54 protein-coding genes and 2 pseudogenes (1 of these 56 running past the window's edge) are annotated in these 57,671 nt (G+C 44.8%); 42 read left to right on the top strand and 14 right to left on the bottom strand.

Annotated features, from left to right (window positions below; genetic code table 11):
* Positions 1 to 994 carry the 3' portion of an MATE family efflux transporter gene (locus ACTNA4_RS06810; RefSeq protein WP_441029259.1) on the top strand. It extends 365 nt beyond the left edge of the window, so 994 of the gene's 1,359 nt are visible here — the last part of the coding sequence; the start codon falls outside the window, past its left edge; its stop codon occupies positions 992 to 994.
* 105 nt (positions 995 to 1,099) lie between these two features.
* Entirely contained in the window at positions 1,100 to 1,624 is a 525-nt protein-coding gene (locus ACTNA4_RS06805) for a spore maturation protein (RefSeq protein WP_427805932.1), read from the top strand.
* Between the two features lie 99 nt (positions 1,625 to 1,723).
* Here ACTNA4_RS06805 and ACTNA4_RS06800 read toward each other — a convergent pair whose 3' ends face one another.
* On the bottom strand, positions 1,724 to 3,460 hold the full coding sequence (locus ACTNA4_RS06800; RefSeq protein ID WP_441029257.1) for a DUF885 domain-containing protein: 1,737 nt from the start codon (positions 3,458 to 3,460) through the stop codon (positions 1,724 to 1,726).
* Positions 3,461 to 3,631: 171 nt separating this feature from the next.
* On the opposite strand from ACTNA4_RS06800, the gene ACTNA4_RS06795 reads away from it, so the two are divergent.
* Entirely contained in the window at positions 3,632 to 4,684 is a 1,053-nt protein-coding gene (locus ACTNA4_RS06795) for a PTS transporter subunit IIC (RefSeq protein WP_441029330.1), read from the top strand.
* Between the two features lie 77 nt (positions 4,685 to 4,761).
* Here the strand turns inward: ACTNA4_RS06795 and ACTNA4_RS06790 are convergent, their stop codons facing one another.
* Positions 4,762 to 5,625, bottom strand: a complete 864-nt coding sequence (locus tag ACTNA4_RS06790) for a LysR family transcriptional regulator (RefSeq protein WP_427805930.1) — start codon at positions 5,623 to 5,625, stop codon at positions 4,762 to 4,764.
* Positions 5,626 to 5,796: 171 nt separating this feature from the next.
* Between ACTNA4_RS06790 and ilvD the strand changes: the two genes are divergently transcribed.
* The 12 genes from ilvD to ACTNA4_RS06730 all read left to right on the top strand — a co-directional run bounded on the left by ilvD (position 5,797) and on the right by ACTNA4_RS06730 (position 21,349).
* Complete coding sequence (gene ilvD / locus ACTNA4_RS06785) at positions 5,797 to 7,464, top strand: dihydroxy-acid dehydratase (RefSeq protein WP_427805929.1); 1,668 nt, start codon at positions 5,797 to 5,799, stop codon at positions 7,462 to 7,464.
* 23 nt (positions 7,465 to 7,487) lie between these two features.
* On the top strand, positions 7,488 to 8,474 hold the full coding sequence (locus ACTNA4_RS06780) for an ornithine cyclodeaminase family protein (protein ID WP_441029255.1): 987 nt from the start codon (positions 7,488 to 7,490) through the stop codon (positions 8,472 to 8,474).
* A 72-nt stretch (positions 8,475 to 8,546) separates the two neighbouring features.
* On the top strand, positions 8,547 to 9,182 hold the full coding sequence (locus ACTNA4_RS06775) for a hypothetical protein (RefSeq protein ID WP_441029253.1): 636 nt from the start codon (positions 8,547 to 8,549) through the stop codon (positions 9,180 to 9,182).
* Between the two features lie 164 nt (positions 9,183 to 9,346).
* The gene (locus ACTNA4_RS06770; protein ID WP_441029251.1) at positions 9,347 to 11,029 is read left to right on the top strand and encodes a response regulator transcription factor; all 1,683 of its coding nucleotides are present in this window, start codon (positions 9,347 to 9,349) and stop codon (positions 11,027 to 11,029) included.
* A gap of 279 nt (positions 11,030 to 11,308) precedes the next feature.
* On the top strand, positions 11,309 to 11,878 hold the full coding sequence (locus ACTNA4_RS06765) for a hypothetical protein (protein ID WP_441029249.1): 570 nt from the start codon (positions 11,309 to 11,311) through the stop codon (positions 11,876 to 11,878).
* Between the two features lies 1 nt (position 11,879).
* The gene (locus ACTNA4_RS06760; RefSeq protein WP_441029247.1) at positions 11,880 to 13,331 is read left to right on the top strand and encodes a polysaccharide biosynthesis tyrosine autokinase; all 1,452 of its coding nucleotides are present in this window, start codon (positions 11,880 to 11,882) and stop codon (positions 13,329 to 13,331) included.
* A gap of 5 nt (positions 13,332 to 13,336) precedes the next feature.
* The gene (locus tag ACTNA4_RS06755) at positions 13,337 to 14,845 is read left to right on the top strand and encodes a polysaccharide biosynthesis tyrosine autokinase (protein ID WP_441029245.1); all 1,509 of its coding nucleotides are present in this window, start codon (positions 13,337 to 13,339) and stop codon (positions 14,843 to 14,845) included.
* A gap of 10 nt (positions 14,846 to 14,855) precedes the next feature.
* Entirely contained in the window at positions 14,856 to 15,794 is a 939-nt protein-coding gene (locus ACTNA4_RS06750) for an LCP family protein (RefSeq protein ID WP_441029243.1), read from the top strand.
* Between the two features lie 287 nt (positions 15,795 to 16,081).
* A complete protein-coding gene (locus tag ACTNA4_RS06745) occupies positions 16,082 to 17,470 on the top strand; it encodes an MATE family efflux transporter (RefSeq protein ID WP_441029328.1) in 1,389 nt (462 codons plus the stop codon).
* Positions 17,471 to 17,477: 7 nt separating this feature from the next.
* A complete protein-coding gene (locus tag ACTNA4_RS06740; protein ID WP_441029241.1) occupies positions 17,478 to 18,359 on the top strand; it encodes an AraC family transcriptional regulator in 882 nt (293 codons plus the stop codon).
* A gap of 90 nt (positions 18,360 to 18,449) precedes the next feature.
* Positions 18,450 to 20,678, top strand: coding sequence for an alpha-galactosidase (locus ACTNA4_RS06735; RefSeq protein ID WP_441029239.1), 2,229 nt, complete (start codon positions 18,450 to 18,452; stop codon positions 20,676 to 20,678).
* 5 nt (positions 20,679 to 20,683) lie between these two features.
* On the top strand, positions 20,684 to 21,349 hold the full coding sequence (locus tag ACTNA4_RS06730; protein ID WP_427805877.1) for a YczE/YyaS/YitT family protein: 666 nt from the start codon (positions 20,684 to 20,686) through the stop codon (positions 21,347 to 21,349).
* Positions 21,350 to 21,421: 72 nt separating this feature from the next.
* On the opposite strand, the gene ACTNA4_RS06725 is transcribed toward ACTNA4_RS06730, so the two are convergent.
* The 4 genes from ACTNA4_RS06725 to ACTNA4_RS06710 all read right to left on the bottom strand — a co-directional run bounded on the left by ACTNA4_RS06725 (position 21,422) and on the right by ACTNA4_RS06710 (position 24,633).
* Positions 21,422 to 21,679: a spore coat protein gene (locus ACTNA4_RS06725; protein WP_441029237.1), complete on the bottom strand. Its 258-nt coding sequence runs from the start codon at positions 21,677 to 21,679 to the stop codon at positions 21,422 to 21,424.
* A gap of 13 nt (positions 21,680 to 21,692) precedes the next feature.
* Positions 21,693 to 21,875, bottom strand: a complete 183-nt coding sequence (locus tag ACTNA4_RS06720; protein ID WP_291817183.1) for a hypothetical protein — start codon at positions 21,873 to 21,875, stop codon at positions 21,693 to 21,695.
* Positions 21,876 to 21,940: 65 nt separating this feature from the next.
* The gene (locus ACTNA4_RS06715) at positions 21,941 to 24,271 is read right to left on the bottom strand and encodes a M56 family metallopeptidase (RefSeq protein WP_441029235.1); all 2,331 of its coding nucleotides are present in this window, start codon (positions 24,269 to 24,271) and stop codon (positions 21,941 to 21,943) included.
* A gap of 2 nt (positions 24,272 to 24,273) precedes the next feature.
* Positions 24,274 to 24,633: a BlaI/MecI/CopY family transcriptional regulator gene (locus ACTNA4_RS06710; RefSeq protein WP_441029233.1), complete on the bottom strand. Its 360-nt coding sequence runs from the start codon at positions 24,631 to 24,633 to the stop codon at positions 24,274 to 24,276.
* A gap of 177 nt (positions 24,634 to 24,810) precedes the next feature.
* On the opposite strand from ACTNA4_RS06710, the gene ACTNA4_RS06705 reads away from it, so the two are divergent.
* From ACTNA4_RS06705 to metG, 5 genes are all read left to right on the top strand, one after another.
* On the top strand, positions 24,811 to 25,293 hold the full coding sequence (locus tag ACTNA4_RS06705; protein ID WP_441029231.1) for a GNAT family N-acetyltransferase: 483 nt from the start codon (positions 24,811 to 24,813) through the stop codon (positions 25,291 to 25,293).
* 151 nt (positions 25,294 to 25,444) lie between these two features.
* On the top strand, positions 25,445 to 25,897 hold the full coding sequence (locus ACTNA4_RS06700) for a hypothetical protein (RefSeq protein ID WP_441029229.1): 453 nt from the start codon (positions 25,445 to 25,447) through the stop codon (positions 25,895 to 25,897).
* The gene (locus ACTNA4_RS06695) at positions 25,876 to 26,094 is read left to right on the top strand and encodes a type II toxin-antitoxin system HicA family toxin (protein WP_427808796.1); all 219 of its coding nucleotides are present in this window, start codon (positions 25,876 to 25,878) and stop codon (positions 26,092 to 26,094) included. The genes ACTNA4_RS06700 and ACTNA4_RS06695 overlap by 22 nt, the downstream gene beginning before the upstream one ends.
* A gap of 93 nt (positions 26,095 to 26,187) precedes the next feature.
* Positions 26,188 to 26,436, top strand: coding sequence for a hypothetical protein (locus ACTNA4_RS06690; RefSeq protein WP_441017193.1), 249 nt, complete (start codon positions 26,188 to 26,190; stop codon positions 26,434 to 26,436).
* Positions 26,437 to 26,494: 58 nt separating this feature from the next.
* Positions 26,495 to 28,399: a methionine--tRNA ligase gene (gene metG, locus ACTNA4_RS06685; RefSeq protein WP_441029227.1), complete on the top strand. Its 1,905-nt coding sequence runs from the start codon at positions 26,495 to 26,497 to the stop codon at positions 28,397 to 28,399.
* Between the two features lie 392 nt (positions 28,400 to 28,791).
* Here the strand turns inward: metG and ACTNA4_RS06680 are convergent, their stop codons facing one another.
* From ACTNA4_RS06680 to ACTNA4_RS06670, 3 genes are all read right to left on the bottom strand, one after another.
* Positions 28,792 to 30,465 (bottom strand): ABC transporter permease, encoded by a 1,674-nt coding sequence (locus tag ACTNA4_RS06680; RefSeq protein ID WP_441029225.1) that lies wholly within the window; start codon positions 30,463 to 30,465, stop codon positions 28,792 to 28,794.
* Between the two features lie 5 nt (positions 30,466 to 30,470).
* On the bottom strand, positions 30,471 to 31,466 hold the full coding sequence (locus ACTNA4_RS06675; protein ID WP_441025998.1) for an ABC transporter ATP-binding protein: 996 nt from the start codon (positions 31,464 to 31,466) through the stop codon (positions 30,471 to 30,473).
* 92 nt (positions 31,467 to 31,558) lie between these two features.
* Positions 31,559 to 32,644 (bottom strand): extracellular solute-binding protein, encoded by a 1,086-nt coding sequence (locus ACTNA4_RS06670; RefSeq protein WP_427808790.1) that lies wholly within the window; start codon positions 32,642 to 32,644, stop codon positions 31,559 to 31,561.
* A 271-nt stretch (positions 32,645 to 32,915) separates the two neighbouring features.
* Between ACTNA4_RS06670 and ACTNA4_RS06665 the strand changes: the two genes are divergently transcribed.
* The 5 genes from ACTNA4_RS06665 (at position 32,916) to ACTNA4_RS06645 (ending at position 36,531) form a co-directional block, all read left to right on the top strand.
* The gene (locus tag ACTNA4_RS06665) at positions 32,916 to 33,200 is read left to right on the top strand and encodes a hypothetical protein (RefSeq protein WP_441017181.1); all 285 of its coding nucleotides are present in this window, start codon (positions 32,916 to 32,918) and stop codon (positions 33,198 to 33,200) included.
* Positions 33,201 to 33,211: 11 nt separating this feature from the next.
* Positions 33,212 to 33,589, top strand: coding sequence for a hypothetical protein (locus tag ACTNA4_RS06660; RefSeq protein WP_441029223.1), 378 nt, complete (start codon positions 33,212 to 33,214; stop codon positions 33,587 to 33,589).
* Positions 33,590 to 33,658: 69 nt separating this feature from the next.
* On the top strand, positions 33,659 to 34,009 hold the full coding sequence (locus tag ACTNA4_RS06655; RefSeq protein WP_441029326.1) for a 4Fe-4S dicluster domain-containing protein: 351 nt from the start codon (positions 33,659 to 33,661) through the stop codon (positions 34,007 to 34,009).
* A gap of 15 nt (positions 34,010 to 34,024) precedes the next feature.
* Positions 34,025 to 36,118 carry a molybdopterin-containing oxidoreductase family protein gene (locus ACTNA4_RS06650; protein ID WP_441029221.1) on the top strand — a complete coding sequence of 698 codons (2,094 nt, stop codon included), beginning with the start codon at positions 34,025 to 34,027 and terminating at the stop codon, positions 36,116 to 36,118.
* A 20-nt stretch (positions 36,119 to 36,138) separates the two neighbouring features.
* A complete protein-coding gene (locus ACTNA4_RS06645; protein WP_427820138.1) occupies positions 36,139 to 36,531 on the top strand; it encodes a pyridoxamine 5'-phosphate oxidase family protein in 393 nt (130 codons plus the stop codon).
* A gap of 63 nt (positions 36,532 to 36,594) precedes the next feature.
* Here the strand turns inward: ACTNA4_RS06645 and ACTNA4_RS06640 are convergent, their stop codons facing one another.
* Both ACTNA4_RS06640 and ACTNA4_RS06635 read right to left on the bottom strand, forming a co-directional pair.
* The gene (locus tag ACTNA4_RS06640; protein WP_441029219.1) at positions 36,595 to 37,686 is read right to left on the bottom strand and encodes a 2-hydroxyacyl-CoA dehydratase; all 1,092 of its coding nucleotides are present in this window, start codon (positions 37,684 to 37,686) and stop codon (positions 36,595 to 36,597) included.
* A complete protein-coding gene (locus ACTNA4_RS06635) occupies positions 37,679 to 38,866 on the bottom strand; it encodes a double-cubane-cluster-containing anaerobic reductase (RefSeq protein ID WP_441017168.1) in 1,188 nt (395 codons plus the stop codon). The genes ACTNA4_RS06640 and ACTNA4_RS06635 overlap by 8 nt, the downstream gene beginning before the upstream one ends.
* A 391-nt stretch (positions 38,867 to 39,257) precedes the next feature.
* Here ACTNA4_RS06635 and saoC point away from each other — a divergent pair, with 391 nt between their 5' ends.
* Positions 39,258 to 39,806 carry a Cys-Cys-COOH (seleno)protein SaoC gene (gene saoC / locus ACTNA4_RS06630; protein ID WP_441027208.1) on the top strand — a complete coding sequence of 183 codons (549 nt, stop codon included), beginning with the start codon at positions 39,258 to 39,260 and terminating at the stop codon, positions 39,804 to 39,806.
* A gap of 86 nt (positions 39,807 to 39,892) precedes the next feature.
* Here the strand turns inward: saoC and ACTNA4_RS06625 are convergent, their stop codons facing one another.
* Positions 39,893 to 40,405, bottom strand: coding sequence for a response regulator transcription factor (locus tag ACTNA4_RS06625; protein WP_427808118.1), 513 nt, complete (start codon positions 40,403 to 40,405; stop codon positions 39,893 to 39,895).
* 351 nt (positions 40,406 to 40,756) lie between these two features.
* Here ACTNA4_RS06625 and ACTNA4_RS06620 point away from each other — a divergent pair, with 351 nt between their 5' ends.
* The gene (locus tag ACTNA4_RS06620) at positions 40,757 to 41,671 is read left to right on the top strand and encodes a selenium metabolism-associated LysR family transcriptional regulator (protein WP_427808116.1); all 915 of its coding nucleotides are present in this window, start codon (positions 40,757 to 40,759) and stop codon (positions 41,669 to 41,671) included.
* A gap of 103 nt (positions 41,672 to 41,774) precedes the next feature.
* On the opposite strand, the pseudogene ACTNA4_RS06615 reads toward ACTNA4_RS06620, so the two are convergent.
* Positions 41,775 to 41,945 (bottom strand): annotated as a pseudogene (locus ACTNA4_RS06615) (ABC transporter permease subunit SaoP); the annotation flags it as partial.
* A 266-nt stretch (positions 41,946 to 42,211) separates the two neighbouring features.
* Between ACTNA4_RS06615 and saoT the strand changes: the two are divergent.
* From saoT to saoD, 5 genes and pseudogenes are all read left to right on the top strand, one after another.
* Positions 42,212 to 42,466 (top strand): thioredoxin-like (seleno)protein SaoT, encoded by a 255-nt coding sequence (gene saoT / locus ACTNA4_RS06610; protein ID WP_441029217.1) that lies wholly within the window; start codon positions 42,212 to 42,214, stop codon positions 42,464 to 42,466.
* Positions 42,463 to 43,599: an efflux transporter SaoE gene (gene saoE, locus ACTNA4_RS06605; RefSeq protein ID WP_441029215.1), complete on the top strand. Its 1,137-nt coding sequence runs from the start codon at positions 42,463 to 42,465 to the stop codon at positions 43,597 to 43,599. Before saoT ends, saoE begins: the two co-directional genes overlap by 4 nt.
* A 3-nt stretch (positions 43,600 to 43,602) precedes the next feature.
* The gene (gene saoB, locus ACTNA4_RS06600; protein ID WP_441029213.1) at positions 43,603 to 44,394 is read left to right on the top strand and encodes an ABC transporter substrate-binding (seleno)protein SaoB; all 792 of its coding nucleotides are present in this window, start codon (positions 43,603 to 43,605) and stop codon (positions 44,392 to 44,394) included.
* A 128-nt stretch (positions 44,395 to 44,522) separates the two neighbouring features.
* Positions 44,523 to 44,943, top strand: a pseudogene (locus ACTNA4_RS06595) (hypothetical protein); the annotation flags it as partial.
* A gap of 27 nt (positions 44,944 to 44,970) precedes the next feature.
* Positions 44,971 to 45,303 carry a DsrE-related protein SaoD gene (gene saoD / locus ACTNA4_RS06590; protein ID WP_427808108.1) on the top strand — a complete coding sequence of 111 codons (333 nt, stop codon included), beginning with the start codon at positions 44,971 to 44,973 and terminating at the stop codon, positions 45,301 to 45,303.
* Positions 45,304 to 45,360: 57 nt separating this feature from the next.
* On the opposite strand, the gene ACTNA4_RS06585 is transcribed toward saoD, so the two are convergent.
* Positions 45,361 to 45,651, bottom strand: coding sequence for a hypothetical protein (locus ACTNA4_RS06585; RefSeq protein WP_441017150.1), 291 nt, complete (start codon positions 45,649 to 45,651; stop codon positions 45,361 to 45,363).
* Positions 45,652 to 45,842: 191 nt separating this feature from the next.
* Here ACTNA4_RS06585 and ACTNA4_RS06580 point away from each other — a divergent pair, with 191 nt between their 5' ends.
* The 10 genes from ACTNA4_RS06580 to ACTNA4_RS06535 all read left to right on the top strand — a co-directional run bounded on the left by ACTNA4_RS06580 (position 45,843) and on the right by ACTNA4_RS06535 (position 57,565).
* Positions 45,843 to 46,613 carry a TatD family hydrolase gene (locus ACTNA4_RS06580; RefSeq protein WP_427808128.1) on the top strand — a complete coding sequence of 257 codons (771 nt, stop codon included), beginning with the start codon at positions 45,843 to 45,845 and terminating at the stop codon, positions 46,611 to 46,613.
* Between the two features lie 49 nt (positions 46,614 to 46,662).
* A complete protein-coding gene (gene rsmA, locus ACTNA4_RS06575) occupies positions 46,663 to 47,535 on the top strand; it encodes a 16S rRNA (adenine(1518)-N(6)/adenine(1519)-N(6))-dimethyltransferase RsmA (RefSeq protein WP_427808104.1) in 873 nt (290 codons plus the stop codon).
* Positions 47,536 to 47,554: 19 nt separating this feature from the next.
* A complete protein-coding gene (locus tag ACTNA4_RS06570) occupies positions 47,555 to 48,235 on the top strand; it encodes a TIGR00266 family protein (RefSeq protein ID WP_427808102.1) in 681 nt (226 codons plus the stop codon).
* 190 nt (positions 48,236 to 48,425) lie between these two features.
* A complete protein-coding gene (locus ACTNA4_RS06565) occupies positions 48,426 to 49,808 on the top strand; it encodes a citrate/2-methylcitrate synthase (RefSeq protein WP_427808100.1) in 1,383 nt (460 codons plus the stop codon).
* 152 nt (positions 49,809 to 49,960) lie between these two features.
* Positions 49,961 to 50,473, top strand: coding sequence for a MarR family winged helix-turn-helix transcriptional regulator (locus tag ACTNA4_RS06560; RefSeq protein ID WP_427808098.1), 513 nt, complete (start codon positions 49,961 to 49,963; stop codon positions 50,471 to 50,473).
* Positions 50,436 to 52,184, top strand: a complete 1,749-nt coding sequence (locus ACTNA4_RS06555; protein ID WP_427808096.1) for an ABC transporter ATP-binding protein — start codon at positions 50,436 to 50,438, stop codon at positions 52,182 to 52,184. Before ACTNA4_RS06560 ends, ACTNA4_RS06555 begins: the two co-directional genes overlap by 38 nt.
* A 3-nt stretch (positions 52,185 to 52,187) precedes the next feature.
* Positions 52,188 to 54,095 (top strand): ABC transporter ATP-binding protein, encoded by a 1,908-nt coding sequence (locus ACTNA4_RS06550; RefSeq protein ID WP_441029211.1) that lies wholly within the window; start codon positions 52,188 to 52,190, stop codon positions 54,093 to 54,095.
* A 284-nt stretch (positions 54,096 to 54,379) separates the two neighbouring features.
* The gene (locus ACTNA4_RS06545; RefSeq protein ID WP_441029209.1) at positions 54,380 to 55,816 is read left to right on the top strand and encodes a M20/M25/M40 family metallo-hydrolase; all 1,437 of its coding nucleotides are present in this window, start codon (positions 54,380 to 54,382) and stop codon (positions 55,814 to 55,816) included.
* A gap of 34 nt (positions 55,817 to 55,850) precedes the next feature.
* Entirely contained in the window at positions 55,851 to 56,864 is a 1,014-nt protein-coding gene (locus tag ACTNA4_RS06540; RefSeq protein ID WP_441029207.1) for a transglutaminase domain-containing protein, read from the top strand.
* Positions 56,864 to 57,565: a DUF3878 family protein gene (locus ACTNA4_RS06535; protein WP_441029205.1), complete on the top strand. Its 702-nt coding sequence runs from the start codon at positions 56,864 to 56,866 to the stop codon at positions 57,563 to 57,565. Before ACTNA4_RS06540 ends, ACTNA4_RS06535 begins: the two co-directional genes overlap by 1 nt.
* Positions 57,566 to 57,671: the final 106 nt, after the last annotated feature.

The raw sequence follows: 57,671 nt of genomic DNA, 5'->3' as shown, positions 1-57,671 counted from the left end.
TATGAAGACACCGGAGGATATATTTCAGGATGCTTATGTCTATATCATGATTATCTGTGCGGGAATTTTTGCACAGATGCTGTATAATCTGCTGTCGAGCATCTTAAGAGCGCTGGGGAACAGTAAGGTTCCGTTGTATTTCCTGATACTGGCGGCACTCCTGAATATCGTGTTGGATCTTGTGTTTATTATTGTATGTAAAATGGGAACGGCAGGGGCCGCATGGGCAACCGTGACAGCGCAGGGTATCTCGGGGGTTTTATGCCTGGTTTATATTGTGAAAAAGGTATCTGTTTTACATTTGAAACGAGATGACTTCCGGTTCAAATCATATTTGATATGGAATCAACTCAGAGTGGGTTTCCCGATGGCACTTCAGTATTCCATCACAGCGATCGGAAGTATGATGGTACAAACGTCATTGAATTTGCTGGGATCCGTGCAAGTGGCAGCATTTACCGCAGCAGGGAAAGTGGAACAAATTGCAAATCAGGCATATGTGGCGATGGGAACAACGATGGCGACCTATTCGGCGCAGAACATCGGTGCCGGAAAAGTAAGAAGAATCCATCAGGGATTCCGTTCAGTCACAATGATGGGATGCGTTTATTCGGCAGTGATTGGATTGCTCATAGCGTTCTTTGGAAAATATATGACATATGTTTTCGTTTCTGATAACGTCAATACGATTATGCAGTCGGTGGATATTTATCTGAAATGTGTGGTGATGTTTTTTGTCCCGCTTATGATCGTGAATGTATACCGAAACGGAATCCAGGGAATGGGATATGGACTCATGCCGATGATGGCAGGGGTGGCGGAACTGATCGGAAGAGGAGTAGTCGCCGTGGTCGCTGCCGGAAGAAAAAGCTATGTGGGTGTGTGCCTTGCAAGTCCTGCCGCGTGGGTATTGGCAGGAAGTCTGCTTCTGGTGATGTATTTCTACATTATGAAGCATGACATGAACAAATTCGAACAACCTGTGTCGGAATAAATTTATCTTGAAAGAAGATAAAGACTCGGCGTACTTGAATTTTGGAAGAATGGGGAAAAACTCCGCTGAATAGACTTGTAATAAGGAATTCAAGCGGAGTTTTTTATGCAGTTTTTTCTCTATATGAGCGATCTTATTGTACCGTTTCTGATTCTTGGCATTGTGATCTATGGGATCAGTATGAATGTGGATGTATATGATACCTTCATCAAGGGAGCCAGGAGCGGATTCCTCACGGTGATCAAGATCATGCCGACGCTCATCGGGCTCATGGTGGCGGTCGGGATTCTCAGAGCGTCCGGATTCCTGGAATACATATCCGGACTTCTGGGACGAGTGACACAGTATGTCGGATTTCCGGGAGAACTGGTGCCGCTTACGGTTGTGAAAATGTTCTCTTCTTCGGCGGCAACCGGCCTTTTGCTGGATATTTTCCGGGAATATGGAACGGATTCAAGAGTGGGTCTGATCGCTTCCATCTCGATGTCATGTACAGAAACGATTTTCTATACCATGTCCGTGTATTTCATGACGGCGAAGGTGACGAAGACCAGATACACATTTGCCGGGGCGCTCGTGGCTACGTTTGCGGGGCTGGCGGCAAGTGTGGTGTTGGCTGGGATGATGTGAGAAACGATGTCTTGCTGAAAACAGTTTTTTGAAGGAGGAATCCTGCAACCGGTACTAGTATAGCGTGCCGGAGGATCCTCCTTTTTTAGTTGTCTTTGTTCAATTTGAAAGTGCCTTTCTGACAGATTCATACACAATATCAAACGGTGCAGGCCCCACATCCAGTACGGCCTTATGAAATTCTTTCTGCGAGAAATCGTCGCCTTGTGTTCCCGCGATTTCTTTCTTCAGATTCAGAAATTCCAGATAACCAAGATAATATTTCAAATAGTTCGCCGGATCACCGACGATGAGTTCATAGAGATTCTGGATCGCTGCGAGGTCTGTGATCCCATAGTCTTTGAAAAACACAGCGGTATCGATCAGCGTCCACCCGTCGTAATGGATTCCGATGTCGGCAAGTGTATAGAGCCCAAGAAGAACAGAAGTATTCTTCTGGTACAGGCTGGCTTCCGGTTTGGAAATCGGTGCCATGTAGTAGGACATCATTTCTGCGTAGGTTGCCCAGCCTTCTACATAGCCGCCAAAATCGAGGAGACTGCGGATCGGATCGGCGTTCTGTGAAGAAAAATATACAGTCTGATACAGGTGACCGGGATAGCCCTCATGAGCCAGTGTGGTGTAGAGGGAAAGTCCGCCGGAAGTCTGCCCCTGATTGATGTAAATCACGTTTTCGGAAATATTATCGATTGCAGGAATCATGTAAAATGCAGGACTTAAGTAATCCTCCAGAGCGGTCGGGACATATTTGACAGAGGTCTCTACGTCCGGAATCTCTGGAAACGCACCGTTGATCTTCTGCCTCAGGTCATTTAACATCGAAGAAGGCGCCATGGAATCCAGAACCGACAGAAGCTGATCGGAATAAAGAACCTCTTCCATGGCAGTCAGGTCTTCTATGATCTGTTTTTGAGTCATTTTCTTCAGATCTTCGATGGAATCGGAGATGCCGGTTTTACTGCGGACCAGGATCTCATAATAGGTTTTCCCATCGGGTAAATAGCAAAGCCCTTTCTCATTCGTTACGTTTCCTTTTAATGCATTTAAAGAATCGGCAAGTTCCAGATATGCAGGGAAAATCACATTCTGAAGCGCTGCGTCGTTCTGTGAAATAAGGCTGCTCCGTTCCTCATCGGAAAGCTCCAGAGAATCCAGCCGTTCTTCAAATGTTTCGTACAGATAATTATCTTCTCCCATTTCTACAAAGGAAATGCATTGGCTCGTAACAGAATCCACCTGATAATCCGGCATAAACATGCCGACGTCGATACGGGCATTTTCAAATGCAATCAAAGAATCAAAATAGTCATCGGTATCTTCCAGAAGTTCCAGATATGTTTCGGCATCTTCGACACTGTAAAACTGAAATTCCGAGAGCAGGACAGGAAGCTGGGCGTGAATGCCGGTGATTGGCGATAGAGGATCCTGGTAAAGGAGATATTCCGCCATTTGTGAGGAAGTATCCAGATAAGAGTCCAGAATTTCGTATGTCAGCCGATTCTCCTCAGAAAGAGAGGCGGGATGAAACTGATGAAGCGATGCCTGGCAGTTCTCAATCGAAGCCAGAGCAGCATCCGGATCGCTGGGAAAGCTCCCGTATGTAACGGGGCAGTCCGAAATACCGTAATCGGCCGGGTTGCGAAGGGTGTAGTGAAGGCTGATCGTGTTGGAAGAAACTTCACGGCAAAAAAGATCGTGGGTGAATTTACGAAATGCTTTATCTTCATTGGTTGAAAAGCTGATCTGACTGCAGCCGTTCAGCATAGTAAGAATTATGAAAAAGGGAAGAATGAGAGAAATTCGTTTCTTCTGGGAGTGAAGAAGGTGATAGGACATAGAGACTCCATAAGATTTTTTATTAATATATGAAGAAATAGGGAAAAAAAGAAATAAAAGATATTGACGAAATGCGAAAAATGTGGATAATATTCATAGAAACGACAAGTGACAAGACAGATGACAAGTGATGAGATGACATGCCGGATGGCAATGGAAAATGGAGGGTTTATGAAAGAGTTTCTAAAGAAAAAGAACATTATTTTCTCTGCAAAGAGATATGGGATCGATGCACTCAGTGCAATGGCCCAGGGGCTGTTTGCGTCTCTTCTGATCGGTACGATCATCAGTACGATTGGAGAACAGACCGGAATTGAGATCCTTGTGACGGTGGGAGCTTATGCAAAGGGAGCAACCGGTGTTGCGATGGCGGTATCCATCGGATATGCGCTGCAGTGTCCTCCGCTGGTATTATTTTCACTGGCGGCGGTAGGTATGGCGGCAAACGAGTTGGGAGGAGCAGGCGGACCGCTTGCGGTTCTGGTCGTGACGATTTTCGCTGCTGAATTTGGAAAACTGGTTTCCAAAGAAACCAAAATTGATATTATTGTAACACCGATGGTGACGATCGGAGTCGGCGTTCTGCTCAGCCTCGGATGTGCGCCTGCAATCGGCAAGGCGGCGAGCACCGTAGGAACTGCAATCATGTGGGCGACAGAACTGCAGCCATTCTTTATGGGAATTCTGGTATCTGTGATCGTAGGAATTGCACTGACACTTCCGATCAGCAGTGCGGCAATCTGTGCGGCTCTTTCTCTGACAGGGCTTGCCGGAGGGGCGGCAGTGGCCGGATGCTGTGCCCAGATGGTGGGATTTGCTGTGATGAGTTTCAAGGAAAATAAATGGGGCGGACTCTTTGCCCAGGGAATCGGAACTTCCATGCTTCAGATGGGAAATATCGTTAAGAATCCGAAGATCTGGCTCCCGCCAATTCTGGCTTCAGCAATCACAGGCCCGATTGCCACCTGTATCTTCAGCCTTCAGATGAACGGAGCAGCAGTTGCGTCCGGAATGGGAACTTGCGGCCTTGTGGGACAGATCGGTGTGTATACCGGATGGGTGAGTGATATCGCAAACGGAGCGAAAGCCGCGATCACAGCAATGGACTGGATCGGCCTGCTCCTGATCTGCTTTATCCTGCCGGGACTTCTGTCATGGCTGATCGCGATTCCGATGCGCAAGAAAGGCTGGATCGGAGAAAACGATCTGAAACTGGATCTGTAAAAGAAGATTTAGACGAATACATATAAGAAAAACGAGTAACCAAACCGGATCGAAGAGGTTACTCGTTTTTTTACTTGTTATGAATTGCTGTGGCTTTTGACAAAATCAAGAAAACGGAGCGTTGCCGGGGCTGCGGCTGCATTTTCAGAATAAGCGACACCCAGAACACGCGTATAGTGGCTGGAAAAAGAGCGGACACAGACGTCAAAAGGCGCATTGGTCAGCAAAAGACGCGGAAGTACGGTAATACCGAAACCTGCTTCCACCATTTTCAAAGTGGCAAAATCCTCGTTCAGCCGGTAGCGGATCTTAGGGGTAATGTTGTTCATGGCGAAAATATTTCCCATCTCGTAATCCAGACCATCAGAGGAAAGAATAAAGTTCTCATTATCGATATCGGCAAGAGATACTTCGGCCTGAAATGCAAGCGGGTGGCCGGCGGGGGTGACCAGCATCAGCTCATCCGTTCCCACCGGAATAAAGGAAGCTTCCGGGACAGAATAGCGGGAGACGAAGATACAGTCCAGTTCGCCGCTGTGGAGACGTTCTTTCAATCCGCTGAAACCATCGACCGTAAGTTCAAAGTTGATATTCGGATAGACGGAAGAGAATTCCTTTAGAATATCCGGGAGCCAGTGATAGGCGATGCTCTGGATCGTACCGATCCGGATATAGCCGGTATCCAGTCCGTTCAGTCTCGCCGCAAGCCGGTTGATCTGCTGCTCTTCCCGGCAGATGATCCGTAGTGATTCAATGATCTCCTCGGTGCCAAGCAGAAGATCCATGCCGGATTTGGAACGCTTGAACAAGGGAAAACCAAGCTCTTTCTCATAACTTCGGATCGCCTGGCTGATGGCAGACTGCGTATAATTCAGTTTTTCGGCCGTTTTAGAAATACTGTGTGTCTCGCAGACATCCAGAATGATTTCATATTTATTCATGCGAACTCCTTCTATTAAAAAAAGTGATACTACCTATTAAAATAATTTGCTTTTCGAATTGCTTTTTATCTTTTATTATAAACATGGATGAATGTTTTTTGTCAAGAGGGGGACGGGTACATAGTCACCCAGTCACTGCCTCAAATGCATACTAAATAGGAGGAGAAATTTATGGGAACAGAATTCTGGAATGGAGCAGAAGCGGCACATAGACGAGTGATGATGAAAGCGGCCGGATATTCAGATAGTGATATCCGCAAGAAACCGCATATTGGTGTACCGAATTCATATATGGAGGGATCACCGGGATCCGCACATCTGCGCCAGATCGCAGCTGCGGTAAAAGAAGGAATCTGGGCAGCAGGAGGTGTTCCGGTAGAATTTGGAATTCCGGCAACTTGTGGAAACATCGCAAATGGAGCGGAAGAATTGAAATATGAGCAGGTGGGACGTGACATCGTGGCTATGTCGGTAGAATTTGTCAGCCGTGTCCACAATTTTGACGGGCTGGTTATGGTTGCATCCTGTGATAATATTATTGCCGGCTGCTATCTGGCGGCAATGCGCCTGGATATCCCTGCCATGGTGGTGACAGGGGGATCTATGCAGCCGGGACAGTATTGCGGCAAAACAGTTGTAGAAGCGGATCTGGATGCAGCACGTTTCTCAGGCGCCGATGAGAGTGAACTGATGGAAATGGAAGACAATGTCTGCCCGTCATTTGGTGCATGTCCGTCCATGGGAACAGCGAATACGATGCAGATGCTGGGGGAAGTATTGAATTTGGTACTTCCGGGAACGTCAACGATCCCTGCAACCGATAATGCAAAACTTCGCAAAGCCCGTGAAGCAGGAAAATATGCGGTTCTGATGGCAAAAGCAGGAAGAAAACCTTCCGATCTGATCACGAAGGAAGTTCTGGAAAATGCAATCATGTTTGACATGGCGGTAGCCGGATCAACCAATGCGGTACTGCATCTGCTGTCTTATGCATACGAACTGGGAATCAAATTGACACTGGAAGACTTTGAACATTATGCCAAGGAAATCCCGTGCATCAATGCAGTCGTACCGAGCGGCCCGTATACGGTAGTAGATTTTCACTATGCCGGAGGCGTACCGAATGTCATGAAAATGCTGGAGAGCAAACTGCATACAGACGCACCGAGCATGTACGGATGTCCATGGAGCGAAGTGCTGTCCAAAGTAACCGCACAGGAAAATAAAGTAATCCATTCTCTGGACCGTCCGCTGTTCCATGAACCGGGACTTAAGATCCTTCGCGGAAATCTTTCCCCGAACGGAGCAATCGTACGTCCGACAGCGGTTTATGACGAAGTGAAGTACATGAAAGGCAAAGCAAAAGTATTTGAAAATGACCGTTCCGCATTTGAAGCAATTCAGGGTGGACAGATCGTGCCTGGCGATATCATTGTAATCCGCTATGAAGGATGCAAAGGCGCACCGGGAATGAAAGAACTGATGCTGAGTATTGATGCTCTGATCGGACTTGGATTACATAAGAGTGTAGGACTGATTACCGATGCCAGATTCTCCGGATTTAACTTCGGTGCTATTATCGGGCACGTTTCACCGGAAGCATATGACGGAGGTACGATCGCACTGGTGGAAAATGGAGATGAGATTGTGATCGATATTCCGAACGGTGAAGTATCGCTTCTGGTATCCGATGAGGAACTGGCAAAAAGACGTGAAAACTGGGTATGCCCGCCGCTTAAGGAAGAGAAGGGATGCCTGAACATTTACGCAAAGATGTGCCGCCCGGCAGAAGAAGGCGGAGCGATGCAGCCGTGGGGACTGGACGCAAAATTCAAATAATAAGATTTTAGGAGAGTGAAAAGATGCTGTTATTATCAAGAGAAGATATTAAAAAAGTATTTACTATGAGGGATGCAATCGAGGCGGATAAGGAGGCGTTCCGTCTGGTTGTTGAGGGAAAATGCGATTCCCCGCTCAGAACAAATATCCAGGCGCCGAAATATGACGGATGTTTTTTGTTTATGCCGGCCTATGTAGAAGAAATGGATACCGCTGCGGTGAAGATCGTCAACATTTTTCCGCACAATATTGACCAGGGAAAGCCGTCCTCTCCGGCACAGGTTCTTCTGATTGACGGAAAGACCGGAATCGTTACGGCTGTGCTTGACGGAACCTATGTGACCCAGATCCGTACAGGTGCGGCTTCCGGCGCGGCATTCGACGTATTGGCGAAGAAAGACTGCCGGATCGGTGCACTGATCGGGACCGGAGGACAGGCAGCGACTCAGCTGGAAGCAATGCTGGAAGCAAGAAAACTGGAGAAAGTCCGGGTTTATGACCTGAATTATGAGCGTACTGCCGCATTTGCAGAAAGAATGCAGGAAGAACTGAAGGCATACGGAGCAAAGATTATTCCGGTTCATTCTTCCGATGAAGCAATCGATGACGCGGATCTTCTGATCACCGTGACACCATCTTCCAAACCGGTGTTTGACGGAACAAAGGTGAAAGCCGGAGCGACCATTAGCTGTGTCGGAGCATACCAGCACCACATGCAGGAGATGGATCCGGCAATCCTGCCGAGAGCATCCAAGATTTATTTCGATTCGAAAGAGGCGGTGCTGTCTGAATCCGGAGATATTCTGATTCCATTAGAAGAAGGAATCATCACCGAAGAAGACTTTACAGGAGATCTTGGAATGGTACTGAAAGGGGAACTCGTAGGCAGAGAAAATGATGAGGAAATCATTGTTTTCGAGACCGTAGGAGTTGCGGTTCAGGATCTGGTGGCTGCCAAGAAGATCTATGAAAAAGCGGTGGAAGCAAATGTAGGAACTGAGTGGAAATAGAATAGTAGCCCATATGTAACGCTTACGGAAGAACAATTTTACATAGATAAGACAGCGATACTTGAGAGGGGAATGGAAGAATTCCCTTCTATTTATATAGAAGGAGCAGCGGCGTCGGGGAAGACAACTGCTGTCAGACTTTTGCTGAGGAAAAATCCGGATATGAAAGCGTATATTCTGGAAATGAAAGAAGAAGCAGAAGCCATCAAAAAGCTGGATGAAATAGTAAAGAGCCGGGAAGAATGGAATAGACCAGGCTGGATCATTTTTGAAGATATGCATTCGGCGCTTAGCGAGGTTACGATAAAGAAGATAGCAGACTGCATTTGGAACCTTCCGGCAGGATGGCATGCGATTCTGATCGGGCGGGATCGGCCGCATGAGGGATTTCTGGATCTTATATGGAAAAGAAAGATGCAGATCATTTCACAGGAACATCTGCATTTTACAGAAAAAGACATTCGAAAGCTGACGGATTACTTCGAGAGTGATCTTGATCCCGGGGAAATCTATGAACAGACCGGGGGATGGGCCGGATGTGTGGATATGATGCTTCGATTATCGCAAGCGGATCCACCCGCTGCCAGAAGAAATGCCCGGGAGATAAAAGCATCGTATGAGATAACGGCGTATATTAAGAAATACATTTTGGACACGCTCTCAGCAGAAGAAAATGAAATCATGCGCCGGGCTGTGATTTGCCCATGAATAAATGGTAACTGTTCAGAGCCAACCTCGAAAACACTTCGTGTTTCCTCAGTGTGGCGTATCCGCCAAATAGATTTGTACAAAAAAGTGCTCATGAATGCAAGCATTCAACGCCCTTTTTTGACAAATCTGCTTGGCTCTGAACAGTTACAATAAATGAAACAATGTGCAGGGAGATTTGGCAGCTTCCGTGGGCGTCAGATAGTCTGCAAGATTTATGCCGCAAAGGGCTTTTGGAATATGACAAAGAGAAAGAACGATGGAAAATAGCCCCCATGTTTCGGGATATGCATTTTCCGGAGACGAATCCGATTTTCTGGAAACATCTTGCAAACTGGTATCATCAGAACGGAAATGTAGCAGAGGCGCTTTTTTGCCTGAAAAAGTCTCATGATGAGGAAGCCTATCGCGCGTGTATGCTTCAGAATTATGCAAAAATTCCATTTCTGGAAATCCCTTATTCAGAGGTCATGGGATGGAAAGGAACCGACCCCAGACTGTGCTATCTGAGAGGCGTTTATTGTTACACAAGACAAAAACCGGACGGCATAAATCTGGAAATACAGAATCTGAACATTTCTGAGAAAGATGCACACGAGAAAAGGGAAATTTACTTAAATCTGACCTTCCTGAAACCGGATCTTGATCTGGACTTCTGGCTTGGGCTGCTGGAGCAATATAGCCGGGAGAAAGAACATTTCCATTTATATAATATCCTGGGAAATTCCCATACATATCTTTGCGGAGTGCGGGACCTGTCCAGACTTTTTGCCTGTACAAAGCGTGAAGAGAACCGGAAGGCAAAGATATGGAAGGAGCATTTGGGGAAAGAAGAGTGGAAATGTTATCAACTGGCGCGAATCGACTATTATCTTGAGACGGAACGCAAAGACACCATTCCTATGGAAGACTGGGAATTGCTTTTCGCACAGAAAGATGCAGAGAATTCCAGAAGGAGCCCGTGGCAGCAGCGCCTGGCAAAGCTGTATCTTCTATATAAATTGCAGCGTCTGGCACCGAAAGAAGACCACAAAGAACAGATTTCCAGCCTGGAAAATTCTTTGATGAAGGAAGAAAATCAGGTTTGCCTAAAAAATACAGAAGCAGTCAGCAGTTTGTTTGCTCCCGTCAGAAATGAACAGGAACGCCTTACAAGATGGCTGCTCAAGTCCGATAAAAACATGGGAATCTCTGTAAAAGAAGATAATTACGATCAGCTGTTTTGCCAGGTAAAAGGATATTTGCACTTGAACCAGTATAAACGTTCCGAAAAAATACTTCGCCATTTAATTCCGTATCTCCAGTTTTACCGGCGCAATAAATATCTGGCGGAATTACTGTTCCAACAGGCTGTTATTTTCTGGGATGAAGGCCTGCACGGTCAGGCACTTCGTAAAACGATCGAATCCTTTATGGTTTCCGGTGAAGCCCGCTATGTCGGATTTTACACGGTGTATGAAAAAAAGGGCGAAGAAGTACTGGAGGAATACATTGACTGGCTGAGCAAAAACTCCCCGGGCGGCTGGCACAGGAAGAAAAAATACAATTACGGAAATGTACTTCGCATGCCCAAAGAAGACTACATGGAAGTTGTACTCCGGTGCGCCAGACGGGAAGCGAGAATCAGTCGTTCCGCTGAAGAAGCGACAGAAGAGCATTTGACGATGATGGAAACCATTATACTCCAAGATATTAACCGCAGCCTTACCAACGCGGAGATCTGCGAAGAACTGAACCTGAAGCTCCCGACGGTAAAGAGCCATATTTATAATTTGTATAAAAAACTGGGGGTTAATAGCAGAGTCCAGGCGATACTGAAGGGGAAAGAACAGGGGATATTGGATTAGAGGGGATTGAACCTGGTTAGCTTAAACTATAATAGGTTGGGAAAAACTATCGGAGATGTTTGGAAACATTTCCGGTAGTTTTGCATATTTAGAGGCTGTGCAAAGAGAAAACTCTGTGCTATACTAATCACACATCAAAATCTCAGACGGAGTCCGATCCGGACAAATAAAATCTATTCGTCTGAACAACCGTTATCCAAAGCGGTTCAAAATTCAAAGGCAGTTTCGCCGGATATTTCAACTTTGATGAACAAAAGAACAGAATACGGAGGTAGTAGTATGGGCCAGAGCAATGCTGCAGTGCGGCAGTGGATGGGGAATCCAAAACGATTTGCAGATTTATTTAACGCAACAGTATTTGATGGAGAGCAGGTGATCCGGGAAGGCATGTCGGCGGAGGATTGTCTGGATGGCGACTTAAGCAGTCAGATCCGGACGATTTGGGATGACAGTTATTATAGTTCCCTGACCGGAGATTATCCGGTGACTCTGCAGGTCAGCAATAGTGCCGGAGATGTGTGCCAAGTGGAAATCGAGATGACTGTTACGGAAGCAAATGACCGTGAGGAAAACGGAAAAGAGTATCCGCTTCTTTCGGATTATATTGTATACACGAAAGTAAATCAGATGATCGATCCGGAATCTTTGATTATAGGAATCGAGAAAAATGGGACAGAATATCTGTATGAAGAGGATGAAGAGTTCCTGGCCGGGACGAGGGAGGCCATTCGGATCGATTCGAAAGTGGACTATGCGAATCCAGGGGTATATACGGTAGAATACAGTTACACCGGTGAAAATGCATCGACAGCGGTCACGAAGCTATTTGTAGTTGTGGAGGAAGAGTAGAATGAGCAGAGAGGAAAGACAACGAGAAGAAATCGCGGAGGCTGTCGATACGGGAATCGACCTTTTTACTCTGGTGCAGGATATTCTTCACAATTGGTGGGCGATCATTCTGGGAGCGCTCGCGGGGGCGATGCTGTTCTATGTTGCGGCAAATATAAAGTATGTTCCCGAATACACTTCGACAGCAACCTTCGTGGTCGGTTCGAAAGAAAGCAATTATTCTTACAGTAATTTGAGCGCGACTTATAACATGGCGCAGGTTTTGGAGAAAACACTGAAAAGCAATGTGATGAAGAAAATCATCTGCGAAAATCTGGGGATAGAAGAGGTAGATGCGAAGATCCAGACAGACGTTATGGAAGGAACCAATCTGCTTACCCTGAGTGTGACGGCAGATAACGCAAGAGAATCCATTGATATTATCCGCACGATCATGGATCATTATACTGAAGTATCTATTTACACGGTTGGAAATGCAGTATTAAACGTTCTGGAGGAACCGAAGATGCCGTACGCATCCGCGAATCCATTGGATGCGCGTGCCCAGGCAAAGAAAGGGTTTCTTGCAGGTGCGGCGATCTGTACGCTGCTATTCGGGCTGTTGTCGGTGATGCACAATACGGTAAAGCAGGAAAATGAGATTGAGAAAAAGCTGGATGCAAGAAGTCTTGGATCGATCAGTTTCGAGTATAAATATAAGACTGTAAGAGATGTGTTAAGCCGAAAAAAAGCGGCGGTTCTGATTGATAACCCGCTTTCTGGATTTGCCTTTGTAGAAAGCTATAAAAAGGCGACGGCGAAGGTAGAATATCAGATGGCGAAAGAGGGGAGAAAAGCCCTGGTCGTGACCAGTGTGTCTGAGAATGAAGGAAAATCTACGGTGGCGGCGAATCTTGCCATCAGTCTCGCGGACCAGGGGAAGAAAGTGATCCTGATAGACGGCGATATTCGCAGACCTTCCCAGTTTCTTATTTTCAATCAGAAGGAAACAGAACAGAAAGAGCTTGGTGAGTTCTTAAAAGGTTCCGGTCATTTGTCGGATATTCTGATAACGGGAGAAAGACCACGTTTGTTTTTCCTGGGCGGAAGAAATTGCTACTCTTCTTCCACAGAACTGCTTTATTCAGAGCGCTTGCCCATCCTGCTGGAAGCATGCCGCAAGAGTGCGGATTATGTGATCATTGACACTCCGCCGGCAGGACTTCTGGGAGATGCACAGGTGTGGGCGCAGCATGCGGATGCCGTGCTCATGGTGGTGAGGCAGAATTATATGCTGGCTGAAGATGTAAATGATATTCTGGATGAATTCCGTGACGGTCACGCGAAAATTCTGGGAGTTGTTCTAAACGGTGTGAAATCCTTTGCCGGTGCGGCAGATCAGACAATCGGGCGCTATTATGGGAAATATGGTGAGTATGGATATTACGGACACTATAATCATAGAAGGAAATAAGGTACATGGAAGAGTATAAAGAAGTATTTGAAAATGAATCAAGAAGAGAGTTGGAAAAAATTGATATTACTTCGCTTTTTGTGGATTTTTGTCAGGGACTGCGCAAACTATGGTGGCTGATTCTTATATTGACCGCTGTATTTGCAATAAGAGGGTATTTCTCAACAAGTACCGGTTATGTCTCGCAATATGTGGCAGAGGCAACGGTATCGGTCACCTCTTCTACAGGCAGCTCGGCAGAAGATATGGCACAGATTTTCCCATATATTCTAAGCAGTGGAGTTCTCGCGGATGTTGTGGCGGAGGATATGGGGCTTACGCAGATCCCCGGAACAGTCAGCGCGGTGGCGGATGAGGGGACGAATCTATTGACCATTTCCGTGACGTCGAGTGATCCGCAGGTGGCATATAACACCCTTCAGTCTGTCCTAAAGAACTATCCGGAGGTAGCAGAATTTGTCGTAGGAAAGACGAAACTGACCGTATTGGACGAAACGGGAATCCCGTCTGACACAAGAAGAGAAGAAGTAATCCGCGGCTCGTATAAGCGAGGGGCACTTAAGGGTGCCGGCTTCGGATTTGCGATACTGGCGTTTTATGTTCTTACAAGAAGGACTGTGAAATCAAAGAAAGAATTGAAAAATCAAATCAATCTGATGGATTGCGGAAGTATTCCGTATATTCAGGTTAAGAAGAGAAAAAAGAAGACTTTCAATAATTCTCTTTGTCTGTTAAATGAAAGAATTTCGCAGGGATATGTGGAAGCAATCCGTAAGCTTCGGATCAAGGTCATGAAAGATATGGAGGAGAATCAATTCAAATCAATCATGATTACCAGTTCCATACCGGGGGAAGGCAAAACAACACTTGCAGTCAATCTGGCAATCTCCATTGCAAATCAGGGAAAGAAAGTTATCCTGATTGATTGTGATATGAGAAATCCATCCGTCGCCGGAGTGATGAATGAACAGGAAACGCATCCGGGGCTGGGCGCTGTTTTGAAAAAAGAAACCGCTCTGAATGACGCATTGACCCGTGTAGAAACAGGTAAGGGAAGTCTTGAAATTCTGTACGGTGGGAATAATGATGAAAAGAACACAAAGCTGCTGGGAACAAAACGAATGGAAGCACTGATTCATACGTTGAAAAAACAGGCGGATCTTATTATACTGGATACAGCACCATCCGGTATTCTGGCCGATGCGGCGGTTCTTGCAAGGTATGTGGATGCGGCGCTCTATGTGATCCGATATGATCATACCAAGATGCAGCAGATCCGGGAAGGAATCCAGTCACTTGCAATGAGCGGTATTCACCTGATCGGTTACACCTTTAACGGGGACAACCAAAGCCGCGGTCGTGGTTACGGATATGGCTACGGTTATGGCTACGGCTACAAACGCTATAGTGGTTACAGTCGGTATGGCGTGAAAAAAGAATCGGACTCATACAGGCATTATGGAAATGCCCCGAAGGGTACACAGCATCAATACGGGCGAATCATAAAAGAGTAGGAGGAGACAGATGAGATTTTTCAAGAGAAACAGAACAAGAAAAATTCTTGGAATATTGTTAGTGGCGGCTATATTGCTGAATGTTGGCATCTATGGATCGATCGCATGGAAATACTATCAGGATGTTGTCTCGATCGTACCGGAAGATCAGGTGGACCCAACCGCAAAAAGTGTAAAAATAGCACAGGAAGATCCCAAGGATGAAGATGTTTTCAATGTACTTTTAGTTGGTACGGATTCCCGCGATCCGAATTCCGATATGGGACGTTCTGACAGTATGATGCTTGTATCGTTCAATAAGAGTAAGAATAAATCAACGGTCGTGTCTTTTCTGAGGGACTCATTAGTAGATATTGACGGATACGGAAAAAGCAGACTGGGCCACACTTATGCATATGGAGGAATCGGACTGACGATCAATACGATCAATAAGACCTATGACCTGGATATCCAGAATTATATAACCATTGATTTTGAAAATCTGGTCAGTATTATTGATGAAATCGGCGGGGTAAAAGTTTTTATTACGGAAGAAGAGGCAGAATACTACCGTCAGAACGGAATGCCGGATATACAGAGCGGCGATATGACATTAACCGGATCGCAGGCTTTGGCCCATGCACGCAATCGTACACTTGGAAGCGATTTTGAACGGACCAGACGACAGAGAAGCGTTATGTACGGAATCTACCGCCAGATTATGGCGGAGAAAGATGCTTCCGCCATCCTGCCTCTGATCAATTACTGCATGAATCATGTGAAAACAAACATGAGCGTGACGGAGATTTATGATTTGGCAAAACAAGTATTGGAGATCGACAACCTGAGGATGCAGCAGGCAAGTATGCCGACCGAAGGGGCATACCAGCCGGTTACTTATGAAGGAATGGACGTGCTGGAAATCGATATTGAAGCAAATAAAAAATATTTGAATGAATTGTTGTACTAAGTGGGAGAGCAGTCCGCAGTATAAAAAATAGAAAACCGCATCATTTCTGGTAAGGTATCAAGTAAGGCATTATTGGAAATGATGCGGTTTTTTCGCATAGTAGCCTGAAGTGACTTCCGATTACTGTTCATACAGCAGCCGGCATTTCTTCCGGTTACGTGCCAGGGACGCACATGTCCCTTGTTGACAGAGAAGAAAAAAAAGGTGTATCATGATTTCGTGTACAAATTACAGGGGAACAAACGGAAGAAAAAATATAAGGAGGCAGAGCAATGGGACAGCATTCTATGCAGAATATGGAGGATCAGTACAATCCGCTAGGATTTGAAAAAGAGTCAAAACTTTTGGTGAATTTTGCAATTCCGTGCATTATATCCATGCTGGTTACAGCGTTATATAATATTGTGGATCAGATTTTTATTGGTCAGGGTGTAGGGATGCTTGGCAATGCGGCGACGAATATTGCATTTCCTCTGTCGACGACATGCACAGCGATTTCCCTTTTGATCGGAATCGGAGGTGCAACGAACTTTTCTTTGAAACTGGGGGAAGGGCAGGAAAAGGAATCCGCCGGATATGCCGGGAATGCTATTGTTCTGATGGGTATCTTCGGAATCTGTCTGCTTGCGGTTGTCTTACTGTTTCTGACTCCGATGCTGAAGTTTTTCGGTGCGACCAGCGATGTACTGCCGTATGCGGAGGAGTACACCAGGATTGTGGCAATTGGATTTCCGTTTCTGATTGCAAACACCGGTATGAGTAAACTGATTCTGGCGGATGGCAGTCCGAATTATTCGATGATGTCTATGCTTGCCGGGGCAATTGTGAATACGATTCTGGACCCGATTTTTATCTTTGCATTCCACATGGGAATGTCTGGTGCTGCGCTTGCGACTATTATCGGACAAATCCTGTCATTTGCGATCAGCCTCCGTTATATGTTTCGGTTTAAGAATATTCGTCTGGAGAAGGGCTGTTTCCGGATGAAGAAAATCCGCTGTCTGAATATTTTCAAGCTGGGAATGAGTGCATGCTTCAATCAGATAGCTATGGCAGTTGTGCAGATCGTGATGAACAACACGCTTGCGTATTATGGGGCATGTTCCGTTTATGGAAGTGATATTCCGCTTGCATGTGCGGGAATCATATCGAAGGTAAATATGATCTTTATGTCGTTTATCATCGGAATCTCCCAGGGGGTACAGCCGATCATCGGTTACAATTACGGGGCGAAGAAATACAATCGTGTACGGAAGACTTATCTTCTTGCAGTGGGAACGGCAACGGTGCTTTCGGGTATTGCATTTTTCTGCTTCCAGGTGTTCCCGAGACAGATCATTTCTGTATTTGGGAAGGGAAGTGAGCTATATTTCCAGTTTTCAGAACGGTATTTTCGTATTTTTATGTTCCTGACGCTGATCAATGGAATCCAGCCGGTTACGTCCAATTTCTTTAATTCCATCGGGAAATCAAAATTGGGTGTGTTTATGTCGCTGACAAGACAGATTCTGTTTTTGCTCCCGCTCATTATCATTTTCCCTATATTCATGGGAATCGACGGAGTCATGTATGCGGGACCGATTGCCGATGCGGCGGCTGCGATTGTGTGCGGTTTCTTTACACTGAGAGAACTGAAGGAATTGAAACTTCTGGAGCTTAAGAGGAAAGAGGAATAAGTATACGATGGAAGATTCATATGTATTACAACTTTTAGAACCGAAGTTCAAGGAATTTCACCTTTGTTTCTGTGGTTTTGCACAGTGTGAACCCCTGCACAGTTATGGTCCTGCAAGTCGTCCGAATTATATTATTCACTATATTATGGATGGCAAAGGTATTTACCAGGTGGGAGAAAAGAAATACAAATTGTCAAAGGGACAGGGATTTCTCATCGAGCCGGAGGAACTGACCTTCTATCAGGCCGATCAGGAAGAACCCTGGAGCTATCTCTGGGTTGGAGTAGGTGGAACCGGTGCAAAAAAATTTATACAGGACATTGGATTGAACAGTCAACAGCGAATTTTCCGGTGCGCGGACGGGGAGAAGCTGAATGAAATTGTGATGGATATGATGAAGCATACCAGATCAACAGTTTCAGATCTGTATTATCTGCAGGGAAAGTTATACGAGTTGTTCTCGGTTCTGGCATCCGATGTGGTGATAGAGGAATTAATGGAAGAGAATAAAGAGAATCGTTATATTCAAGAAGCGGTGACTTATATCCGGAATCATTACGCGGCAGGACTTACGGTAGAAGAACTGGCAGGCTATCTGGGAGTAAATCGAAGTTATCTTTATACGTTATTCAAAAATAAGCTGCAGCTGTCGCCCAAGGAGTTCCTGACAAAATTCCGGATATCCAGAGCGAGAGAACAGTTGATTCTTACGGAAGAATCGGTGGAAAATATCGCTGTTGCCTGTGGATATCACAGCACGCTGGTTTTTACAAAGAATTTTAAGCAGGAGACCGGGATGACTCCGACAGAATTTCGTAAGACGAGCCGGCAGGCAGCGAAAGATCGTCTGCTCATGAATCAGAAGAGCCCGGGAACCGGAAAAAACTAACATTTGATATGTTTTTGCTGACAAAAAGAACTAACGCAAGCCTTTGAGGAGCGATATACTTGTTATCAGAAATTCAAAGGAGGAACGAAGATGGCAGCAATTATTTATCATGAAAAAAGCAGAATCTTTCACTTATATAATCAGCAGATCAGTTATCTGATGTGTGTGTTGGAAAATGGCCATTTAGGACAGCTTTACTATGGGAAACGGATTCGTGACAAAGAGGATTTCTCTTATTTGATTGAAAAAGCACCCAGACCAATGGCTTCTTATATTTATGAGGGGGATCGGACCTTTTCACTGGAGCATTTGAAACAGGAGTATCCGGTGTACGGAACGACCGACTATCGCCATCCGGCGGTGGAGATTTTGCAGGAAAACGGAAGCCGTCTTTCAGATTTCCGGTATGCCGGGCATACGATCAATGGCGGAAAACCGCGCCTCGAAGGGCTTCCGGCAACGTATACGGAATCAGATGATGAGGCACAGACTCTGACGGTTATTTTGAAAGATGAATTGACCGGAGTAAAGTTAGAACTTCTTTACACGATATTCGTAAAGGACGGAGTGATCGCAAGGAGTGCACGGTTTGTAAATGAAGGAGAAGCTCCGGTTCACCTTCTCACGGCCATGAGCCTGAGTCTGGATCTGCCGGATAAGGATTATGTATGGCTGCAGCTCTCCGGAGCATGGGCGAGAGAAAGATATGTTAAGACGCGCGTGCTGGAACAGGGAATTCAGGCTGTGGACAGCAGACGTGGCAATTCATCTCATGAGCATAATCCGTTTCTTGTGCTGAAGCGCCCGCATACGACGGAGCATCAGGGGGAAGCTATCGGCTTCAGTCTGGTATACAGCGGCAATTTCCGGATGCAGGCGGAAGTGGACACGCATGATGTGACAAGAGTCACGGCGGGGATCAATCCGGCAGGGTTTGACTGGAAACTGGATATAGGGGAACATTTCCAGACACCGGAGGCGGTTATGGTTTATTCGAATGAAGGGCTGAATGGCATGAGTCAGGCATTTCACAGGCTGTACCGCTCCCGACTTGCCAGAGGATACTGGAGAGACCGGGTAAGACCGATTTTAAATAATAACTGGGAAGCGACGTATTTTGATTTTACCGAGGATAGGCTGGTGGAGATCGCTTCTAAAGCGAAAGAGTGCGGTGTGGAACTATTTGTACTCGACGACGGCTGGTTTGGAGAAAGAAGCAGTGACCGCGCAGGCCTTGGAGACTGGTACGCGAATAAGAAACGTCTTCCGAGAGGAATCAAAGGATTGGCAGAGCGGATTGAAGCGTTGGGTATGAAGTTTGGACTTTGGTTTGAACCTGAGATGGTGAACAAGGATTCCGATCTGTATCGCTTACATCCGGACTGGATTCTTCAGACGCCGGGACGCAGTGTTTCCCACGGAAGATATCAGTATGTGCTGGATTTTTCACGAAAAGAAGTAGTGGACTGCATTTACGAAATGATGGCGAAGCTGCTTGCGGAAGCGCGCATCTCTTATATCAAATGGGATATGAACCGCAGCATTACGGAGTGTTATTCGGCAGCACTTCCGGCGGACCGCCAGGGAGAAGTGTTCCATCGGTACATTCTGGGAGTGTATGACTTGTATGAGAGACTTACGAGTAACTTTCCTGAAGTTCTGTTTGAGTCCTGTGCAAGCGGAGGAGGACGATTCGACCCGGGAATCCTGTATTATGCCCCGCAGGGATGGGCAAGCGATGACTCAGACGCCGTGGAACGACTGAAAATTCAGTACGGCACATCCATGTGCTACCCGATCAGCAGTATCGGCGCCCATGTTTCTGTGACTCCGAATCATCAGGTATTCCGAAATACGCCACTTCATACACGGGCAAATGTAGCATACTTTGGAACATTTGGCTACGAACTGGATCTGAACAAATTGACAGATGAAGAAATCGAGCAGGTGAAGTCGCAGATAAGTTTTATGAAGGAATACAGAGAAATCATACAGTTCGGTACCTTCTATCGCCTGAAGAGTCCGTTTGAGAACAATGAGACGATCTGGCAGGTGGTAAGCGAGGATAAGAAAACATCTCTGGTGGGATGGTATCGTGTACTTAATGGAGTCAATATGCCATATACCCGGATACAGCTCCGGGGACTGCTGGAAGATACTTTGTATGAAAATGTGGAAAACGGTACGGATAATTATGGAGATGAGCTGATGAATCTGGGCCTTCTCACTTCCGATGTGACGGCAGGAGAAACTCTGTCCGGTAAAACGCCATGTACAGACTTTGATTCCAGAATCTATGTGTTAAAGGCAAAGGAATAATAGAAATGAAGAAAGAAGAAAAAAAAGAAAAGGCAAAGGGCGTAACTGGAATGAGGGCTGCGTTCATGCTGCTGGGAATTCTTTTGATCGGAATATGTGTGACCTGCTATCGCCTGAGTGAATTTGGAGTAGATCCGTTTAGTGGGATGAATCTTGGGATCAGCGGTTTTATCGGATGGTCCTTCGGAAACTGGCAGCTTGTGGCAAATATATTAATTTTGGTTGTAGTATTTTTTACTGTACGCCATTTGATCGGACCGGGAACGGTTATTAATATGGTAGGCGTAGGCTATACGGCAGACTTTTTGTGCTGGGTAGTGCTGGATGTACTGAAAGTGGAAATGACACTTCCGCTTCGGATACTGGCCTTGTGTCTGGGGACGCTGTTTGCCTCACTCGGTGTGGCGCTTTATATGATCGCCGATATGGGACTCGCTCCGTATGACAGTGTGGCGCTGATTATTGAGAAGCTGACCAAAGGGAAAGTGCCTTTTCAATTTGCCAGAGTGGCTTCCGATATTACAGTTATTGTGATCGGAGTCGCATTTTGCCTGGCGGCAGGTAATAATGTGTGGCTGATCGTGGGGATTGGAACGATTGCAAATGCATTGCTGAACGGGCCGTTGATCCAGTTCTTCAGGAAGCGGATTGAGAAGGTTGTGGATTTATAGTAAATTCCGGTGTCAAGCAGAAAGGGGCTGTCATACGACAGCCCCTTTGGATCGCAAACCTTAATCATCCGCCTATTTCATTTGCGGCTGAGTCAGGATGGATTTCACATGTTCAACCTCTTCCTGAGTCGCTTTTGCTGCCGGGACGTAATAACTCTTCTCCCGGGCAACCTGATAAAGCTTTTCCTGAGACATTTCACTTTGATTTCGCATCTGCTTCAGACACTGTTTTAATTCTTTGTTTTCTGTCTGGGTAATATATTCCGCAAACATTTTCAATTCTCCATTGATTCCTACCAAAGTATCGGTAACCATCGTCTTTTCATCCATTTTCCTGCGCCTCCTATAAAAATTTCATCAATTCCTGTTTGTTTTTCATGGCAGAATCCGCTGCATCCTGAAAAATCTTTTTCACTTCAGGATCCTGTGACTGGGATGCATAATCCGTCATTTTGCAGTGGCAGGTTTCAAAACCGCCAATCAGGTGACGCAGATTTTGTAAATCCAGAATCGAAATATCAGACATAGTAACTTCCTCCTTTTGTACAACATTTCGTGTTACGGATTTAGTATGGCTTGGAAAGATCCTTTTTATTCTGGCTGGGGAATGATATACATTTGTCTTTCTTTGGGATAGGTATTTCCAAAGATATAGTCCGTTATATCTTCAAATGTAAGGTCCGTGTCATTTGTATATACCAGATAAGTGTTGTCGGCGGCTGCGTTTGGATGGCGTCCTGTAAACAGCATTTTATATTTATAAACGCGTCCGTCAGGCGCAAGAAATCCATCGAATCCGGAGGTGGAAGATCCTGCACCCGGTTCGTCAGATTGATGTATCGTCTGTAAATATTCGGTTAAGAATATTTGCAGATCCGCATCCGATGAGGAAAAACTCTTGATATCTTCTATTTGAAGAATCTGTTCCAGATTTGCGGCAGTACATCTAAACCGTCTCGTTTCGATTTCATCCGGAGCAGGGTATGTCCATTCAACATACTCGGCATTATCGGTTAATGTCAGAAAAAGTGCGGCCTTTTTAAGCATATCTTTATAAGCGGTATACTCATTGCGGGGAGTTTCTGAAAAATTTATTGTAATGCCATAGTCTGTTGCCTTAGTATTCAGTTCTAAAGTATATTCTCCAAAAGAAGCGATATTTATAAGCTGCAAAATAGTTTCATCAGCCGTGACATCCCCTAAATAGGGATTTTTTGCCTGATATAATTCTTTCGCACGTTCAGAAACAGAATATGCGTCCAGAAGCTCATCACTTGATTTTCGGGAAAAAACAAGGTAGTACAGGATATCTCCGCTGTTTTTCGAAAGGAGTTCTGCTTTACTGGTCTTATCCATGTATTCGCTGCAGGGAAAAGCAGATACACCTTCACCGTCGTCAAAATGCCATGCTGACAGAACAATTTCCTCATCGGAAATAATATCAGTCCAAGCGGAGGTGTTCTCCAAATAATAATTTTCCGCCATTCCGGAGAAATGGATGGCATTGGAAATGCTGAAATCAGCCCGAGCATTTTCGAAATTTACGGAGAAAAGAGCATTCCACTGGGAAGCATCCGGGTAGTTGAAATCCCGCTTTACGGTGAAATTCCCTTTGCGCGGCAGCCCATTTTCTGTGAAGTCGGCATGTTGCAGGATCCGATATTCAGTCAGTTCTCCGTCAGTATAGCACTCCTGGTATAGAAGCATGCTTTTGATGTCAGAAGAAACACGGTATTCGTATTCAATTCCGTCAGACGAAACTGTAGCGGTGCCTGACTTATTGCGCATAGAGCTCTGATTCAGAACATTCCCACAGCCCAGCAGAGCAGTGAGAAGGCAAATTACAATACTGACGGCGATGACCGGTTTTCCCGGGGACTTAAAATACAGTATATTTTTGATACGGCTTTTAACAGAAGTCTCGCCGAATGCCAAAGCTCCTGCGGTGCGGTACTTTCTGCCTGCTGCAAATCCGAGAAGAGTACGGCTGTATGGTTCGCGGAAATCCTTTGTCGTGTTCAGAAGAACATGCTCATCACAGCTCATTTCCATATCACGGCACATGAAGTAATAGGCGCTCCATACCAGAGGATTGAACCAGTATACACCGAGAAGAAGGATGGCAATCACTTTCACCTGATGATCGTGGCGGCGGATATGGTATCGTTCATGTTGAAGGATACACGCGCGCTCCGTCTCACCAAGACGGAAAGGGAGATAAATCTTCGGATGAAAAAATCCCATAACAAAAGGTACGGAAATACCGTCACATTCATAGATATCATTTTCATATTTTACGGCAGTGGCAACCTTCTTCTTCAACTGTATTCCGGAAAATGCCTGATAAGCAAGGAATACAAGGATTCCTGAAATCCAGATTCCAGTCATGATATCGGAAACAGTAAAAACTTCCTGTACAGATGCTCCTGAGCTTTCGGAATCAGGCGAAGAAACAGAAGGCGATAAAGAACCGACAGCTGCTGTAGATCCGGCATTTGCATCGCCTGAAATGGCAGTCTGCCGGGGGGCATCGGATTGACTTGCTGCTTTTTCTGCAGAGGTCTGCCGGGCAGTCTCGGTCACATCAGAGGTATCAGATGGTGTGCTCCCTGAACTCGTGTTATCCGCCGTATTGGTGGCATCGTTAATCCTGGGAGATTGCAGATTGTTTGTGGTGTTCCAGATCATCTGATTCCCGGAGGAGACATGCCTGCTTAACAGATCCAGACTGAACAGACTATATCTGCTGGAAAACGAGAACGGGCAGATCAGGCGAAAGGCAACGATTCCCCATAGCATATAAGAGAATATTTTCGGTGATTTTCGAAGAAGCTGTCTTGCAAGCAGCACAAGAAGAATCACAATGCCTGCTGTGAAAGACATATTGCAGATTGTAAGGAATATTTCCCGGATCAGATTCATAATCATCCCTCCTTATGTTCGTCAATCATTCGTTTGATTTCCTCCGCTTCCTGTTCCGAAATCGTCTTGCCGCCCAGAAAGGCAGCAATAAATCCCGGCAGGGAACCTTCAAAGGTTCGTTCTACAAAATAATCGGACTCTACAGCCTGGCATTTTTCCTTCGGAACCAGCGAGGAAACAATGGTATCTTCATTTTGTAAAAAGCCTCTCTCCGCAAGCTTTTTGATGACTGTATAGGTGGTTGACTTCTTCCAGCCAAGCCGGTCATGACTGATCTTCACCAGATCACCGGAACGTACCGGCTCAGTCTCCCACACCAGAAGCATAAAACGATATTCACTGTCACATAATTTTAAATCCATATTAAAACCCCCTTCACAAAATGGTCTATACGAATAGACTACTCTTTTCTTTTAGTCTATAACAATAGACTTGATATGTCAATAGAGGAGAAGATTTTATGAGGAAAAACTTGTATCGTTTGTGAAAAAGCGGTACTATTTTGTTGGCAATCATGAAACTAAAATGAGGTAGTGCAAATGAAGATTAGAAAAGCAACGATAGAAGATTTGAAAGCAATCACAGCTGTAGAAGCAGAATGTTTCCCGGCTGCGGAAGCGGCCACGGAAAAAGATTTTGAAGGAAGACTTACGGTTTACCCGGATTATTTCTGGCTCCTTTTTGACGGGGATACACTGGTGGGATTTGTTAACGGCATGGTGACCGATGAACCGGATCTGGCTGATGAGATGTATGAAAATGCATCACTGCACAAGGAAGACGGAGAATGGCAGATGATTTTCGGAGTTAATACGATTCCGTCCTACCGAAGACAGGGATGCGCCGAAAAACTTCTCAGACAGGTCATTGCGGATGCCAGAGAACAGGGAAGAAAGGGCGTGGTGCTTACTTGCAAAGAAAGGCTGATTCATTATTATGCCAAGTTTGGATTTGTCAATGAAGGTGTGTCAGAATCTGTACATGGGAATGTGGTGTGGTATCAGATGCGGTTGGAGTTTTGATGGGGAAGTGATGATATGTTAAAGAACAATGGCTTTTCTTTTGATGCTTGTAAATATCAGTGGGAAATATAGTGGTATTCTTTTATTTATACTTTCATATAATAAATGTACACTTTGTACAATGTTGACATTGTGTACGGAAATTATTATAATGGAGGTACAGAAGGAGATGATGGATATGTTAATGGAACAGGCAACAACAGTAAGAAAAGAATGGAGTTCTGTCTGCGACAGCGTGATTCATGATAAACCGAAATTTATTAAGCGGACCAGGGATAAGATGTGGCTCTCAAATCTGGAAACGATGTCTGAAATTCTGGAAGCGTATCATTTTACTGCAGATAGATTTGTGGAAGAGGATGGCACAGTCACGTTATCCTTAAATGAAATTGATTTAATTGAGAATGGGTGCACGGAATTAGAGGCACGAGAATTGCTGGGAAAGTCTATCTTAGAGTATTCGGCAGAGTATTATAATGAATATGCGTTATATTCACGCAGTCCAAACAGAAAAGAGCATATTCCGTATATTTTTAAAGCACTTATTATGGATGATCCCAAGAAGATAGGGGAGAGTATTGAATGCCGAGATGGAAAGAGCTAAAGAGATTTTGCGAGCGCGATGGCTGGGAATTGTATAAAGATACGGATCATTATTTTTATCGGAAGATAGACGATGACGGAAGCATCAGAATGACGAAAGTATCTAAAGGTTCAGGAGAGATACATACAAGAATGTGGAAGGAAATATTGAAGAAACAATTAAAAGTGACACAAGAATATTTCAATGAACATATATAGTCAGAACAAGCTACAAATCCACTCGTAGTCTTGACAATTCGGCCATGAATATGATACGATTTTCAAAGACACAAAGAGAGAGTCGAACAAAATATGATAAAAGCAATGACGAAGAGAGTAAGCTTTTTGGACTTCTACAGAGAAATCCCGTATGCTGAGAGGGATGAGGAAAGATCAGCCGAACATGGCTTCCGAGCAGCGCACCGAACAGGAAGAAAGGTGATTCCATTTTCCCTGCAAGGCTGCGATGGGTTCCGCCCGTTACAGCGGATGAGTGCAGATGCACTTACAGAGACTCTGATCCGTGAGGGTGAGAGTGAAGTAGAAGTGGTAACACGGTAATAACCCGTCTTCTTATTTTTAGGAAGACGGGATTTTTTTATAAAGAGAGGGAATCAAAATGGCAGATAAACCAAAATATTACATTACAACTGCGATTGCCTACACATCAGGCAAACCGCATATTGGAAACACTTATGAAATCGTGCTTGCAGATGCGATCGCACGTTACAAGAGAAGTCAGGGATACGATGTATTCTTTCAGACCGGAACTGATGAGCATGGTCAGAAAATCGAGCTCAAAGCACAAGATGCCGGAGTCACACCGAAGGAATATGTGGATAACGTAGCCGGAGAGATCAAGCGGATCTGGGATTTGATGAATACTTCCTATGACAAATTTATCCGTACAACCGATGATTATCATGAGAAAGAAGTACAGAAGATCTTCAAGAAACTGTACGATCAGGGCGACATTTACAAAGGATATTACGAAGGAATGTACTGTACGCCGTGTGAATCTTTCTTTACAGAGTCACAGCTTGTAGACGGCAAATGCCCGGACTGCGGACGCCCTGTGCAGCCGGCAAAAGAAGAGGCATATTTCTTCAAGATGAGCAAATATGCGGATAGATTGATCGATTACATCAACACACATCCGGAGTTTATCCAGCCGGTATCCAGAAAGAATGAGATGATGAACAACTTCCTGCTTCCGGGACTTCAGGATCTTTGTGTATCCAGAACATCCTTCAAATGGGGCATTCCGGTAGACTTTGATCCGAAGCATGTCACTTATGTATGGCTGGATGCGCTGACAAACTACATCACCGGTATCGGTTATCATTGTGACGGTGAAAGCGAAGAATTATTCAACAAGAACTGGCCGGCAGACCTTCATCTGATCGGAAAGGATATCATCCGTTTCCATACCATTTACTGGCCGATATTCCTGATGGCTCTGGGACTTCCGCTTCCGAAGCAGGTATTCGGACATCCGTGGCTTCTGCAGGGCGACGGCAAGATGAGCAAATCCAAAGGAAATGTTCTGTATGCGGATGAACTGGTAGATTTCTTTGGAGTGGATGCGGTACGTTACTTTGTTCTGCATGAGATGCCGTTTGAAAATGACGGTGTAATTTCATGGGAACTGATGGTAGAACGTCTCAATTCTGACCTTGCAAATACACTTGGAAATCTGGTAAATCGTACCGTTTCCATGACAAATAAATACTTCGGCGGAACCGTAACGAATAAAGGTGTGACAGAAGAAGTGGATGCAGACCTGAAAGCAGTGACCGAAAATACACCGGTTCTGGTAGAAAAGAAGATGGATGAACTGCGTGTGGCAGATGCCATGACGGAGATTTTCAATCTCTTCAAACGCTGCAACAAATACATTGACGAAACCATGCCGTGGGCACTGGCAAAAGATGAAGCGAAGAAAGACCGTCTGGAAACCGTACTCTGGAATCTGATCCAGAGCATTTCCGCAGGCGCACGCCTTCTCGAATCCTTCATGCCGGAAACTTCTGAGAAGATCCTGGCTCAGCTCGGCGACGGACATGTAGTAGAGAAACCGGAAATTCTCTTCCAGAGACTGGACATCAATGAAGTCCTTGCCAAAGTAGAAGAACTTCATCCGCCGGTTGAAGAAGAGAAAGAAGAAGACGAAAATGTGATCGACATCGAAGCAAAACCGGAGATCACATTTGAAGATTTCGGAAAAATGCAGTTTCAGGTTGGCGAGATCATCGCCTGCGAAGAAGTAAAGAAATCCAAAAAACTTCTCTGCTCTCAGGTGAAGATCGGAAGCCAGGTAAAACAGATCGTATCCGGAATCAAAGCACATTACACCGCCGAAGAAATGGTCGGAAAGAAAGTAATGGTACTTGTAAACTTAAAACCTGCAAAACTGGCAGGCGTTCTGTCTGAAGGAATGCTGCTCTGCGCAGAAGATGCAGACGGCAATCTTGCACTGATGACACCGGAAAAACCGATGCCGGCAGGAGCGGAAATCTGCTAGTGATTTTTGGGGGACAGGTTCCTTGACTCACTTGTGAGTGAGTCAAGGAACCTGTCCTCCCTAACTCGAAAATGAAGAAATAAATCTAAGTATTATCTTGAAACCAAGAGTACTATCATTGAGTTTGGAATATGGGGAATTCCCGTTTTTATGATTTACATTGAGGAGGCATATTCAAAAAAGACTATGTTTCTTGCACTTGTTATTGAAACAATCATTATGCTTTTAGGTTTGTTGGTTGTTTATGATAAATATTATAAAAGAGCTTTGATTTCCAAGTGGAATAAGTGGAGAGGAAAATAGAGCAGTGATGGGAGACTTTGTTAATCTCCTGATCACTGCTTCATTATTATTAATGTGGCTGTGTGACTGAAAACCCGTCCCCTAGTCACCTAGAAGAACCGCTTCTTATCCAATTTAAAAATAAATCCCAGCGCCGTATAACAGATCAGGATAACAATCACGCCGTATGCCAGTGAAAGTCCCATCTTATATTCCTGCATGGCGGTCACCATGGAAATCGAGATCGGTCGGTTAAATACGCCGTAGAGCAATGCGGACATGGTGTATTCTCCCAGTGTCCGAATCAGTACCAGTACGCCACCGGCCATAATTCCGGGGGCTATATTTGGCATGATCACACGGAAAAATGTATGAACCATGTTGGCACCCAGGCTTTTTGATGCTTCTTCGAGATTTTTGTTCAGCCCCATGATTGCCACTTCGTTGGAATTAAGGAGCAGCGGGATGGAGTTGATCGTATAGGCGATCGGAACGATGTAAAACCCGCCGATCAAGGCATTCCCAAAGGCAAAGATACTTTTCTGGCTGAATGCGTTGATCAGATTGATGGCTACAACGCTTGCCGGCATGGTCCACGGGAGCATGAGCAGGACTTTGAGGAAAGCGTGGAATTTGCTTTTGTATTTTACGATCATGTATGAGCTTGGCACGGTGATGACAAGAACGGCAATGACTGCTATGGCAGACATTTTCAAGCTGTTGATCAGTGGTTTCATTACTCGCGTTTTCTGGAAGATCATCAGGTAGTTTTCCAACGTAAATGTATGCGGGAAAATATCCTGCATGATGGAGCTTGTCGGGACGAAGGAAAGGTACACAATGGTGATGATCGGCAGCAGGATCAACAGGATCTGAATGAAAATGATGACCCGGCTAATAAATGCCAGCAAATTATGCTTTCCCTTAAGCGGTGCAATCGCTGTGCTTCGATCCGATGCATAGTTTCCATACCGTTTGCTGTAATACTGGATCGTCAGCATCACGATCATGCTGATGAGAAATAATATAACGACCTGAACAGAGGCCATTTCCATATGATTGTTGGCCTTGGATTTTACGATTTGCGTGCTCAGTACCTTGAAGCTTCCCCCGATCAGATTCGGAGCGGAGAAGGAGCTGATACCGGATGCAAATGTCACAATCACGGAAGAAAGTACAGCGGGGGTGATGACCGGCCAGATTACGTCTTTGAAGATCTGGAACCATGAGGCACCCATACTTCTCGCCGCCTCGATGCTGGAGTTGTCAACATATTTCATGGCTACGTAGACATTTAAGTAAAAGTAGACGTACTGTGTATACGTTACCACGAAAACGATGGCGCCAAATCCTTGGAACTGGAATGGAATCTGCTCCAGATGAAGGAGATACTGGATTCCTTTGGTCAGGATTCCACTCTCGCCGTAAAGCTGGATAAATGAGATTACGGTGATAACACCTGGAATCATCATCGGACTGAGCAGCAGAATATGGATGATTTTTTCCCATTTACCGGCGAGAAAGGTCATATACATTGCAAGCATGATTCCAATGGTACCGCATGTCAGTACAGATGCGGCGCCCAGAAGAACCGTATTTCCGATGACCTTCCGCTGGTTTGTATTCTGGAAAAATTCCCGGAACACGTCAATCCCATAACCGGAATCTGTTTCCAGTGCCTGCATGAAGGTGTGGAAAAACGGAACGATGATATAGCCGAGTATGAGGAATCCGAGAATCAGATACCATAGATAGCGGAAAATGCTTATTTTATCCTTTTTCATATCTTCTACACCCCGCCTATATTTGCAACTTTAACAAAACAACTGTCATTTACATGCCAGATTTTGGAAATATCTCCACGATTAATCTCGATAACGCGGTATGTGTTATCCGTTGTGGTAACCGTGTATTCATAATACATGCCGGAAAATTTGACTTCTTCCACGCGGGCAGGGATTCCGTTCTGCGGATCGTGGGAAATCGCCATATGTTCTGGTCTTACAAAGAGATATGGGGCGTCAGTGTGGCCGCAAATTCCAAAGTCTTCATAAAGATTCTGGGGGACTTTGTTGGATGTGCCGACAAAATTTGCCACAAATTCCTGGTTTGGATGATTGTAAATGTCTTCCGGTGCGCCCATCTGCAGGACTTTTCCGTCACGCATTACCGCAATCTGATCGGAGATGGAAAGCGCTTCCTGCTGATCATGGGTGATAAATAATGTGGTAATTCCGGTTTTTTTCTGGATGGCACGGATCTCTTCGCGCATTTTCACGCGGAGCGCTACATCCAGATTGGACATTGGCTCATCCAGAAGCAGCATCTGAGGTTCAATGACGAGAGCCCTTGCGATGGCAACCCGCTGCTGCTGACCGCCGGACAATTCATTAATACGCCGGCCTTCCAGTTCTTTCAGACCCGCAAGATCCATGTAGTAGTCGCATTTCTCTTTAATTTGGGCTTTGGACTGTCTCCGGATTTTCAGACCGTAGGATATATTTTCGCGAACGGTCATGTTTGGGAATAGTGCATAATTCTGGAAGACGATTCCCATGTTGCGTTTTTCCGGTGCCCATTCTGTGATGTCGGTATCTCCGATCAGTACCTGCCCTTCGGTTGGGCGGATAAAACCTGCCAGTATACGCAGAAGAGTGGTTTTGCCACACCCGGACGGGCCGAGAAGTGTGAAGAAATCCCCTTTCTTAATGGTGATATCTACAGAATCAAGAACTCGGGTCGTGTCAAAGCTGTGTGAAATATTTTTTAGGATAATGTCACTCATATTTTGTTCCCTCATAGAATTGAACATACAGAAATAGTGGAGCAGCGCCCCACTATTTCCAAATGTTTATGGTGTTTGCCGATTGGTATCAATTAATTGGACTGCACGGTCTTGTTGCCGTCAATATAATCGGTTTCCCATCTTTCCAGTGTTGCAGACTGGTTTGCGCTGATATCAGCCCAGTCAAGAGTCATCGGAGCATATCCGGTCTTCATCCATTCCGGAGCACCTTCCAGAGCAGCATCGAGAGCCGGCATACGGTTGAAAGAATTTGCAACCATTTCTTCACATTCCTTGCTTCCCACGAATTCTACGAAAGCGGCTGCAGCATTTGGATGTGGTGCATTTTTAATTGCTGCGATACAGTCTGTGATTGTGATTGCGCCGCTTGTTGCATCTACGATTTCAAGAGGCATGCTGTTGTTGTCTCTGTTGTCAATGATGTTGTCAAGTACTGCGATAGAGATGGCTGCTTCGCCTTTCCCGATAGCCTGGAACATCATGCTTCCGCTGTTGTAGTAATTCTTGATATTTGCATTCAGACCTTCGATGTATTCCCATGCAGCTTCTTCGCTTTCATTTGCGGTATAGTAGCTTACGAGAGCGGCGATGGTGGAACGCATAGAAGAGGAAAGAGAATCACGCGTGATGATCTTTCCTGCATATTCCGGTTTTACCAGATCGCTCCAGTCCTTCGGAGCTTCTTCTGCTGTCATTAAGTCGGTGTTGTAGAACATCACAACCGGTGTTTTATAAGTTCCGTACCAATATCCGTCTGCATCTTTGAAATCATCCGGAAGATCACCAGCCCATTCAGGCTTTGTCGCTTCATAGCATCCTTCATCCTGAAGAAGCATATAGGTTGCAGTATCACCACCGAACATGATGTCTGCCTGCGGGTTGTCTTTTTCACTTCTGACACGGTCGGCAAGTTCACCCTTCAGGTTGATGTATTCAACCTCTACACCGGTCTTTTCGGTAAATGCGTTGCAGATTTCTTCTAACATGTCTTCTGAATGCGTAGAGTATACAACGAGGGAATCTTCCAGTTCTGCAGACTCCTCTGTCTTGGAATCTTCCTTTTGGTCTTCTGTTGTTGTGCTTTCTTTGCTTCCGCAAGCTGCCAGTGAGAATACCATCATGCCGGCAAGCAGTGCTGCAAGTAGTCTTTTCTTCATAATTGTCCTCCCAATAATTTTATATTTTGCCTCAAGGGCATGACAATTATAACGCACTATAGAAAATAATGCTAATAAATAAACATTACAGCACTATTTTATAGAAAAAAACTATATATCAGCTTCAAAATATCAAGAAACGTAATATTTAGTGGGAAAATATTGAAATTACTAATTATGTATTCAAGTTTTCAGGCTCGATTGACATTTAGAAAAAAGAAATTTACGATAGAAGTAATAGTAAAATGGAAAAAATATCGAGGAGAAAACTATGAAAGCACTAGAGAAGGAGGAACTCTTACGGGCAAAGATTCCCTGTGAAGAGACAGGCATTACGGTTAAGACCGGAATCTGCGGATTCTGTGGGGGATCATGTCTGGTGGATGCCTACTGTAAAGACGGAAAAGTGATCAAGGTAGAAGGAAATAAAGATATGCCCGGTTCGAACGGGCGAATCTGCGTGAAAGGGGCTGCGCTGAAGCAGTCACTTTATCATCCGGATCGACTGTTGTATCCGATGAAACGTCTCTGGAACGGGAGCAGGTTGCCGTATTAGGCGCAGACACCGTGTACTATCAGGCACCGGTAGTAGAACCGATGGGAGAGGCGAGGAGCGATATGGATGTGATTACCGGATTGGCAGAAAAACTGGGAATTACAATCGGAGGAGAAGAACCGATCAGGTGCCATGAGGATTATCTGAGGAAATCTGTTTCAGCGACAGGACTCACATTGGAAGAAATCAGGCAGGCGCCAAAAGGAATCAAGGCAAGGAAAATCATGCCGGGGCGCACATCGGAACAGATTCTGCAGGTGAAGACACCGAGCGGAAAGATTGAATTTGTCTCCAGCATCATGGCGTCATGTAATAAAGAAGGAAATGAGGCACTTCCGGTTTACCATGATTTCAGGGAAAAACTTCCGATGGACGAATACCCGCTCTGATTCTGACGACAGGCAGCAGAAAACCACAGCTCTTCCATTCCAGAACCTACCGGATGCCGTGGCTTGCAAATGAAGGCCGATGCGGTTTCACCCCGGATCTATGAGAAACGTACATCCCGGAAGAGCGGGCTTGTGAGCTATATAACCAGAAGCTGCCTTCATTGTGCGGATGCACCCTGTATGGAGCAGTGCCCGATGAAGGTGTTTGAACGGACGGAAAATGGATTTGTTGTCGCATTTCACAAAGAAAAATGTATTGGCTGCAGAACATGTGCGAGAGTCTGTCCGCATGATATTCCGAGATATGATAAAGAAGGAAAAATTGTAAAATGCGACGGCTGCGCAACCCGCGTGGCCTGTGGACTGGAACCGGCGTGTGTGAGGGCGTGCAATACGGGAGCACTTCGCCTGGCAGAATAAAGGAGGAAGGAAGAAATGAAGAAAAAAGGATTTTGCGGCATCTGTCCGGATAAATGTCCGATTGAAGCTACTGTAGAGGACGGCAGACTGATCAAAGTAGAACCCGACAGGGACTGCCCGGGAGGGCGTGTCTGTCCGCGTGGGGCATTATCTCCACAGATCGTTTATTCAGAAAAACGGATACGGAAACCACTGATCCGCAACGGAGAGAAAGGAAGCGGAGCGTTTCGGGAGGCCACTTGGGAAGAGGCTTTAGACGCAGCGGCAGCCGGATTTATGAAAATTAAAGAGCGATATGGTGCAGACGCATTGGTAAGTTATGTGGGCAGCAGCGGAAGAGAAGCAGCAACGATGCGATGCTTTAACGGAGTGAATGCATTTTTTAAAAATCTGGGATCCCATAACGATATGAGCTGTGGATGTATCTGTAATGTCTCTTCTAATATGATGACACCTGTACTGACCTATGGTGTCCCGACGCCGAAGCTTTATCAGGATATTCCGAACAGTGAAGTCGTATTTATCTGGGGGAAAAATTCAAAAACAGATTCCGGACCGCTTACTACACTGGAACTGGTAAAGGCAGCAAAAGCGCGCGGTGCAAAAATCATTGTGATTGACCCGAGAGGAGAAGGAATGGCAGAACTTGCCGATTGGTGGATTCCGGTGATTCCGGGAGCAGACGGAGCACTCGCGGTTGCGATGCTGAAGATTATTGTGGAAGAAGAACGATATGACAAAGTATTTGTTAATGAATATACAAAAGGGTTCGATGAATTTGCAGGATATCTGAGAACGGTTTTCCTGGAAGAAATGTCAGAGTGCTGCGGTATTTCCATGGAAGACATCCGCAAATTAACAGATATTTTCTGCAGTACGACAAAGATTTCACTGATTTCATACACAGGACTGGAATATCAGCTGAGCGGTGTACAAAATAACAGAGCCATCCAGATACTTTGGGCGATCACCGGGAAAATCGATGTTCCCGGCGGAATCTGTATTGCTTCTAAGAAGAATCCGACGATTCCTCTACGACCGATGGAAACTGTGGAAGATGCTGTCGGTGCGAAAGAATTTCCGCTTTACAGCAGGCTTACCGGAAGCGGACAGTTTGTGAAAATACCGGAGGCGGTGCTGCATGACGATCCGTATCCGGTGCGGGGAATGCTGATCTGTGCAGCCTCTCCGGCCATCACATATCCGGAACAAAGCCTGTGGCACGAGGTCTATAAAAAGTTGGATTGTCTGGTGGTTCTCGACCGGTTTATGACCGATGATGCAAAATATGCTGACGTGATTCTGCCTGCCACAACTTATTATGAAGATCAGTCGGTCGTTCCGGTTCAGGGTGGCATGCGTCTGCGTAACCGAATCATAGAACCGGTCGGAGAGGCCAAAAGTGATGTGTTTATTTTACAGGAACTGGCGGAGCGAATGGGCTTTGGAGACGCATATCCGAAGAACGATGAGGAGCTTATGCTCTGGATGTGCGGTGGCAACGAGCAACTGCTTGACCGGCTTAAGAAGAGTGAATATGGTGTGGTCAATCCACCTGAAATCCAATATGAAAAATATAAGACCGGAGAACTGCGCGAGGATGGTAAGCCGGGATTTCCGACTCCTTCCGGGAAATTTGAGATCAGTTCGACTTATATTGCAGAATGCGGTTATACACCGTATCCGAAATATGAGGATATCCGTTCTGTCAAAGAAATGGGAAGTAAAGAAGAATATCCACTCATTATGACAACAGCTGCAAGAAGTGCCCTAAGGTTTTGCTCATTTGGACCGGGATTAAAGGAAATAGCCGAAAGAGAACCACTTCCAACAATTGATATGAACGCAGAAGATGCAAAACGTTATGGCTTGGAAGATGGAGAAGAAGCAATCGTAGAGACAGTCTTTGGAAAAGGTGAATTCAAAGTACGCATTTGCCCGATGGCAAAAGGCAGTATACATATTGCCGGCGGTGCAGGAAGCTTCTATATGGAAGGAGAATGGAAGAAACATAATGTCAATGAAATCTGCAGTATGAAGTATTCAGATCCATTGTCCGGATTCTTGACATTCAAATCCGTACCTTGTAAAGTGACAAGTATAAAATAAAGAACATGGAGGATACTAACATGGAACGCGTTGAAAAATTTTTAAAAGAAGCAGAAACATATTATCTCGCAACGATGGACGGAAACCAGCCAAGAGTCAGACCTTTTGGAACGGCGCATATCTTTGAAGGAAAGTTATATATACAGACCGGAAAAGTGAAAAGTGTGTATAAACAGTTGAAAGAGAACCCGAACGTAGAAGTCTGCGCATGCATGAACGGAAAATGGCTTCGCGTATCAGGAGAATTGGTAGAAGATGACAGAAGAGAGGCAAGAAAATCTATGTTGGATGATTATACATCTCTTAGAGCCATGTATTCCGAAGATGATGGAAATACAGCAGTATTTTATTTTCAGAATGCAACTGCAGTATTCAGCAGCTTCACAAGTGAACCGGAGACGATTTGTTTCTAGTTTGTTTTGGGGACAGGTTCCGTGACTCACTCTCTTGTGAGTGAGTCACGGAACCTGTCCCCGTTATAACATTTCAATAAATGCCGCAACACGAGTCGCAAGCTGTCCGCTGTTTTCTTCGGAAGAATCCGTTTCCACTGCCATGTAAGGAATTCCGAGAGAATCCTCACAAAGCCTCAGCATTTTGTCTCTTTCCACTGTATACGGGTGGCATGTCTGCAGTGTGACATCCAGAACTCCGTCCACTTTATACTCTTCACAGAGGCGTTCGATCAGCCGGAAACGCAGATCATTCGGAGCCATGATCGCACAGGCGGTATTTTGGTAGCAGTCTGCAAGCGCAGCAATGACATCGCTGTTTTCTGTGTCGAAATGCCGGATGGCAGATTTGACAACTTCACAGTTCTCGATACATACGACAACCCCTCGGTTTTCTTCAACAGTGTGCAGGATTTTCTGGTAAATGCTGCTTAACGGGCATCCGGTTACGAGGATTCGTTTTGCCCGTTTCGGCACAGGACTTTCTCTGCTCAGCAGTTCATCACGGGTTTTTATGTTGGCAGCGATCCGCTCTTCGATATCCGGAATCGTACGATGCTTTTCCAGTGCTTCGAAAATCTCACTTCCCCAGGCAGCCGGCGGAGTCTGACGCTGAATTTCCATTAGGTTCATAATACTTTCACGCTCACGGTTCAGAAGAGCTCCGGCTGAGTGAATTTTTTCTTCTGTCACATCTACATCAAAACGCTTTTTCAGTTCCCGGATGAGAAAACGGCATTCAGACTGGATGAGCGGTTTCACATAATGGCGGTCAGCACCCTGTGGAACTTGATAAAAATAAACGCGGTCCTGCCGTGAAATCAGTTCGTACATTTTTCGTTTTCCATCGCAGGAAGTCTCGGCGAGAATTAAATCGGCATCTTTGAGAGCCTCATCCTCGCAGATATCACAGCAGTTCTTCACAACCGGACAGACATTGCGGGGGAGAAGCCGTGAGGCTGCATCTTTTACACCCCGCACATAGGGGATCCGAAGCGGGATCATATCTGCGGCGAGAAGAATTTCCTGAGGCACATGGGAACAGAATAAAACAGCCACTTTTTTCCCGGTTTTGTGGCAGTCATCGATCAGTTGCTGCAAATTCTGATTATTCATGTGCAGCCTCCTTTCCCATACGAATCATTTCAAGGAAAGCTTCAATTCGGGTGCGGATCTGTCCTGCATCACCTGGGTAAAAATCGGTCTCAATATGTAGGAGCGGGATGTCCATCTCTTCACAGACACGACGGATATTTTCGGTTTCGATGGCAAATGGGTTGCAGGAATGCAGCGTGATGCTCACATACCCGTCTGCGTGCCATTCTTTAATCGTTTCTCTGACCTGATCCATACGCCGGTAGTTCGGAGAGACAACTGCACAAGGAACTTCAATATATTTTTCCGCGATACGGACATATGGATCACGGCTGCGGTCTTCATCGACCAGACGGCGGCGTGAGGAAATGCCGCAGCAGCCTTCATAACAGACGATGGCGCCGCCAAGTTCTTCCATAACATTGATCGTTTTGGCAGAGACTCCGCCGTATCCGCCGCCGGAAACGATCAGACGCGGACGATTCGGATCCGGTTCATATGGATAGATACCATCGTGCCAGTTCTTCTCGCACTGGTCAAGAATCTCGTTAATCTTATTATATTTTGCCTCACGGTCGAACATATACTGCTCGCCTTCCATGATGTCGTTCATTTTGGTTCCGGTGATAGCCGGCGGGTCGTATTTACCCAATTCATAGATGCGGGCAGCCTGAATCCTTTCTTTGTTGCACCATTCGATGGACTCGTTCAGCATATCATCCGTGATCGTGACATTGAATTTCTCTTCCAGACCTTTGGCAAATGCTCGGATCTCTTCGGTCCACATTTCCAGAGAACGTTCATAGTCCGGTACATTCGGAAGATGAATGACCTGCATTGGTTTTAATTCCCCAAGAAGTTCGTACATTTTTTTCTTGCCGTCACAGGTTGTTTCACCGACAACCACATCTGAGAAATAAGCATATGGGCAGCTTTCTTCCAGGGCATGTCCGTAACTTGCTTTGATGAGAGGACATAAATTGGCAGGAAGCCTTGTCTCGGCAGTTTTGATGGGATCAGGACTTCGACCACAGAGAGCCACCTGGTAAAGTCCGGCTGCATAGATGATTTCGGATGGGGTGTACTGGCAGAAAGCGCCGCATATTTTTTCACCCTTGTCTTTTAATTCTTTTACTTTGAGGAAGCCTTCCCGTCTGGCTTCTGCGAAATCCTCAAAATGTTCAGGCAACGAAGTTGGCATGTCATTTTCCTCCTTTAACGTATTGTAAAACTACTGTGACTGTTCAGAGCCAACCTCGAAAACACTTCGTGTTTCCTCAGTGTGGCGTATCCGCCAAATAGATTTGTACAAAAAAGTGCTCACGAATGCAAGCATTCATCGCCCTTGTTTGACAAATCTGCTTGGCTCTGAACAGTTACAAACTACCTATTATTATATGTTACGAAAATCAAATAGGCAATGAAACAACCGACTTGCATGAAAAGATAATATTTGAATAGTGATTTATTGGGAATTTTGATATTTGAAAAAACCAAGTACCTAAATGGATAATTCCTTTACATTTAAAAAAATGCAGTTAGAATATATTACAGAATTGTTATAAATGCAAGAAACAAACAGAGGAAATAAAGTGAAAGAAAAGAAATCAATTTTACGAAGCACGTGGGCGAAAGCAGTACTGATCGTTTTGCTCGTATTTGCAGGATTTTTAATCCGGGGAAAACTGGATAATGTCTATGAGCAGATGAAGGAAAAAGAGAAGGAAGAGGCCGAGGAAGGACCGGTTGGAAGAGAACTGGATTATGCGGAAAATGTTTCAGAAGACAATAAGATTCTGCAGGCGTTTCTGGCAGAGTATCCGGGAGCGGAGGTGCTTGTTGCCTGTGAAAATGATTTGACGAACGATGGCCTTGACGATTTGGTCGTCATATACAGGCTGGAGGGGCATACGTGGCTGCTGGTTACAGTGGACTCGGGAAACAGCATTGATTATGGCTTCACAGAAGCGATTCCGGCTCCTGTTGAGAATCAGAAGATTACGTTCAAGAATATAGATGAGAAGGACGAAATGGAATTTGTCCTGCAGGGACAGAAAGGAAATAAAGTGGGATACGGCATTTACAGGGTGGTCGATAATGCACCGATGAACCTCTTTGGAGAAGGAATGGAAGATTGCTGAGATATCGTGTAAATTAGAGATTTCTAATTAGGGCAATTCAAGTTAAAGATAAAACAAAACGCGTCTATGACGCGTTTTGCTGAATATTAAGGGAAAAACTGGTATCCTTTTCCCCATACTGTCATCAGATGCTTTGGCTTAGAAGGGGTATCTTCGATTTTGTCACACAGACGCTTGATGTAGACCAGAATGGTGTTATCATCAGAAGCCTCACTTTTCCACACCTTGGAAAAAATCTCCTGTTTCGTGAGGAGCGTTTCCGGATTCTCTATGAAAAGGCATAACAGTGCGAATTCTTTTGATGAGAGCGAAATCTCTTTACCATCTTTTAGGACAGTCTGTGAATCAAAGTGAAAAGTAAAACTTCCGCGTTGTGCCACAGTCTGGAGAACAGATGGGGACGACGGTACTGCAGTATATTGCTGTGCTCGTCTTACGATTGCACGGATCTTGGAAACAAGTACTGTTTTGCTGAATGGCTTGGTCATATAATCATCAGCACCAAGCCCCAGACCTTCTACCTGGGCTGAATCTTCCTCACGTCCGCTCAGCAGGATCACGGGAGTCAGAATCTGGCGTTCTCTAAGTTCTTTTAACAAAGATGAAAAAGAATATTCCGAATCTAAATAAATAGATATAATAAATAAATAAGATGTTGGCGTCAAAAGCCATGTCTTTAAACAAATGTATTAATTGTTTATGAATTGTACGGATATTAATGCCAAAAACCTTTGTATATAGCAGTGATTTGGGCAATCTGAATATGTTTTTAACTATTATTTTGAAAACAATTAATACAATTTATTGCAAAGATACCTTTTGACCCCAGCATCATAAATAAGATTATCCATTGCTTTTTTCGATTAGACTAAAGTGTGAATGAGCATTATAATTATAAAAGAAATAGAAATATGGTTTTATGTTATTAAAGGAAGTTGAAAGTAAGTAAAATGCGTTTAGAGTACGTAAGAAGTTTTATTGGAGTTGTAAATTACAAAAGTTTCTCTTTGGCTGCCAAATATCTCTATTTGTCACAGCCGACAATCAGCACACATATCAAACAACTGGAAGCCGAACTGGGGGTACAGCTTTTGGTTCGTTCGACAAAGGATGTTTTGCTTTCTGAGGAAGGAAAGGTATTTTATCCATATGCATTGCAGTTATTAGAGACGGAGAATCAGGCACTGAAACAATTATGCCGAAGTGAAAATGAGATGAACCAAATGGTCAATGTAGCTGTTTCATCGGTGCCGGGGCATTATATGTTTCCGCAGTTTTTGGCTTATTTTCGAACTAAGAATCCAGATATATGTTTCCGGATTTCGGAAGGTGACAGCGGTGATGTTCTGCAGAAAATTTTGGATTATGAAGTAGAAATCGGGATTGGAGGACTTGATAGCGAAAGTGAAAAGATTCATATGGAAATGTTGTTTGAAGATGAGATTATCCTGATTACACCCAACACGGCAAAATACAGGAATATGAACGGAAAATTCCCGGTTGAGCAGATGAGAAAAGAGTGGTTTATAACGCGTGAATTGGGCAGTGGGACAAAGAATGTCTCTGAAAATATAGAACAGGCACTGAAGCTGGATACTACATCATTGCATGTGGCGGCGCAGTTTGAATCTTCAGAGATGGTGCGAAGAGCAGTAGAAGCGGGAGCAGGAATTGCGTTTATCAGTAAAACCGCAGCAAAGGAATCTCTGGATAAGCAGAAAGTACTGGAATTCTCTTTTGGCGGAGTGAATACAAAGCGGAAAATGTACTTAATGTATCACAAAGAGAGGAGACTGGGAGAAGCAGCGGAACAAATGATCGGTACACTTAAAGATTACTGTGTGGAAAAATACAGCATTATATAATGAATAAAAAAGGGTGCTGCCCCATAGATGATGATTTATCTATGGGGCAGCACCCTTTTTAGACGGCGGCAACCTGGTGGACATGCCGTAGATTCCGTCTTTATTATTCTTTCCATCTTAATAATACGCGTTCACAAAGAACTAAGATTGTATCAATAAGGAAGCCGATAAGTCCGGCAATCACCATATAAGCGAGAACCTTCTCTGTCTGCAGTCTTCCTTGTGCTTCCACCATTATGTAACCGAACCCGGCACTTGTCGCAATGAACTCCGCTCATCTTCCGCCAGTTTTGTCTGTCTTTGCTTTTAGTGGCCTGTATCATACGATCGACCTGCTTGTTCTCTCCCAATATTTCACCTCCTTAGTGACGACTCGTAATTTAATGCAGTAAAATAATAACAAAATTTTAATAATTAATATAGGAATATTGAACAAAATAATAAAATATGGTCAAAATATTATTTTTTTTCTATAAATACGGAAAGAACGAATAAATAAAGATATAATAATACGGAATAAATCTGGAGGTGTAGTAAAAAGTGGAAAAGCCTTGTATCGAGTATATCAGTGCATGTGCGTGATGCGAAGTATTTGGCGACTTGGTTCAAGTCCTGGAGAAAGAATATGAAGGACGGGTAAATGTAAAAATTTATCGTGCTGGAAAAGATTTCGATTATATAAAAAAGTATGGAACAACTACGAAAAGTATGCTGATTATTAATGAGAAAAAAGCAATTACAAAGCTGACTAAACCTGCTGTGCGTCAGGCTTTTGAGGAGGCATTGAAGTTATGATATCCGAATTGGGAAGTTTTATTTTCAGCATCATTCAGTCCGCGTGGTCAATGCTGAACAGTTCATCTTCGTGGATGGTATTCAGCTTTGCTGTGGCAGGTGTGCTGCATGAATTCCTGAAACCGGAGAAGATCCAGAAAACCGCGATCGGTTCCAAGAGGATCAGCGGAGTCTTCTGGACAACATTGTCCGGAATGTTTATACCAATCTGTAGCTGCGGAACGATTCCGCTTGGAATCAGTATGTATTACAGTGGTGCATATCTGGGGCCGACACTGGCATTTATGACCAGTACACCGATGATCAATCCTCTGGCTGTGATTCTGGCATGGGGACTTTTGGGAAAAGAAATTACGATTATATACATAATAACCGGATTTGTCGCGCCGATGATTATTGGAATCGTGGCAAATCATTTCGCGGGGAATGAACTGCATATCGGTCTTCGAAATAAGAATAATGAAGAAGCAGAAGGAACCATTTTCCTGGAAACAGACGAAGAGGAAGAACCGGCTATGATCCAGCTGGAATTCGAGGAACCGTCCGTCTGGGAAAAACTGAAGAGTGGACTGAGATGGTCGTTTACAGAACTGAGCGTGACTATCAGCAAATACACGGTGTCCGGAATGCTGATCGCGGGATTTCTTTTTACAGTGGTACCACAGTCATTTGTGCAGGATTATCTGGGGAATCCGGGTATGATCTCCCTTCTGGGGATTACAGTTGTCGCAGCACTCATGTATGTCTGCGCAGTAGGACACATCCCGTTTATTGCAGCGCTGGTTGCGAGCGGTGCGGCCCCCGGAGTGGCAATCACCTTTTTGATGGCCGGGGCCGGAACCAATATCCCGGAGCTGCTTACGATTTCCAAAACGATTGGGAAACGAGCCATGTTTATGTATTTTTCCATGGTGGTTGTGATATCCAATCTGGTTGGTTATCTTACAAACCGTCTGCTTATGCCGGGATTCAATCCGGTACTGGATTTTGACAGAACGTCACACACGATTCAGCAGGCCAAACTGATCATTGCACTGCCGGATTGGGGAGAATGGATCTGTAGTGGGATTTTGGTTGCGTATGCAGCATATGCATTGTCTACAGCTATCAGATCGAAAATGAAGAAGGCATAGCAGATGAACAGTGATAAAAAGATTGTGGTTTTTCTGGCAGGTTTTATTCTGGTCGGAGTTATGGTAACCGTTTTCTTCCCGAAGGAAAGGGAGAAAAATGGGGATGCAGTGATCCGGATCGGTGCAGGAGACGATATCTCCGGAGTGCTGATGAATGAAACGGTTGATGAATTGAGTGGTAAATATACGATCGCGGAAACTATGGAGAGTTCTTCCTTTAAAGATTGTTGAAGTAATATGGCTCAGTGGGCACTGAGTGCGGATGAGATCAATGTTGCGTTTTATTGCGGTCATATCGCACAGCATACGGTTGAGGAAAATGAGAACGTCATGATTTATGGACCAACCGTGATGAATGCAGAAGTGATCTGTTTTAAAGATAATTTTGATCAGGTAAGAACGGTTGGAGTCAGTCAGGGAAGAGAGCAGGAAAAGGCAGTTGCGCAGAAAACCTACCCCCAGATTGAAAAATTTGAGGAAATTACGCAAAAAGGAATTCTGTATTCTCTGGAAGACGGACAGGTGGACGCAGTGATTCAGAATTTAACAAAGGCTGCGGGAGTGCCATCTTACTTGTGCAAGCCGATTTCTGACACGGATTATATTTCCTATGTTATCGTCGTTGACAAAAAGTTTGCTCAGACGGAAGCGTTTGCAGATTTTATAAATAGCTACAACAAAGCAGTTGACAAGCTGAATAAGCCGGAATACCTGGCAGAGAAACTGGGAGTGGAAAAAAGCTGGCTTCAGGATAAAACAATTCAATTTTTACGGTTAGAAGAAAGTGAGGATTAGAAAATGTCCATATCAGTAGAAGGAATTTCGAAAACTTTTAAGGGCAGGAAAAGAAGCTACGGCTTAAGTGACAAAAGAAAAAGGAATTGCAATTAATTATTTTAGAAGGAAAGCAATTGAATATGGAACAGAATGTAGAGCGTAAGTTTAATAGCAGACAGAATCAGGTGAGACATTATATTTTGGAGTTTACAGTGAATGAAGGCAGAGCATTTAATCTTGAGGAAGATAAAGCAGGTGTGCTTCAGGAACTGTCTATGACGGAGCAGGAATATTGGGACTGTATCCGCGGTATCCGGCGAACCGGTCTTTGTAAAAATTGTGAATGGAGAAGTGGCAGATTATGCGCCGAAGACGCTTCATGCGCTGACTTTTCCACTCGGAGAATTGTCGAATTGGGCAGGTTCATGCTGAAATGTCATGAATTTCTTCTGCAGCAGTGCAGAATTCGACCAGTATGTTACTGAAATGGAGCTGGACCCGGACAACCTTATCAAAGCAGATATTCACATCGCGGTAAGAGAGGCGAAGGCTACATTTGAAGTATAAAAACATTTTTACAGGAGGTTTTATACCATGAAAGTAGCTTATTTATTGGAATCCGAACACGCAAGAGAAATCCTTGAGAACATGATTATTCCTCAGATGGAAGAAGATCGTCACGGAGTTGAGGTTGCTGGTATGATGTTCTTCTTCGACAATGCATATATGCTTGTCGAAGGATCTGATATCGCTGCAAGACTTCAGAAATTAAGTGAGAAGACAGGCGTTCTTCTGATGGCATGCGACAGATGCTGTTACCAGAGAGATATCGCTGACAAGCTGATCGCACCGGCAGGAATCGGATGTTTCCCGAACGTATACGCAGCACTTGCACCGGCAGGAGTAGATCAGGTGATTACTCTGTAAAAATATGAAACAAAAATGGCGGGAAATTCACTTGAATTTCCCGCCATTTTTGTCAGCTTAGCTGAGTTCAATTTTTACAGCTTCTTCCGGTTTGAAATCATTTGCCAGATCGTACAGGTTATGACCTGTAGATTCACTGAGAACTCTTCCTTTGTAGGAATAGCAGCGGATAAAACGTCTGTTGTCGATAGATGACCAGTGTTCTACATCCCATGTAAGATATCCGTCAGCATCGGATCTTGGTGCCGGGAGATATACATCAACCTGACGTCCTGCTACCATGATATCAATCAGTCCCTGAGTATCAGCCTCTAATTCTACATTGTTTACAGTATCATATACTTTCATTGCAAAAACCTCCTTTAACTTGCTGGATGGATAGTCGCCCCGACTTCCATTTTTACACTACCTCTAGTATACATAAGTAGGAGACAAGGGGCAAGAGAAAAATATATTTTTCTTTAAGAAAGAATGTGATATACTACAAATGTATCATGCAAATTGGTATGGACTATAGAGACAAATGAAGGGTGACAAAAATGATATTTGATACACACGCTCATTATGATGATGAGCAGTTTCAGGAAGACCGGGATGCGCTTCTGGAAGCAATGCCGTCCCTTGGGGTAGGAACGATTGTAAATGTAAGTGCCACGTATGAATCTTGTTTACACGCAGTGGAGCTTGCAAAGAAGTATCCGCATGTGTATGCGGCTGTCGGGATTCATCCGGATGAGGTGGGGGTTCTTGATGAGGAAAAGTTCGCAAAGATGCGGGAATTTTTTAAAGAGGATAAGGTGGTTGCGGTTGGAGAAATCGGTCTGGATTATTATTGGGATAACGAATCGCATGAGGTTCAGAGAAAGTGGTTTGTACGTCAGCTTGAACTGGCAAAGGAACTGAATCTCCCGGTGGTGATCCACAGCCGTGATGCTGCTGCGGATACAATGTATGTGATGGAGAATTATGCGAAAGATCTTGAGGGTGTGATTCACTGCTATTCCTATTCAAAAGAGATGGCTGAGGAATATGTGAGGATGGGATTTTACATTGGAATCGGCGGAGTGGTTACGTTTAAGAATTCAAAGAAGATGAAAGAAGTCGTGGGGGCAGTGCCACTGGAGCGTATCCTTCTGGAAACAGATTGTCCTTATCTTGCACCGGAACCGTTTCGGGGTAAGCGGAATCAATCATCTTATTTATTATATGTTGCAGAGCAGATTGCTGAATTGAAGGGGATTTCGGCAGAAGAAGTGATTGCCACAACGGAAGAAAATGCACGCAGAATGTATCGGCTGGATCCTGTTTAGCAGGCAGAATCCCTGCCGTATTATGTGAGAAACGAGAGGAGACAGCAAAGTGAAAGAACCGACATTAGGGAATCCGCAGAATACCATTGAGATTCTGCAGAAATATCGATTCAATTTTCAGAAGAAATTCGGACAGAATTTTCTGATTGATACGCATGTACTGGATAAGATTATCCGGGCAGCGGACATTACGAAGGATGATTTTGTGTTGGAAATCGGGCCGGGGATTGGAACGATGACGCAGTATCTTGCATGTGCGGCGCGAGAAGTGACGGCGGTGGAGATTGATAAAGCATTGATCCCAATCCTGGAGGATACTTTATCAGATTATGATAATGTGACAGTGATTAACGAAGATATTCTGAAAGTGGATATTGCTGCGCTTGCAGAAGAGAAAAATGGAGGAAAGCCGATTAAGGTGGTTGCGAATCTTCCATATTATATTACGACACCGATTATCATGGGACTGTTCGAAAATCATGTGCCGCTGGAGAGTATTACAGTTATGGTGCAGAAGGAAGTGGCAGACCGAATGCAGGTAGGACCAGGTACAAAGGATTATGGTGCTTTGTCGCTTGCGGTTCAGTATTATGCCGAACCGTATATTGTTGCAAATGTACCGCCGAATTGTTTTATGCCGAGACCTACTGTGGGATCTGCTGTGATCCGACTTACCAGACATGCGCAGCCGCCGGTACACGTCAGAGATGAAAAACTGATGTTCCGGATTATCCGGGCATCGTTCAATCAGAGGAGAAAGACGCTTGCGAACGGGCTTAAAAACTCGCCGGAATTGGATTTGCCGAAAGAGGTCATCAGTGAGGCAATCGACCGTCTGGGAAGAGGGGCAAGTATCAGGGGAGAGGCTCTTACACTGGAAGAGTTTGCAGAACTTGCAAATCACATCGGTGAGCTGATGTAGAATATAGGAGGAAACAAGTATGAGGTATCAGATACAAGGTGACACATTACCGGTAGTAATCTGCGAACTGGAGGATGGGGAGCAGATGGTGACAGAGAGAGGATCTATGTCATGGATGTCTCCGAATATGAAAATGGACACATCTACCAATGGAGGAATCGGTAAAGCATTCGGAAGAATGTTTTCTGGAGAATCCATGTTTCAGAATACTTACACGTCTCAGGGCGGGAAGGGACTGATTGCATTTGCATCCAGTTTTCCGGGTTCGATTAAGGCGTTTGAGGTGAGACCGGGACAGGAATATATTTTTCAGAAGAAGGCATTTCTGGCTTCGGAAGCAGGAGTAAGCCTGACCGTGCATTTTCAGAAAAAAGTAGCCTCTGGACTGTTCGGAGGGGAAGGTTTTATCCTGCAGAGAGTATCCGGAAATGGAATTGTATTTGCAGAATTCGATGGACACGTTGTGGAGTATGATCTGCAGCCTGGACAGCAGATCGTGATAGATTCCGGATATCTTGCCGCAATGACTGCGAGCTGCCAGATGGATATCCAGACGGTACCGGGACTTAAAAATATGGTATTCGGAGGCGAAGGACTGTTTAATACTGTAATTACCGGACCGGGGCATGTATGGCTTCAGACGATGCCAATCAGCAGTGTTGCAAATGCACTGAGACCGTATTTCCCAGCTGGAAATTAATGTAACAGTTTTTGTCAAATCTGCTTGGCTCAGAACAGTAACAATTAATAATTAGGTTATAAAACTTTAAGAATTATAGGATTGTATTTTTGTATACTATTTGATAGAATAGAGCAACACACCAAAATTGGAGACGCTTGATGGCGAAAGGTACTTATTGGTTTAAGACAGAAAGAAAGGGGTATGGTAGATGACCAATAACGGAAAAACTGTGGAGCAGGTGTTGTTCGAGAATACACCGGAGATTGAGAGACTTGCGGCGCTCTGTGAGAAGAGTAATGCGATCGACAAGGAGCTTTACACGGAATATGATGTGAAGCGTGGTCTTCGGGATGTGAATGGGAAGGGTGTACTTGCCGGGCTTACGAATATTTCGGATGTCTGCGCAAAGAAGATCGTGAATGGCGAAGAAGTCCCTTGTGAAGGCAATCTCTATTATCGGGGGTATAATATCAAGGATCTTGTCAGAGGATTTCTGGAGGCAGGACACTTTGGATTTGAGGAAGTCGCATATCTTCTGCTCTTTGGAGAACTTCCGAATGCTAAGCAGCTTGCGGAGTTTCATGAGATGCTGGTGGAGCGAAGAACCTTGCCGCCGACATTTGTCAGGGATGTTATTATGAAAGCCCCCAGTCGTGATATGATGAACAGCCTGTCGCGTTCGATTCTGAATTTGTATTCTTATGATGACAAGGCAGATGACACAAGCATTCCGAATGTCCTGAGACAGTGCTTGAATTTGATCAGCCAGTTCCCAATGCTGATGGTTTACGGCTATCATGCATATAATTATCGCATGGGTGATGACCTTTATATTTATGCACCGGAGCCGGATAAATCTGTAGCGGAGAATATCCTGATGATGCTGCGTGAGGACAGACAGTATACCGATCTGGAAGCGAAGCTTCTGGATATGGCACTTGTACTGCATATGGATCATGGCGGCGGAAATAATTCGACATTTACGACGCACGTTGTGACTTCATCCGGAACGGATACCTATTCTACCGTGGCAGCGGCGATGGCTTCTCTGAAAGGCCCGAAGCATGGAGGTGCCAATATCAAAGTGACTCAGATGTTTGCCGATATGAAGAAAGAAGTAAAGGACTGGGACGATGATGATGAGGTGCGTGCATACCTGGAAGGCCTTTTGAACAAAGAGCGATTTGACAAGAAGGGTCTGATCTATGGAATGGGGCATGCGATTTACTCTGTTTCTGACCCGCGTGCAGATATCTTTAAGAGCTTTGTAGAAAAGCTTGCTGTCGAGAAGGGGTGTCAAAAAGAATACAATCTGTATGCAAAAGTAGAAAAGATGGCGCCGGAGATCATAGCACAGAAGAGAAAGATGTACAAAGGTGTAAATGCGAATGTGGACTTCTACAGTGGACTGGTATACAGTATGCTGGGAATTCCGGAGCAGCTTTACACACCGATTTTCGCGACAGCACGTATAGTAGGCTGGAGTGCACATCGTCTGGAAGAGTTGAAAAATGTAGATAAGATCATTCGTCCGGCATATAAGCCTCTGGCACCGCACAGAGAGTATGTGAAGATGGAAGATAGATCATAGTATATGAGAAGAGCAGTTGTTTAACTGCTCTTTTTGCTTACCCAAAATATAGACGAAAAGTCAAGAAAAAGATTGACATTTAGAAATATTGAAGTAAAATATGTTTAGTATCGAACAATTCGAAAACGAACTAAAAGAAAGGCGGTAGTCGGATGACAGAAAAGAAGCGGGATCAGGTCGGTCTGGTCCTCAAGCGGCTGGATCATATGATGCGCCGGAACCTGTCGATGCATGTGAAGGAAGCAGGAATCGATGAGATTACACTGATGCACGGATGGATCATTCGGTATCTGTATGAGAACCGGGACCGCGATATTTTTCAAAAAGACATTGAAAAGCACTTTTCAGTAGGACGTTCGTCTGTCACGAACGTTATTCAGTTGATGGAGAAAAAAGGATATCTTCGGAGAGAGTCGGTGGACTATGATGCCCGCCTTAAGAAAGTATTGCTCACAGAGAAAGGGATTTATACCCATGAAAAAATCGAAGGGATCATCAGTGGACTTAATGTCAGGACGCTGGAAGGAATCTCAGATGAAGAATTGGATGCCTTTTTTATTGTTACTGAGAAATTAGAGAAAAATCTTATAAAACAAAAGGAACTTTTTATCAACAAGGAGGAGAGAGATGATTCGGACATTACTGAAAGAAGTAAAAGAATTTAAAGCTGCATCAATCATAACGCCGATGTTCATGATTCTGGAAGTGCTCATGGAAATGATGATTCCGTATTTGATGGCTTCTATTATTGATGACGGAGTCAATGCCGGAGACATGGGACACATTTACAAAGTCGGAGCGGTGATGATCGTTGCAGCCTTTGTGGGGCTTTTTGCCGGAATTATGGGAGGAAGGTTCGGAGCGAAGGCTTCCACAGGATTTGCGAGAAATTTAAGAGAAGCGATGTTTCGCAATATCCAGACATTTTCATTTTCCAATATTGATAAGTTCAGCACAGCCGGGCTTGTGACAAGACTTACGACGGATGTGACAAATATCCAGAATTCCTATCAGATGGTACTCAGGATGTTTACACGTGCGCCTGCCAGCCTGATCTGTGCGATGGTGATGGCATTCCGTATTAACGCGCGCCTGGCTTCCATCTACCTGATTGCTGTAATTATTCTGGGAGGAATTTTGTTCTTTATCATGAGCAATGCAACCAAATATTTTCAGATGGCATTTCCGAAATATGATGATATGAATGCTTCTGTGCAGGAAAATGTGTCAGCGATCCGGGTGGTAAAAGCTTATGTAAGAGAAGAAGAGGAAACACAAAAATTTAAGCGGACGAGTGAGAATATTTATAAGATCTTTAAAAAGGCTGAATGCAATCTGGTTTACAATTCACCGATCATGCAGTCTACCGTTTATACCTGTATTCTGCTGATCAGCTGGCTCGGTGCAAAAATGATCGTTTCTGATACATTGACCACCGGAGAATTGATGAGTCTTCTGACATACTGTATGAATATTCTGATGAGTCTTATGATGCTGTCCATGGTTTTCGTTATGATTTCCATGAGTATGGCAAGTGCTAAACGTATTTCTGAAGTTCTAAGTGAGACCAGTGATCTGAAGAATCCGGAAGAACCGATTCATGAAGTGAAAGACGGTTCTATTGAATTCAGGAATGTGGATTTTTCTTATAGAAAAGATGCGGGAGAGCCGGTGCTGAAAGATATCAATATATGCATTCGCTCCGGTGAAACAATAGGAATTATCGGAGGAACAGGAAGTGCTAAAACTTCGCTTGTGAATCTGGTGAGCCGTCTGTATGATGTGACGCAGGGGGAAGTGCTCGTAGGCGGAAGGAATGTCAAGGAATATGATATGGAAGCCCTCCGTAATCAGGTTTCTGTTGTGCTGCAGAATAATGTGCTGTTTTCGGGTACGATTCTGGATAATCTGCGTTGGGGCGATAAAAATGCGACTCGTGAAGAATGTGAGAGAGCCTGTCAGCTGGCGTGCGCCGATGAATTTATTCAGAGATTTCCAAAAGGATATGAGACACATATTGAACAGGGCGGAAATAACGTATCCGGCGGCCAGAAGCAGAGACTTTGTATCGCGAGGGCACTGCTTAAGAAACCGAAGATTCTGATCCTGGATGACAGTACCAGTGCGGTGGATACGGCAACCGATGCCAAAATCCGCAAAGCTTTTGCTGAGGAAATACCGGATACGACAAAACTGATTATTGCACAGAGAATTTCAAGTGTGCAGAGTGCGGACAGGATCCTTGTCCTGAATGAAGGAAAAGTGGATGGATTCGGAACGCATGAAGAACTGCTTGCCGGAAATGAGATTTACCGTGAGGTATATGAATCTCAGACAAAAGGCGGTGGAGATTTTGATGAAAAGGCAGGTGAATAGAAGATGGCAGGACCAATGAAGCCGGGAGCTCCAAGAGGAACAAAACCGAAGGTTAAGAATCCCGGGAAATTATTTATAAGACTGATGAAATATGTTCTCAAAAGCTATAAGATCCATTGTATTTTCGTGTTCTTATTCATTTGCGGAAGTGTGCTTGCAAATGTGCAGGGAACCATGTTTACCAAGAACCTGATCGATGACTACATTACGCCGTTTCTGCTTTCCGACACGCCGGATTTCGGACCGCTTGCACATGCGATTGGCAGAGTGGCCGTGTTTTATGCATTGGGAGTACTGTGTACCTATTTGTATAACCGGATCATGGTCAATGTAACGCAGGGAACGCTGCGGGATCTGCGAAATGATCTGTTTGAACACATGGAAAAACTGCCGATCAGGTATTTTGACTCTCATGCTCATGGAGATATCATGTCGGTCTATACGAACGACATCGACACGTTGAGACAGATGATCAGCCAGAGTATTCCGCAGGTGATCAACAGTGGATTTACGATCATCAGTGTATTTGTCAGTATGCTGATCTTGAATATTCCGCTTACGATTGTGACCCTGGTTATGGTGGCGCTCATGATCAAAGCGTCCGGATTCGCGGCAGGCAAGAGTGGAAAATATTTCATGGAACAGCAGGTGAATCTTGGAAAGGTTAACGGATATATTGAGGAAATGATGAATGGACAGAAGGTTGTCAAAGTCTTCTGCCATGAAGAGGAAAATGAAGAACGATTCAAAGAACTGAACGATCAGCTCTTTGAGAGTGCAGACAGAGCCAATACCTTTGCCAATGTGTTAGGACCGATCAACGCACAGCTTGGAAATGTGAGCTATGTAATCTGCGCGATTGTGGGAGGTATTCTTGCGCTGAATCATGTAGGCGGATTTACACTCGGCGGACTTGCAAGTTTCCTGACTTTTAATAAGAGCTTCAGTATGCCGATTAACCAGATCAGTAACCAGCTCAATGCGGTTGTTATGGCAATGGCCGGTGCAGAGAGAATTTTCCGGATGATTGATGAACCGATTGAGAAGGATGAAGGTTATGTTACGCTGGTCAATGCAAAAGAAGAAGACGGAAAGCTTGTAGAGAGTGCGGAGCGTACCGGAAGATGGGCATGGAAACATACGCATCAGGCAGACGGAACTACAGATTATGTAGAAGTGAAAGGTCATGTAGTCTTCAACGGAGTTGATTTTGGATATACAGACGAGAAGATCGTTCTTCACGATGTGAAACTTTATGCGGAACCGGGACAGAAGATCGCATTCGTAGGATCTACCGGAGCAGGAAAGACGACGATTACCAATCTGATCAACCGTTTCTATGATATTCAGGACGGTAAGATCCGGTACGACGGAATCAATATCAACAAGATCAAGAAACCGGATCTGAGAAGGTCTTTGGGAATCGTACTCCAGGATACACACTTATTTACCGGAACGGTCAAAGAAAACATTCGTTACGGGAAACTGGATGCGACCGATGAAGAGATCATTGCAGCGGCAAAGCTTGCCAATGCAGACGGATTTATCCGAAGACTCCCGCAGGGGTATGATACCATGCTTCACGGAGATGGGGCAAACTTAAGTCAGGGTCAGAGACAGCTTCTTGCGATTGCCCGGGCAGCGATCGCAGATCCACCTGTACTAATTCTTGATGAGGCGACCAGCTCGATCGATACAAGAACCGAGCGAATCGTTCAGGACGGTATGGATAAACTGATGCACGGACGTACCACATTTGTCATCGCTCACAGATTGTCAACGGTACGGAATTCAGACTGTATCATGGTTCTCGAACAGGGAAGAATTATTGAGCGGGGAACGCACGAACAGCTTATGGGGGAAAAAGGAAAGTATTATCAGCTTTATACCGGGAATGCAATCAGCGCGTAAATGAAAAATATGGAATTTATGTCAGGGGATGTGCCCTTCGGAAACGAAGAGACATCCCCTGATGTCGTATCCGGGCACCCGATAAAACAGATTGCTTTTTCCTGTGCAATACCATATACTTTTATTTGTATGAGAGCGAAAAGAACTGGTCGGTGCTCGTTGTATATGCGTGTACCTGTCTGGACGAAGTGGGCAAGATCCCATGGGTGATGTATCACTATCGTAAATACATATGGGTCAAGGACTTGACCCGTGAGCTTTAAAAAAGAAGGAGGAAGAAAAATATGATGATTATTGGAGTGATTCTGGCGGCTCTTGCAGTGCTGATTCTCATTGTAGTGCTCCGCGCGGTCATGCTGAAGCCGACTGAAGCAAAGGAAGCAAAAGTGAAGCTTGATACGAGTCAGCGGAGTGTGGAATACGGAAAACGTCTGGCAAAAATGATTCAGAAAGAGACGATCTCCTGTTTGAATCAGGAAGACAGAAGCGAGTTCTATGAATTTCATGAGGTTTTGGAAGAATTATTTCCGAACGTGCATAAGAACTGTGAGAAGCACGTATTTAACGGAAGCCTGCTCTTTAAATGGAGCGGAAAAAGCAGTCAAAACCCGATTCTTTTTATGAGCCACCAGGATGTGGTAGAAGCAGGCGGAACTTGGGAACATGCCCCTTTCAGTGGTGACATCGACGAAGAAGGAAGAGTATGGGGAAGAGGAACGGTGGATACCAAAGGAAGCCTTTTCTGCATCTTCACGGCGATCGAAGAACTGATCGGAGAAGGATATCAGCCGGAAGTAGATGTCTATATCGGAAGCAGCTGTACTGAAGAGTGGAGCGGTGACGGAGCTCCGGCTACCGTTGAATATCTGAAAGAACAGGGAATCGAACTTGCGCTGGTACTGGATGAAGGCGGCATGATTATCGAAGAGCCGATCGGTGGAGTCAAAGGAACCTATGGCATGGTCGGCGTTGTGGAAAAAGGATATGGGGATGTCAAATTCACGGCCAGAAGCAACGGAGGACACGCGAGCGCACCGAAGAAGAATTCTCCGCTTGTTCGTCTCGGAAAATTTATGGTAGATGTAGAAAAACACAGCCCGTTCGTGAACAAATTCACACCGACACTGGATGAAATGTTCCGGCGCTGCGCTCCGAATATGGATTTTGGAATGAAAGTAATCTTTGCCAATATGTGGCTGTTCAAGCCGCTTCTGGAGAAATTACTTCCATCTATCAACTCCGTGGCAGGCGCGATGATCCACACGACACTCGCATTCACCACGGCAAAAGGATCCGATGGCCTGAACGTACTCCCCCAGGAGGCCTATGTGACCGGCAATATGCGTTTCAGCCATCACCAGCCAAATGAAGAGAGCATCAAAGCCGTGAGTGAAATCGCAAAGAAATATGATATCGAGACAGAAATCATCTGCCAGGATCCGCCATGCCCGATCGTAGATTATAACAGCAATGCATTCCGTCTTGTAGAAGAAACAGCAAAAGAAATGTATCCGGGAATCGGTATCTGCCCGTATATCATGACCGGCGGAACCGACGCAAAATACTATTCCGAAGTCAGCAAAAACTGTATCCGCTTTGCGCCGCTGTACATCGATGGGCAGCAGTACGGAAGCATTCATGCGTTGAACGAGAATATTTATCAGGGGACACTTCCGATGGGAGTTGACTTTTATAAGAATGTGGTGAAGAAGAGTCGGTAGTCATCCCTTGATGAAATAAGAGGTAATTGGATCTATGGAACCATACTATTACAACAAGATGACAAAACAGCAGCAGGCGGCATACCATGCAATCCTTCAGGGGGTGCTTGCAATTTCAGATGAATTTCAGATTCCCCGACTAGAAGCAGAAGACCTTTACAACGTGTTCTTCCGCCTTCGCCTCGACCACCCGGAAATATTCTGGGTGCCCGGCTATAAATACAAATATTATCCGGATTCACCCAATCTCATATTTGTCCCGGAGTATCTGTTCGAAAAAGGGAAAATTAAAGAGCATCAGAAAGCCATGAAGGCGAGAGTTGACAAATTAGTACGCCCGGCAATGAATTTGCCCGAGTGGGACAAAGAGAAATACATACACGATTTTATCTGTGAAAATGTACATTATGATAAGCTGAAAAAGCCATATTCCCATGAAATCATCGGTCCGCTTGGACAAGGTGTCGGGGTATGTGAGGGTATTGCAAAGTCAGTAAAGATTTTGTGTGATGCACTGGGAATCTGGTGCATCATTACAGTCTGCGGCAACAACCCGGATAAGGGGATTAAATATCGCCATACATGGAATATTGTGAAAATCGGTGGAAAATATTATCATCTGGATGCAACGTTTGATAATACGCTTGGAAAGGATGAAGTGCGTTACGATTATTTCAACCTGGATGATAAAAGTATCTTTCGGGATCATGAGCCTTTGATCGTACCGGCACCGGCCTGTATAGATGGGGATCATTTTTATTATAAAGAAAAGAAATTATCATTTACCAAAAAGGAAGAGGTATATAAGAGAGCGCTTCAGGCGGCGAAGAAAGGGAAAATGTTCACATTCCACTGGCGAGGAGGATATTTGACGAAAACGGTACTCGAAGAACTGTTGGAGTTGATCCAGAAGGCAGGAGAAGAGAAAGGAAAACGAGCAAAGATCAGCCTGAACTGGTCACAGGCAGTCATCCGATTCGCGTTTACGGAAAAAATTGGTCAGGCGGAAGTTGTGGTGGAAGAAGCAAATGAAGGAGAACTGGAATAGTGGATGCATTAGCTATGCTGCAGGAACTTCTGGAACAGGATCAATTTGAACTGGTGTTTCGGGAAAAGCAAGAAAAGGCAGACAAGGACATTCGTCTTGTTTATTTGATGAATGATGCGGTGGAGAGCTTTCTGGTGTTTAAAAGTGCAAGGATGACCGGGGAGTACCGGAAAGACTATGAAGGAGAGCTGGAAGCCTCCATCAGCCATAATGGTAAGGAGTATATTTTGATTGTACGCCAGGGAAATTCAGTGGTCACTCTGTTTTTTGATGATATATTTCCAGAGGTACATCTTTATGATTATGGAGAAATCGGACATTTCTGGGTACAGGGATACGAATATCTCAGACAGCTGGAGTATCGGATCGCAATCTTAAGAGATAAATTGTATTATCTGGGGGAGGAATTCTGCACGCCCAAGGAGCGAGAATTAGCTGCATTGTCGGAATTCCCGCCGTTGAATTATTGCTGTTATCCGGCGGTTCCGAATCAATATATTGTACCGAGAGAAGATGGATGGAGACCATCCGAAGAGGCAATCACGGTGATGGAAGAATTGGCCGGCAAGGTGAATGATAAGCGAATGAAGCGGATCCTCAGATTTTATCGAAGATATCCTCTTTCGACGGTGGCTAAAGAGATCGCACGAATGCTGCACCGGAATGCGCATGCAGAATTGGTGGATTTATTAAATAACTAAAACTTCCCACACCTCTAAGGTGTGCTGAACCTTGAAAATTCAATATTTCAGCCAATAAAAAAGGCATAAATACATTCCGTTTGGTATAATGGAATTGTCGAGAAAC

It is taken from the genome of Bariatricus sp. HCP28S3_A7 (genome assembly GCF_052066375.1).
GTDB lineage: Bacteria > Bacillota > Clostridia > Lachnospirales > Lachnospiraceae > Allocoprococcus.
Note: the sequence above shows the minus strand (reverse complement) of the source record. Positions and strands in the feature narration are given on the sequence as shown.

Coding starts and splice junctions, on each gene's coding strand:
- ACTNA4_RS06805 (WP_427805932.1), top strand. CDS start 1,100: ATGCAGTTTTTTCTCTATATGAGCGATCTTATTGTACCGTTTCTGATT.
- ACTNA4_RS06800 (WP_441029257.1), bottom strand. CDS start 3,460: ATGTCCTATCACCTTCTTCACTCCCAGAAGAAACGAATTTCTCTCATT.
- ACTNA4_RS06795 (WP_441029330.1), top strand. CDS start 3,632: ATGAAAGAGTTTCTAAAGAAAAAGAACATTATTTTCTCTGCAAAGAGA.
- ACTNA4_RS06790 (WP_427805930.1), bottom strand. CDS start 5,625: ATGAATAAATATGAAATCATTCTGGATGTCTGCGAGACACACAGTATT.
- ilvD (WP_427805929.1), top strand. CDS start 5,797: ATGGGAACAGAATTCTGGAATGGAGCAGAAGCGGCACATAGACGAGTG.
- ACTNA4_RS06780 (WP_441029255.1), top strand. CDS start 7,488: ATGCTGTTATTATCAAGAGAAGATATTAAAAAAGTATTTACTATGAGG.
- ACTNA4_RS06775 (WP_441029253.1), top strand. CDS start 8,547: ATGGAAGAATTCCCTTCTATTTATATAGAAGGAGCAGCGGCGTCGGGG.
- ACTNA4_RS06770 (WP_441029251.1), top strand. CDS start 9,347: ATGTGCAGGGAGATTTGGCAGCTTCCGTGGGCGTCAGATAGTCTGCAA.
- ACTNA4_RS06765 (WP_441029249.1), top strand. CDS start 11,309: ATGGGCCAGAGCAATGCTGCAGTGCGGCAGTGGATGGGGAATCCAAAA.
- ACTNA4_RS06760 (WP_441029247.1), top strand. CDS start 11,880: ATGAGCAGAGAGGAAAGACAACGAGAAGAAATCGCGGAGGCTGTCGAT.
- ACTNA4_RS06755 (WP_441029245.1), top strand. CDS start 13,337: ATGGAAGAGTATAAAGAAGTATTTGAAAATGAATCAAGAAGAGAGTTG.
- ACTNA4_RS06750 (WP_441029243.1), top strand. CDS start 14,856: ATGAGATTTTTCAAGAGAAACAGAACAAGAAAAATTCTTGGAATATTG.
- ACTNA4_RS06745 (WP_441029328.1), top strand. CDS start 16,082: ATGCAGAATATGGAGGATCAGTACAATCCGCTAGGATTTGAAAAAGAG.
- ACTNA4_RS06740 (WP_441029241.1), top strand. CDS start 17,478: ATGGAAGATTCATATGTATTACAACTTTTAGAACCGAAGTTCAAGGAA.
- ACTNA4_RS06735 (WP_441029239.1), top strand. CDS start 18,450: ATGGCAGCAATTATTTATCATGAAAAAAGCAGAATCTTTCACTTATAT.
- ACTNA4_RS06730 (WP_427805877.1), top strand. CDS start 20,684: ATGAAGAAAGAAGAAAAAAAAGAAAAGGCAAAGGGCGTAACTGGAATG.
- ACTNA4_RS06725 (WP_441029237.1), bottom strand. CDS start 21,679: ATGGATGAAAAGACGATGGTTACCGATACTTTGGTAGGAATCAATGGA.
- ACTNA4_RS06720 (WP_291817183.1), bottom strand. CDS start 21,875: ATGTCTGATATTTCGATTCTGGATTTACAAAATCTGCGTCACCTGATT.
- ACTNA4_RS06715 (WP_441029235.1), bottom strand. CDS start 24,271: ATGAATCTGATCCGGGAAATATTCCTTACAATCTGCAATATGTCTTTC.
- ACTNA4_RS06710 (WP_441029233.1), bottom strand. CDS start 24,633: ATGGATTTAAAATTATGTGACAGTGAATATCGTTTTATGCTTCTGGTG.
- ACTNA4_RS06705 (WP_441029231.1), top strand. CDS start 24,811: ATGAAGATTAGAAAAGCAACGATAGAAGATTTGAAAGCAATCACAGCT.
- ACTNA4_RS06700 (WP_441029229.1), top strand. CDS start 25,445: ATGGAGGTACAGAAGGAGATGATGGATATGTTAATGGAACAGGCAACA.
- ACTNA4_RS06695 (WP_427808796.1), top strand. CDS start 25,876: ATGCCGAGATGGAAAGAGCTAAAGAGATTTTGCGAGCGCGATGGCTGG.
- ACTNA4_RS06690 (WP_441017193.1), top strand. CDS start 26,188: ATGATAAAAGCAATGACGAAGAGAGTAAGCTTTTTGGACTTCTACAGA.
- metG (WP_441029227.1), top strand. CDS start 26,495: ATGGCAGATAAACCAAAATATTACATTACAACTGCGATTGCCTACACA.
- ACTNA4_RS06680 (WP_441029225.1), bottom strand. CDS start 30,465: ATGAAAAAGGATAAAATAAGCATTTTCCGCTATCTATGGTATCTGATT.
- ACTNA4_RS06675 (WP_441025998.1), bottom strand. CDS start 31,466: ATGAGTGACATTATCCTAAAAAATATTTCACACAGCTTTGACACGACC.
- ACTNA4_RS06670 (WP_427808790.1), bottom strand. CDS start 32,644: ATGAAGAAAAGACTACTTGCAGCACTGCTTGCCGGCATGATGGTATTC.
- ACTNA4_RS06665 (WP_441017181.1), top strand. CDS start 32,916: ATGAAAGCACTAGAGAAGGAGGAACTCTTACGGGCAAAGATTCCCTGT.
- ACTNA4_RS06655 (WP_441029326.1), top strand. CDS start 33,659: ATGAAGGCCGATGCGGTTTCACCCCGGATCTATGAGAAACGTACATCC.
- ACTNA4_RS06650 (WP_441029221.1), top strand. CDS start 34,025: ATGAAGAAAAAAGGATTTTGCGGCATCTGTCCGGATAAATGTCCGATT.
- ACTNA4_RS06645 (WP_427820138.1), top strand. CDS start 36,139: ATGGAACGCGTTGAAAAATTTTTAAAAGAAGCAGAAACATATTATCTC.
- ACTNA4_RS06640 (WP_441029219.1), bottom strand. CDS start 37,686: ATGAATAATCAGAATTTGCAGCAACTGATCGATGACTGCCACAAAACC.
- ACTNA4_RS06635 (WP_441017168.1), bottom strand. CDS start 38,866: ATGCCAACTTCGTTGCCTGAACATTTTGAGGATTTCGCAGAAGCCAGA.
- ACTNA4_RS06620 (WP_427808116.1), top strand. CDS start 40,757: ATGCGTTTAGAGTACGTAAGAAGTTTTATTGGAGTTGTAAATTACAAA.
- saoE (WP_441029215.1), top strand. CDS start 42,463: ATGATATCCGAATTGGGAAGTTTTATTTTCAGCATCATTCAGTCCGCG.
- saoD (WP_427808108.1), top strand. CDS start 44,971: ATGAAAGTAGCTTATTTATTGGAATCCGAACACGCAAGAGAAATCCTT.
- ACTNA4_RS06585 (WP_441017150.1), bottom strand. CDS start 45,651: ATGAAAGTATATGATACTGTAAACAATGTAGAATTAGAGGCTGATACT.
- ACTNA4_RS06580 (WP_427808128.1), top strand. CDS start 45,843: ATGATATTTGATACACACGCTCATTATGATGATGAGCAGTTTCAGGAA.
- ACTNA4_RS06570 (WP_427808102.1), top strand. CDS start 47,555: ATGAGGTATCAGATACAAGGTGACACATTACCGGTAGTAATCTGCGAA.
- ACTNA4_RS06565 (WP_427808100.1), top strand. CDS start 48,426: ATGACCAATAACGGAAAAACTGTGGAGCAGGTGTTGTTCGAGAATACA.
- ACTNA4_RS06560 (WP_427808098.1), top strand. CDS start 49,961: ATGACAGAAAAGAAGCGGGATCAGGTCGGTCTGGTCCTCAAGCGGCTG.
- ACTNA4_RS06555 (WP_427808096.1), top strand. CDS start 50,436: ATGATTCGGACATTACTGAAAGAAGTAAAAGAATTTAAAGCTGCATCA.
- ACTNA4_RS06550 (WP_441029211.1), top strand. CDS start 52,188: ATGGCAGGACCAATGAAGCCGGGAGCTCCAAGAGGAACAAAACCGAAG.
- ACTNA4_RS06545 (WP_441029209.1), top strand. CDS start 54,380: ATGATGATTATTGGAGTGATTCTGGCGGCTCTTGCAGTGCTGATTCTC.
- ACTNA4_RS06540 (WP_441029207.1), top strand. CDS start 55,851: ATGGAACCATACTATTACAACAAGATGACAAAACAGCAGCAGGCGGCA.